Genomic DNA, 48,471 nt, shown 5'->3' with positions numbered 1-48,471 from the left:
CAGACCCTCTCTTAGCTCACGCCGCTATCTGTCCCAAAATCCCTGACGACGGACATTTGCTGAATACGTTGCGCGAGATTAACCCTCGCATTGCATGGATCAACGATGCGCTTCCGCACTATGTCGAGAAAGGCGGAGCTTCTTTATTCATGGGGCTGATGATGCCACTCCTGACCAACCCTGACTTCGCCTCCACCGTTAGACCAAATTTCCTCAGGGGCCCATATGAGCCGCTGGACCAGTTACATGGGCACGCCAATTTGATGCGGAACTCGGTCGACACAGCTTGGGATTTCCGGTGGTCGCCGCTGGATCTTCCGGTGCTCTCGATCACTGGCATGCACGACCGGGTCTTCCGGGACGCCGAAGTTATAGATCGATTGTTTTCTGAATTGCCTGAGGCTCGCAGGGAGGATTGGGAAAACGCCGGCCACCTATTGCCACTTGAACGACCCGAACGCCTTGTTGAAAGCTTGGCAATCTTTGGAGCGGAGATCGAACGGCAATGAACATCCCCGCCAAATGGGCCTATCTAGCAGTATTTGTCGGCGTATGCGGTCACGCAAGTTCAGAGTTCTTTGCCAAATTGACCGGAGTAGCGGGCCCTGAGGTTTCTGTATGGCGTTATTTGATCGGCGCTGTCGGGCTAATTAGTTGGTCAATGATGCGCAGCGACACGCGCGACCTTTTGACTCCGTTGCGTGAGGATTGGCGGATTTTGGTGCCATTGTCGCTGCTTGGAGTTTCTCTCGCCTATCTTTTCTTTCACTGGTCGCTGGACTTCGCCAGCGTGATACAGGTGGCAACACTAGTAACAACGATCCCGATCTTCGTCGGGCTGTTAAATCTGTTGGTCAATCGCACCCCGATCTCTGCGGTCAAAATAATCACCGGCATTCTTGCTGTGGCTGGTGTCGCTGCGCTTCTGACTGATGGATACCTAGATGTGCTGACCGCAGGAGGTAAATCTCTATGGGGTGTTCTAATGGCAATTTTCTGCGCAGCTCTCGTAGCGGGATACTCCGTAATGGCCAAACCGCTTATGGTGCGCCACGGCGGAATGCGGATCACCACGCTGGCAATTGCAATCGGCGCAATTGGGTTGTGGATCGGCGTTGGCATCTTTTGGGGTAATTGGGTTAATCCATTGATGCTTGCCGAAATGCCCACGGTTGCATTCTGGTCGCTGATTGTACTGGGGCTTTGGAACACAACTATCACGCAACTTCTATGGTTCGGGGGGCTGGCGGCGGCCACCGACATGACGCGCGCCTCTTACATTTTTTTTCTTAAGCCGGTGATTGCAGCTGCTTTGGCGATAGTTTTCTTGGGCAACAGCCCAACATGGCTTCAGCTTGCGGCAATTGTTGTTGTGTCCGGATCAGTTTTTGTCGAAGTTTTTTGGCCGAATTCGCGAGAAGCCGAAGCACAGAGGTGAGATTAGAGAAGCAGGCTTCGGTGGTTTCAGATTGTTTCAAGAGCAATCGTTTGCAAAAGAGCGGCGAACCGCCTCTTTGTTGCGGTTCTCAGGATTTGCAAAGTCTAGTTGTGATTGTCCGGTTTGGGCTGAAAATACTACAAAGCCACAGCCGCAAATCGCAGGATTAAAGTTTGTCGCGATAGTTGTGGGTGTCTGAGTCTGGTGGCGACACCCGCAAAGCGAAACTCGAAAAATCGTTCATTCTTTGGTATCAGGCACACCCAGTTTTCGCAGATCCTCTACCCACCGATTGAGATACGCCTCACTCTCGAATGGCGCATTCATCGCCTCTTGGACAGTGAATTCGGGATTGGCCGCTAGAAACTCATCGATAACGGTCTGCGCATCACTGGGAAGACCAAGGCGTAAAAGAATTGGCGCGTAGGTGCGTTTCAAGCCGTCGGGTATTTCGTTCATTTGTTCAACTGAAGCCTTTGCATCTTCATACTCCTCGGCGAAGTACTGAGCCCAACCCAGATTCCAAAGATACCAGTCTTGGTGATGTGGGTTCAGCCGGATCGCTAGTTTCATGCGCTCAACGGCTTCAGGCGCCTTGCCGCCATAGACGAGCGGGTCGATGGAATCTGCCAGAACGGATGCCGAATTTGGATTCAGAGAAATTGCTTTGTCGTAAAGCGAAGCAGCCCGCTCAAGGTTACCGCTCTGAGTAGTTGCATTGGCTAAGACCCAATGACCTTTGAAATTGAAGGGTTCCAGTTCAATGGCTTTCCGCGCCATCTCAAATGCGCGCTCCAGTGATTCCTCGCGCGTTAAAGAGTTCGTCCACCCCCAACGATACCCGTTTATGTGTGCCCAAGCGTTTTCGACATACGCCCCAGCATAGTTCGGATCGAGAGCAATGGCTTTTGCGCTAAGCACTTCTGCTTTGATGTTTCCTTCTTTCGTGAAGGTAAACCATTCCTCCTGCGCGCGTTTGCGCAATTCGTAAGCGCCAAGACTATCAGTAGGCTGATGCTTAAGACGGCTGTACTCTGCCAGATCGATATTCGTGGAGAGAAGCGAAGCTATGGTTAGCGTTATCTCATCCTGTACTGAAAATATGTCCTGTAGGTCTCGGTCATAGCTGTCTGCCCAGATGTTCTGGCCCGTCGTCGCATCAATGAGTTGGGACGTCACGCGCAAGCGCTCATCGGCAATTTGAACGCTCCCCTCAACGATGTAGCGAACACCCAATTCCTCTGACACTTTCTGTATATCTGCCGGAGCGTCCTTGTATGAAAACGTTGAGTTTCGGGCGACCACGAAAAAATCTGCAAAACGGGACAAGGCGGTCAGGATGTTCTCACTCAGTCCGTCGCTGAGGTAATCTTGGCTCGGGTCGTTGTTGAGATTGTCGAACGCCATGACCGCGATGGAGGGTTTGCCAGACAGGGCCGCGGCTTGTTCATCCGTGTCCGGGGATCGCACCACGGACCAAGGTTGTAGCCATGCGGCGGCTACTAACGCCAGGACAATTGCGGTGCAACTTACCATAATCAGACGATTTTTCGTTGGCTTGTTCGTAAGTGGCACGATAGGAGAAACGATGGCTTTTGCCTTTTCATCCATTGTAAGGCGGTAGATGTGAACGGGTTCGGAGATGTTCTTGACCTCTCGCCTCCCCAAATCTTCTATGGTGAGATCGAGCTTGGTATGGACCTGTTCGAAAACGCTAGCCGACATGTAAATGCCATCCGGGACAGCCAGGCTTTCAATGCGTGCGGAAACATTTACACCATCCCCGTGAATGTCATCCTGATCTACGACGATGTCGCCAACATTAAGGCCGATACGGTATCGCACCTGCGAATCTTGCGGCAGGTCAGCATTGGCGACGCCTACATAGTGCTGCATGTCCAACGCACACCGAACGGCCTCAACTGCACTTGCAAACTCAAGAAGCAAGCCGTCGCCCATCAATTTGACGATGCGCCCATGTCGTGAAGCGACAATTGGTTCAAAAAACTGCTCGCGATGGGCTTTGACCCTTGCAAGCGTGCCGGCCTCGTCATTTCGAATAAGACGGCTATAGCCAACCACATCGGCGGCAAGTATCGCTGCTAGACGTCTTTCCAAAGACTGAACTCCCACAGTGGGCACCACGCTAAACGCAAAATTGCATCTAGGCCAGATGCGCTAGCCGAACACACATTTCCAAAAAGAGCGATTGTTAAGTCTTTTTAAGGCATCAGCCGTGAAGCTGTGCCTGACTGCGAAGTGCAGTAGTTCATTGAATGTCCGCTTGAGGCTGCGTGCTGTAGTCGCCCGATGCCCCTAGGACCAGATCTGATGCTATTGGGCCGCGACCCACACGCCGCACCGCCGCAAGGCAGCTCTTGAGATGGATAGGTTCTATGGCAACTTGGAATATCAACCAATGGTTCGCGGTGCGATGATGTCACTATTTGACAAACGCTTGCTAGCTTCAGCCATGAGGCCATCAAACGTCTTCAGAACAATTCCGCGGATCCAGGCTAGGGCCGGGTCAGCATCCAACTCGGCATTCCACATAACCCGGAAGACAAGATCAGGCATAACTTGCGGCGGTTCAAAGACTTGCAGGTCGTCGCCACCTGCGCCCTCCAACATGATCAAAGCAACGAAGTTGCCCATCATATTCGTGTTGTTCAGAGACGATGCGACGCCTGACCAACTGCCAGCGTGAAGCCCGATGCGCCGTTTCAAGCCTAGATTTGCAAAGTGCTCGCTGACAGTGCCGTGGATCGCGGCTGGAATGCGAACTACAACATGGGGCCAGCGCATCCAACTTTCCAGGCTCCAATCATTTGTCGCCGGATGGCCGCGCCGCGCCAGAACATACCGCTTCATCGGCTTCAGTGTTTGTGCTTTCAGGCCTTCTGGTAGAGGGAAGTTCGCGTTCCCGAATGCGATATCTATCTCGCCTTGTAAGATCTGGCCTATGGTCTCTTTGGAGTAGGGCTGCCAAGACAGTGCCGAATCCGGGGCCTCTCCCTGCATTCGTGAGATGACACTGGACGCGATGCAATCCAGCGCCGGTCCTGCCATGCGGAAAGTCCGAGAACATGTTGCGGGTTCGAACGGAGCAGGCGTCTGAACGGCGCGTTCGATTTGCGACAAGATCGGTCGGATCTCATGATATAGGGCCTCGGCCCGCGGACTTGGTTTCATGACGCCACCGGCGCGCACCAGCAATGGGTCATCCAACTGCTTACGCAAGCGCCCCAACGCATGACTCACCGCTGACGGCGTTCGACCAAGCTGTTCAGCAGCGCGGTTCACGCTGCCTTCTTCCATGAGAACTCGAAAGACAAAAAGCAGGTTCAGGTCGAGATTTCTTATCTGAATTTCATTCATGTTGCCTGAATGCTATTCGCTGGAGTGACGCTGAATGCTCCCATATTCAGAGGAAAGTGAATTGAAGTGCAATCGAAATCTGAAGGAATTTCACGATGATGCCATCCCTTCCGAAGCTTAAGACACTTCTGATCGATCAAGCGCCGCGCCTAATTCTTGGCGGTATTTTTCTGATAGGGGCGTTGGATGGCTTTGTGTTCATTCTTACAGACGCGCACCTTATACATCCGCCGACCTCTTCCGCCGGGCTTGCATTTGAAGTAGCGCTTAAAGAGGCCGGGTTTCTCTGGCCATTGATGAAAAGTGTCGAACTGGCAGGCGCGCTTCTTCTCTTGTCCAACCGAGCCCCAGCACTGGGGCTGGCTCTGTTGGCGCCGATTATGGCTGTTATCGTACTATTTCATGCCGCTCTCAATCCAGCAGGACTCCCGCTCGCGTTTGTCCTGGTTCTTTGCGGAAGCGCAACCCTGTGGGTCCAACGCACTAGGTATGCGGCTCTCCTTGAATCAGGCACACCCGAGGCACAGACCCGTCCCGTCTCCGCCTGAAATCTCAAAAAAAGGAGAGGACTAATGCCTGGAGTTATTGCGCCCTTACCCGACTCAGCTCAACCGATGACCTCCACCGCAAGGGAGCAAAGAATTGCGACGCACTCATTCAAACCTGAAGTCGGTATACGCTGGAACTGGACCGTTTTAGTTTTATCGATCACTGTTGTTGGACCAAGACCGTTGGCATTTTTGGAGAGTTCACGATGAAGTTCCTTCGTACACCGGACCAACGGTTTGACGGATTGCCAGATTTTGAATTTGGGCCGAACTATCTTGATGTGGATGATACCGAGGGCGGTCTTCTCCGTCTGCACTATTTGGACGAGGGACCGAAACAGGCACCGCCCGTATTGTTGATGCATGGAGAGCCAACCTGGTGCTTCCTGTATCGGCACATGATTCCGTTATTCAAAGATGCGGGCCATCGAGTTCTGGCTCCTGATTTGATTGGGTTTGGACGGTCGGACAAGCCAATTGAGCGATCCGACTACACCTACCAACGCCATGTAGACTGGATATCCGAGTGGTTGCGGAAAGTTGACCTGACGGGCATCACATTGGTTTGCCAGGACTGGGGCGGACTCATTGGCTTGCGGCTGGTTGCGAGTATGCCCGAGCGTTTCTCCCGTGTGGTCGTGGCGAACACGGCCTTGCCCACCGGTGACGTGCCCTTGGGCGACGCATTTCTTTCATGGCGGGAATACTCACAATCCGTACCTGAATTTAATTCGGGACGCATCGTATTCGGTGGCACAACTTCCAAGATTTCCGATGAAGAGGTTGCAGCCTACAACGCACCATTCCCGGATGCGCGCTATCTGGCAGGCGCCCGAGAATCTCCAGTGTTGGTGCCCGACTCGCCTGACAATCCAGCTTCAGAAGCCAACCGAGCCGCATGGGAAACCCTCAAGACCCTCGACACACCGTTTCTGACTGTTTTTGGAGAAGATGACAAGGTCATGGCGGGAGTAGACAAACTGTTCCAAAAGTCGATCCCTGGCGCAGTTGGTCAAAATCATTTCGTTGTGCCAAAAGCCGGGCATTTCATTCAAGAAGATGCTGGCAAAGAGCTGGCAAACGCGACTTTGAAGTTCATAGAGCAAACATAGCGGCTGTCAGATTAGTGTCTTCCCGTGCGGCCTCAACTCACACCAAATTTGCGACGCAAATGCTCAGCTAAGGCCGTTACGCGACGTGGTTGGGCTCGGCTCGGCGGAAACATCATTTGCAAAGGTTTCGGCGGTGGAAGGAAATCGCGCAAGACAGAAACAAGTCTGCCAGATCGAACATCGTCGCCGACATCCAGCTCGGACTTCAGTACGACCCCATGGCCTGCAATCGCCCAATCGCGGATGAGTGAACCATCATTGACTATTCGATTTCCCTTTACCGAAACGCGCTGGGCATTTGGCCCTGATCCAAACTCCCAAACGTTGTCAATGATGTCCCCAAACCTCATCACCAAGCAGTTGTGGTTCAATAGGTCTTCTGGTTTATCGGGCGTTCCGAATGAGGCCAGGTAACTTGGGGATGCACATACGAAACGTTGGTAGCTTCCTAGATTTCGCAACCTGAGCGAGCTGTCCGTAATGTTGCCGAAGCGAACGGCGAGGTCGAAACCCTGGCCGACAAGGTCGACATAGCCGTCAGAGAGGGACAGTTCGATTGAGACGGCAGGGTTCTCTTCGGTGAATTCGGCGATAACCTCGGACACAATGCTCCGTCCAAAGTCAATCGGCGCGCTTATGCGAATTGGACCAGACAGAGTTTCGGCGCCGTGCCGAACAAGTGTATCCAGGTCCGCAACCTCACTGAGAACGATTCTTGCTCCATCAGCGAGTGTCCGACCTTCTTCGGTCAAGCTGATAGAACGGGTGGTGCGGTTGAACAAAACCACACCGTAATGTGCCTCCAGAGCCGCGAGCCGCTCGGACACTGTTGTACTCGACAACCCTGTCTCGCGCGCCGCGGCCACCAGACTGCCTTTCTCGGCTATGGTCAGAAACAAGCGAAGATTGTCTAAAAGCATTAAACGGAAATTCCGGATTATATGTTCGATCCAGACCTGTTTATCCCGAAACTTCTGCGGCGTAAATCTAGCGCATCACTCAAGAACACAAGGAACATATTCCAATGGCCAAGCTGACAATCGTCGCCAACATCAAAGCCAACCCCGACAAGATTGACCTCGTAAAGGCCGAGCTGATCAAGCTCATCGACATAACCCGTGCCGAAGAGGGTTGCATTAACTACGACCTGCACCAGGACAACGACAACCCGGCTCATTTCGTGTTCTACGAAAATTGGGAAAGCCGAGAGCTTTGGCAAACCCACATGAGTGCTCAGCACCTTGCGACTTACCTGGAAGCAACCGAAGGCGCCATTGCGGAATTCACTTTGAATGAAATGACAGTCATCGGTTGATACAGAACCGGACAAAGGAGCACGCCATGAAAGCCGTCGGATACCGTGAGACAGGGTCGATTGATCGGGCGGACGCCCTGGTTGACTTCGAGGCCGACAAACCGACGCCGAAGGGGCGCGACTTATTGGTGAAAGTGCAGGCCGTGTCAGTAAACCCGGTCGATACGAAGATTCGGCAAAGACGTGCTCCTGTAGGTCCAGCACCTGATATTCTGGGGTGGGACGCAGTAGGGATCGTCGAAGCAGTTGGCGAAACGGTTGAGACTTTCCGTCCGGGAGATACAGTTTGGTATGCAGGGGCGATCAACCGACCGGGAACCAATGCCGAGTTTCATCTGGTAGATGAACGTATTGTCGGAGCCGCGCCAAAATCCATAACAGCGACAGCGGCAGCGGCGATGCCGCTTACGACGCTTACTGCTTATGAGATGCTGTTCGACCGCTTGCGAGTCCAAGATGCCGTTCCCGGCGGAACCAATACGTTGCTGATTATAGGCGGCGCAGGCGGTGTCGGGTCAACTACCATTCAATTGGCCCGAGCTCTCACTGACTTGACGGTGATTGCCACTGCTTCTCGACCCGAGACACAAGACTGGGTTCGAGAGTTGGGTGCCCACCATGTCATCAACCATGCTGAACCTTTGGGACCGCAGCTCGATGCGCTCGGTATCGAAAGCGTTGATTTTATCTACTCAACGAACCATTCCCAACTGTATGCATCTCAAGCTGGAGAGGTGATGACACCCCAAGGTCGTTTTGGGTTGATAGACGATCCAGAAACCTTCGACATTGCGCCGTTCAAACCCAAGTCGATCTCAATACATTGGGAGTTCATGTACACCCGTTCGCTTTTTGGGACTAGCGATTTGAGCCGTCAAAGTGAAATCCTGAATCAGGTCGCCGGGTTGATAGACGATGGAAAGATCAGATCCACGGCAACGGATACACTTGGTCGGATCAATGCTACAAACTTAATGAAAGCGCATACGATCCTTGAAAGCGGGAAAGCCAAAGGAAAGCTCGTGCTTGAGGGATTCTAGATGAGAATTGAACGGCTGGATCACGTGAACATAGTAACGACCAGGTTGCCTGACATGGTCGCCTGGTATGAAGAGGTCCTGGGTTTGAAACCTGGGGCCCGCCCCGATTTTCCGTTCCCCGGAGCATGGTTGTATGCGGGTGACCACGCTGTGGTTCACCTTGTGGGTCATGAAGGAACGCCCAATGTCGGCTCCGAAGTGAAGCTAAAGCTCGAGCATTTTGCGCTCTCAGCCACGGGGTTGGACGCATTCGAGGAAAAGCTGATCTCGAGTCAGACCCAGTATCGCAAAACTGACGTCCCGGGGGCTCGAATAGTCCAAATCCATTTGGCCGATCCTGATGGAAATCATATTCATATAGACTTCGAAGAAACCGGGTAAGTGGCAAACACTCGAAATAGTCGGAACGCAAAATCAAGCTCGTAACTTCATGCCGAATAGGGATTGAGGTTCTTGCCGGGTTGCTTCCAAGAATTACGTGGGCCAACATTTTTTGAGCGGTGCAAACGTCGATTTGGAGATCAGCATGCCGGACCTCGAAACAAACAAGAAAAATGTCATCGCTTTCTACGAAATGATGTTCAACGAGTGTCGACCTGCCGAGGCCATAGCGACCTTTGTTGGTGAAACCTATACGCAGCACAACCCACATGTTGGCGACGGCAAGCAAGCCTTTGTCGAGTACTTCGAGCGCATGGCCGCCGAATACCCGGGAAAGCGCGTGGACATCAAACGTGCCTTTGCTGAAGACGACCACGTTATTCTGCATTGCCATCAAATCTGGCCTGATGGTCTCGAGTACGCAGGGATCGATATTTTTCGCTTGGATGCTGATGGTAAGGTTGTCGAACACTGGGACGTTCTTCAGGAAGTTCCAGCAAACAGCGAGAATGACAATGGCATGTTTTGACTTAACCCTTCTGACAGTGGTGCATGGAACTTCGAATGTTCCTGTCGGCTGAACCACCATAATCAAAGGCCATAAGTCTGATCCAAGAATCCCGCCGAAGCGTATCTATAAGAACCCTTCAGCAAGGAAATAAATATGCTCCCAAAGAGTATTCTTGCGGCGACCCTTGGATTACTTGCAGCTACTTCGCTTCAAGCTGGTGTACAAATTCGCTTTATAGAAGGCGCACCCAAGGACCGTTTTGTTCTGACAAAAGTCGGAACGTGCGAAGTAGAAGCCTCGACCCTCAAAATTTAATTGTCGCAATCCGCCGGACGTCTGATTTTCGACGTTACCGAAAAAGGCGCGGGTGTAGAGGTTTTCCAACCTCTCGAATTCGTTGAGGGTGCGGATGCTCTGCGGCAAATTCCGGCGGTCGTGGACGGGCAAGATACAATTGAACTTGAGATTGCATCCCTCGAAGCCGGGGACAAACTCGCCTTCACCATCGATGTAGATGACACTATCGGGCAACGCGAAATCACCGTAACGGGGTCGGAGATCGAAGGCGCCAGGGTGTCGTATATCGATGCGGATGAGACCAGTACTGCGACCTTCTCTTCCGAAGCACTTGTGAACGTGACGACCAAGGACTGCTGAAAGCTATCCTACAATGTCGAATTGGTTGATTCGCATAGCATTTCTCGCCCTCATGTTGGGAGGCGGTATCCTGATCGGGATACACCGCTATCGGCGGCGTGGTGATCACCGCATCGAGGCTTTGCGATTTTGCCATCGACGGGCAGATCCTTTTGAACCAACGTGCGTTTTTAGACATAGAAGAGTATGTAGAGACAGAAGAACTGGGAGAAAGAAAGATGAAGGGCATCGGTAATCCTGTGCAGATTTTTCGTGTCCTCAGTCTCTCTGATCAGGCTAAGTGATGCGATTGCTTTTAGGAGTTCATGCGTTCTTTGCATTGACTCTTCGCGACACCGATCCACCTTCCTGAAGCAGTTTTTAGGGGCATTCTGAGTGTTTGCAAGGACCATCGCCTTGTTGCTCTGCACCGTGTCCAATCCAGTCGCGGCATTGCAGCTGCGCGAAACGGGGCGCTATGAGCTCAACCAACCCGCAAGTCTTGACTACGATCCGACGTTTTGTGGGTTGTGGATTGCGAACGAGGGGCCCGAGGCCATTCTCGTTACATTGCAAGGTGATGAGTTGCGCCGCATATCCGGCGATCTCTTCCGTATCAAAGCAATTGCTATTGAAGGGGCTCACTTGTTGGTAGGCGACGGTCTTGGCAGCCTCCAACGTGTCACTAAGGAAAGAGTCACTTTAGGAGCACCATTTGAACTTGAAGGTGGATTTGCGGATACCGAAGGGATCGCGATCAATGCCACGGGGCACATCGTGACCGTAGAAGATGACCCGGAACGGTTGTCCTGGTTCACTTCAGAGGGTGCTTTGACGGCGAGGTTGGATACCATGAAGCTCTCTCCCCCCTTGAGCGAGGCACAAGGGATCGCGATTGACCCACGCACCGGTCACATGTTGATTGTTGATGACTTGGAAGGGTCAAACAGCCTGTATGAGTTCACGGCTGATGGCCAACTGCTCGCCCAGCAATGCTTGTTGGAATTCGGAACCGATCCGGAAGGCATCGCCATTAGGCCAGGATCCAACCAACTTTTCGTGGCATACGACGGTGGCGCGAAGATTGTGACATTTGACTACACACCCACCTTGCCTGAAGGATCACCGCCGCTTCCCCCGGGCGGAGATTGCATGATGTTCTAAGAATTTGGCTTCGTATTCTGGCTAGCGCCGGTATTTTGCCTAGTCCCGTTCGCTGTCCAATGCTTCTCGTATGCGCGTCAGATTCGGCAGCGAATTGTGAAATGGATCGGACCCGAGATCGGACAGAACTGGACCTAGGGCTTCCGACATCTGCTCCATACACGCGCTCAAAAACTCAGCGCCTTGCGGCGTGGACCGGGCAATTTTCGAACGCTTGTCATAGGGGTTGGCTTCAAGGGTAATCAGGGCTTGGTTTTCAAGGCTGGCGAGCATATGCGTCATCGATGTCTTGGGCACTTGAAAAGCGTTCGATAGCTGAAGTGGAGTTTCTCCCTCGGGGCGCCGGACCAGGTGGCCCAATATGCCAAATTGGGTTGCAGTCATTCTGCCAGGTAAGAACGCTTCAAGCTTGGTCGAGATCAGCTGATTAATGATACCGACCTCGGTGAAGAACAGGTAGACTTCGTTGGTCTCATCTTCAGGCTTCATTCAGAATTCGTGTCTCCAGCGGCCAGCGGGGTGTGGCAATTGGCTCGGGTCCATACCCCAAACGCAGCAACATTTGCACCGTGTGGCCCGGTGACGCAAGAAGCTCATGCGCCAGAGCATATTCATCGGCCATCTCGGGATACTCCTGAAGTGCCTGACTGACCGGATGAACGCCCAGACCCATTTCGGTTGTCTTCAGGTAGAAACGCATCAACTGACGTCCGGCATCGAGTTGATCGCTTCGCGTGTTTGTGGCTGTGGTGAGGACTGCGTACTGCGGCGTCGCGTCTAGCATGGCGAAGTAGCCTCGCATGTGTGATTGAGTGCCTGGATGATCAACGTTCATCAAGGTCTCATTGTCCAACAGGCCAGTAAGCCGCAGCGTTTCCAGCATAGGATCGCGTAACTCAATCCCGTCTGGGTTGGCGTTGATTTCTGCTTTACCGATCCGCATCAGGTCGACGGATTCCTTTAAAGTTTGTGGTGTTCGCATCTCGATCTCAAAGGCGCGTTTCGTGAGGTCTCGAATACGGGCCGCCAATTCGTCATCGGTAATCAAAGTGGCAAAGTTTCCAAGCGCAGACATTTGGGCGGTAGAGAGGCGCTGCTCAGTGTACGGTTCTTTGTTGGAATGTCGGTTGAGGATTTGATCCGAGAGTGGATCGGGTGCTCCGCCAGGCACAAACACTGCTTCTGCGATTGGTCCGTCATCACCATCAGGCAGTAACTTGACCTCGGAATCAAACCCAAGAGCACCTGCCGCCAGAACCATCGTCTCAACAAATGCACCGAGGCCAATATAGAGCTGACGGTGATAAGGATCGGTTTCTGGAAGCTCGCGATCAGTATCACGGTGGATGCGCACTTTGTCTTGACCCACCAACTCGACTAGCCAAGGTTGCAAATTGTGCGGGTTGGGGGCGAGAATTGCGTAAGACAAAGCGGCTTTGCGGGGATCGTCATACGGTTTTGGCGTCCACGGAGCCAGAGCAATATGGGGCGTTCGCGTGGAGAGGAACCCAACCGCGCCCGTTGCCGCTAGTATCGTGCCTCCACCTAGAATTTTTAGAAAACGTCTTCTGTTTGGCATCTTGGTTCTCCAATAGTACTATATCGAACTAAATAATACGAAGTCGTACTAAATCAACCCCCATGGGTGCGTTGACTGGTTATATGACTTGGAGAAAAGAAAACTAGAACAACCGGGCGCCATTGCGGACTACCGTTTTCGACAAGTATTCGGGGTGCCAAGGCGTCAAAACAATCAGTTCTTTTAGACGGTTAAAGAACGAGCACGAGAAGATCGGAGACTGTTAAGGCGTTGCTTTTCGAGTATCTCACAGAGCATAGCCTTGGCTTGGAGCCTTTGTGCTCGATGACGTTCACAGGGTCGACATCCGGTCGACCTCCACTAATCGCTTGGGAGACGACGCGGTAATCGGTGTCTTAAGCCGGACATCGGTTCAGGTTTGTTGTCGATAGTCTTTAGTATATTTACTGCAACCCAGCATTGAGACATGCTGCCTTAGATGCGCTTAAAGCTGTTAGGCGCTGGCTTTGGGTCACTTTTTCGAGCACCTAAGGACAGAAGCCAGAGTGCTTTCGAGTTGGAGTGCAAGCTTTTGGGCTAATCGTGCAAAGTTATGCGCAAATACCGTGCAAATCTATGGGCGAAAACTCAAGGTTTTCTTCAATGAAATCAGTGATGAAAGCGCAACATTATGAGCATATCTACAGTGCGTGCGGAGCTCAAGCTGCTTGATGATGAGGGAGAGGTGAGCGATTGTTCCGGCTGAACGGGGCGCAAATGGCACGTCTCGAACCGTACTATGCAATTGCTTTGCAACGTGGATTCGAAAAAGTGTTTTGCGCATATGTTTGAGAATCTGGCTAGACTCTGCGCCGACCGGCCAATCATAAGCGAACGCACACATCTTTAAGCGCACTTCGCCGTAGCGAGCCTTTCAATAGCGCGATAAAGTCCCGAGCAACCGGAGGCACCAATAGGCTCGACCGAAATGCCACCTTTGCCTAGACCCTGGCGCCGAATGATGAGCAGTGTGGATAATGGAAAACACCAGGCAGAATGGCACCTTTTCCTCTGACGCAGCATCACGGCGTCTTGAGGCCTTTGATACACGCCGCAGTTGGCAGTTGGGTACATTGGGTCCGGCCCTGGTTCTGGCAATCTGCGCAATGTGGGTCGGTGTCACGTGGTGGGAGCTGATAGAGAACGGCACCAATGCTATCTCGATAGACTTTCGGGTTTTCTGGGCTGCGGCGCGCCTTGCCTTTCTAGGCGAACCTCTGGCGGCATTCGACATAGAGAAATTGGCGTCGGTTCACGGCATTCGTGACGAAAAATGGATGCCCTGGTTGTATCCGCCAGGCTTTCTGATCGCGCTGATGCCACTCGGAGCTTTTGCATTTCCGGTGGCCTGGCTTGTGTTCCTCGTCGTTTCTGTATTGGCTATGTTGGCTGCAGTTCGACCATTTTCTGGCGGCATCATACCCGTCTGGATTGGCTTTGCTCTCGCGCCGGCAATGCTGCCGTCACTCCTGATGGGACAAACCAGCGTTTTGTGGTTCGCCACTTTGTTAGCTGCCCTGGCGTCGCTGCGGGATAACAGACCGATCATGGCGGGCGTCTTGATTGGAATTCTGACGCTCAAGCCGCAACTCGGTCTGATGATTCCGATTGCATTGTTGGCGTGTTCTGCATGGCGAACAATTGCCGCAGCCACTGTCACGACGTTGCTCATTTTGGCAGTGCCGACGTTAATCCTCGGCGTCGATTACTGGACAGACTTCCAGGAACTGAACCAACTTCATCTCACGATCGTAAGGACCGCCAGTGCTGAAAATGACCTGATGACAAGCATTTACTCGGCTCTCTCCGGGATCGGAATACCTGAGCCCTGGGCGCTTGCAGCTCAGTGGTTGGTGGCTGCGCTGGCCGCAGTTTTTGTTGCGGTCGCGTGGCACAATCCCAAGATCGAATTCGATCTTCGGGCCGCGACCCTGTTATTGGCGATCATGCTTTCAGCCCCTTATTTCTGGTACTATGAATGTACACTTCTTGCGCCTGCTGCACTTTTCTTGATCAGAGGCGGTGCTCTGACGACCAACTGGTGGGGCAATTGTCTCGCCGCTTTGATGTGGCTGGGTGTCGCGCCCGCAACGCTGTTGGTTGTATTTACTGACGTCGACGCGATTTCAGTGCGATACACATTCTTACCTGTCGCACTGGCCGCGTGTGCGATATGTTGGCATGCTGTTTTTCAAAGGCTGCGTATGCATAAGAATCTATAGTCAACTGTAGGCACCGCGGTTTCCCCGTCAGTTTTCGACAGATTCACTGAGCTTTATTACTCGTTTTTCCGCAATTGCCTGGCGTCTGCACCCGCTGATTATTGTTGCTGCAGTGTAGCAGGGGTCCAGAGATAGGAAGGTAGTAGAGGCGCAGACCATCCGGCATCAATACCTACAGCATTAACTGGCCAAAACCAAACCAGAAGTCCCAATACAATACCACCTGCGGCTTCGTAAAACTTTCCGGATTTACTAACCTTTTCAGGCTCTCTCCATTTGATACTCGCATTTCACCAATAAAGCTATGGCAATCAGCTGAAGCGAGGCTTCCTTCTTAATCGCACCTTACCTTGCTCATTCGTCGGACAATCAGGCAATTCGACCAGTTTTTCGCTTATCCGACAACACTGCCCGGTTGATGACCTTCGAGAGTGCTTCAGCGTTAAAGGCACACACGTTTTTGCAGCGTGCGACTGTGCGTTATTTTTTACTTTTTGTGGTATTTTCGACGCAAAAGCCCGAAGCCATTGGGCCGCAACATTGCTAAAATCAAAGTAAAATTTGCGACTTGTGGTGTTTGTCTTTTGCCTTTGTTTTCAATATTTTAACATCCGACAAGCAGGCGCGGGATTTCACATCTAAACGGACACCCCGTCGCTCAATTTGGTATGCCAAATTGTGGCGTTCAAGTCGGGTTCATTGTTCAGAAGGTTGCTCGGAATAAGATCAAAAATTCAATGAAATTGAGCATTTATGAGCATTTATGTTCGGAAGAAATGGTGCCCAGGAGAGGACTCGAACCTCCACGTCCATACGGACACTAGCACCTGAAGCTAGCGCGTCTACCAATTCCGCCACCTGGGCAGGTGTCGTGGAGGGGCGTTTAAGCCTACTGGCGGGAGGCGTCAACCGGATTCGGGTGGAAAATTGAAAGTTTTTTGACGCCAGGCCAAAAGCACCTCGAACACTCGTTTCTTTTCCCTGCTGCGCGGCGTTATTGCGCCTTGTTTGCCGGCCCGTGGAGCGGTAGATCGAAGCAAGACCCTCGCTACAGGAGCCCCATCATGTCCAAAATGGTCACGATTTACGGTGGATCGGGATTTGTCGGCCGTTATATCGCCCGACGTATGGCAAATGAAGGATGGCGCGTGCGGGTTGCGGTGCGACGCCCCAACGAGGCGATGTTCGTCAAACCTTACGGTGTCGTGGGTCAGGTCGAACCCTTTCTCTGTAACATTCGCGATGACGCCTCGGTCGCCATGGCGATGCACGGGGTCGATGCCGTGGTCAATTGCGTTGGTGTTTTGAACGAACTGGGTAAAAACGAGTTTGACAAGGTTCAGGCTGAAGGGGCCGGGCGGGTCGCCCGTCTGGCTGCGGAACGGGGCATTTCCCGTATGGTGCACATATCTGCGATTGGTGCGGATGCGAACTCGGACAGCGAGTATTCCCGCACCAAGGCAGAGGGTGAGTCCGCTGTGCTGGCCCATATGCCCGGTGCGGTCATCCTGCGCCCATCGGTGATCTTTGGAACCGAGGATCAGTTCTTTAACCGCTTTGCCGCCATGACCCGACTGGGGCCGATTCTGCCCCTGGTCGGTGCGGAGACGCGTTTTCAGCCAGTCTATGTGGATGACGTCGCGCAAGCTGCCGTTCAGGGTGTATTGGGGCACGCGGCCGCTGGTACGTACGAGCTGGGCGGGCCTGAGATCAAGACTTTCCGGGCGTTGATGCAGCAGATGCTGGAGGTCATTCACCGCCGCCGTGTCATTGTCGGTTTGCCTTTCTGGATCGGCAAGATCATGGCGGGTGTACTGGATATTGCAAAATTCGTCAGCTTTCAGCTGTTTCCGAACCACATCCTGACGAAGGATCAACTGAAAAACCTGCGCCGCGACAATGTCGTGTCTGAGGGAGCCATGACCTTCGCCGATTTGGGTATCGAGCCGGCTGCATTGGATTCCGTATTGCCTGAGTACCTATGGAAATTCCGGCCTGCGGGTCAGTATGATGACATCCAGAATTCGGCCGGGAACCTGCGGATCTGATCAGCTGTAGGCGATGATCAGAAGGACAGCGCCAAGTACCACGCGGTAAATCACGTAGGGCGTGAAGCTGACGCTGCGCAGCAAACGCATCATCAGCGTCAAAGCCAGTAACGCTGCAATGAAGGCAAAGAACGCGGCTATAGCGCCATCTTTCGCCAACTGTACGTCCGCTTGACGGATCACGTCCACGGACAGCAAGGTTCCGGATGCAAGGATCGTGGGAATGGACATCAACATGGCAATGCGGGTGCCATCTTCCCGCGCATAGCCAAGCTGACGTGCGCCCGTGATCGTAATGCCGGAACGCGACGTGCCTGGGATCAAGGCCAGCACCTGCCACAACCCCATGATTATTGCGTCTCGAATGCCCCAATCAGACGCTTGTTTTGTTTGCGGGCCTTTCTGGTCCATCCAATACAGCAGCAGACCGAATACCAGCATCGTCCATCCGATAACCGTGATGGAGCGCAAGGACTGGCTGACGCCCGTCAGATGCAGAATTGCCCCGACAATCACCGTGGGTATGGTTGCGATGATCAGGCACAAGGCCAGGCGCGACTGAGGGGTTTCAAGCCTCCCAATCAGAGCGTCGGGAAGCCCTGCGAACGCCTGCTTCACATCGGCCCAGAAATACAGAACAACAGCGCCCAGCGTGCCGACATGCACCGCAACATCTATTGTCAGGCCCTGGTCGTCCATGCCGGTCAGGCTGGGCAAAAGGATAAGATGTCCCGAGGACGAGATCGGCAAAAATTCGGTAATACCCTGAATAATTGCCGCGAGAATCAACTGAAACAAACTCATCTGCCCTGCCGTGGTGCCGTCACGTGTTGTTTGATTTTATGGGTATAAGTGTGGTGTCAGAAAGAAAAGCATTCATATGGGCCCGTATCGGACCTAAATTTGTGAGACATTTCTCATTTTTGGGGTCGCGCACTGAATTTTCGTATAACTAGGTCAGTACAGTTGACTTTTCATTCGAATTGACATCCCTTAAAGAAACCCGACCAAGCCAATTCATGGAGTCTGACCCGTGGCCAAGCAACCGATGCTGAAATTTGTGCAGATCGACCGTGTCATGCCCGAAAAGCGTGCCGCTGATGACCGCAAGGAAGACTTTGACGAAATCTATGCCGAGTTCGCGGCTGAAAAGGCGGCCGAGCAGGCCAGCCGTTGCAGCCAGTGCGGCGTGCCATATTGTCAGTCGCATTGCCCGCTGCACAATAACATCCCCGACTGGTTGCGCCTGACTGCGACCGGGCGCTTGGAAGAGGCCTATCAAACCAGCCAGGCCACCAACACTTTCCCCGAGATCTGCGGTCGTATCTGCCCACAGGATCGGCTGTGCGAAGGCAATTGCGTGATTGAACAGTCGGGTCACGGTACTGTCACCATCGGTACGATCGAGAAATACATCACCGACACGGCCTGGGACAAAGGTTGGATTCAACCCGTGACACCGACTGCCGAGCGCAGCGAAAGCGTTGGTGTCATCGGTGGTGGCCCGGGAGGTCTGGCCGCGGCGGACATGCTGCGTCGTGCGGGTATCCAGGTGACTGTTTATGACCGCTATGACCGTGCCGGTGGCTTGCTGATGTACGGCATTCCGGGTTTCAAGCTGGAAAAGGACATCGTCCAGCGCCGCAACGATCTGCTGGCGGATGGCGGCGTTGAATTCGTTCTGAACTGCGACGTGGATGCCACCAAATTCGAAGAAATCCGTACCAAACATGACGCCGTGATCATCGCGACAGGAGTCTACAAGTCCCGTGACCTGTCCATGCCCGGCAGCGGTCTGGCCGGTATCGAGAAAGCCATAGATTTCCTGACCGCCTCGAACCGCAAAAGCTTTGGCGACGAAGTTGAGGATTTCGACAATGGCCGGCTGAACGCCGAAGGTAAGAAAGTTGTCGTCATTGGCGGCGGCGACACCGCGATGGACTGCGTTCGAACCTCGGTCCGTCAGGGCGCGACCTCGGTCAAGTGCCTTTACCGTCGTGACCGGGCCAACATGCCGGGCTCGCAGCGTGAGACGCAGAATGCCGAGGAAGAAGGCGTGATCTTCGAATGGCTGAGCGCGCCCAAAGGGTTCACTGGCGATGACAAAGTGTCCGGTGTGATGGTGCAAAAGATGCGTCTGGGCCAACCCGATGCGTCGGGTCGTCAGGCCCCCGAGATCATCGAAGGCGCGGATTACGTGGAAGAGGCCGATCTGGTCATCAAGGCTCTGGGGTTCGAGCCCGAAGACCTGCCCACCCTGTTCGGTCAGCCCGACTTGCCTGTGACCCGTTGGGGCACTGTCAAGGCCGCGTTCCAAACCGGTGAGACCGAGATGGACGGCGTCTATGCCATCGGTGATATCGTGCGTGGCGCCTCGCTGGTGGTTTGGGCCATTCGCGACGGCCGGGATTGCGCCGACGCAATTATCGACCGGTTCAACAGCAAGGCTGCCGTGGCAGCCGAGTAACCCCACAGTCCAGCGACAGGAGGGTCAGGAATGCCCGAATTGCAAGGTCAATGCATGTGCGGCGCGGTCACTGTGACCGCCACCCCGGCGAAAAATGTGCTGGGGGCGTGCCATTGCGACCAGTGCCGCCGTTGGACCAGCTCGATGCTGGTGACATTCCCGGCCGAGCCCGGTTACGCCGCATTGGGACCGGTAAAAACCTTCACTTCGTCCGAATGGGCCGAGCGCGCCTTTTGCGGCGAATGCGGCTCGTCCTTGTGGTATCGGATCACTTTGCCGGGCGAGATGCACGGCCAGACCCAAATGGCCGCGGGGCTGTTCGAAAACGGTACCGGCAGCCAACTGAAACTAGAACTCTACATCGACAAAAAGCCCGAGGGGTATGCGTTCGCGGGCGAGCGCAAGCAGATGACCAAGACGCAAGTCGAAGCCATGTTTGCCCCATCCGAAGAAGGAGACAGCCAATGACCAAATACGATGCCGATTGGGTGCGGGCGGAAGAAGCCAAGCGAAAGTGGATGGCGGAAAACGGTCTCTATTCCGAGGAAGAAGAGCATTCTTCCTGCGGTGTGGGTCTTGTTGTTTCGGTCGATGGCAAGGCGTCGCGCAAGGTTGTCGACGCCGGTATCGATGCGCTGAAGGCGATCTGGCACCGCGGTGCAGTAGACGCCGATGGCAAGACAGGCGACGGCGCGGGCATCCATGTGCAGATCCCGGCGCCTTTCTTCTATGACCAGATACGCCGTACCGGTCACGAGCCGCGCATGAACGAGTTGATCGCAGTTGGTCAGGTCTTTTTGCCCCGTACCGATTTCGGCGCGCAGGAGCAGTGCCGGACCATCGTGGAAACCGAAGTGCTGCGGATGGGCTACTACATCTATGGCTGGCGTCATGTGCCGGTGGATGTGACCTGTCTGGGGGAAAAGGCCAATGCGACCCGTCCCGAGATCGAGCAGATTTTGATCTCGAATTCCAAGGGCGTGGATGAGGAAACCTTCGAGCGTGAGCTTTATGTGATCCGCCGTCGGATCGAAAAGGCCGCAGCCGCAGCCGGAATCTCTGGCCTCTACCTCGCCTCGCTGAGCTGCCGGTCGATCATCTACAAGGGCATGATGCTGGCCGAGCAGGTCGCCGTCTTCTACCCCGACCTGATGGACGATCGGTTCGAAAGCGCCTTTGCCATCTATCACCAGCGCTATTCCACCAACACCTTTCCGCAATGGTGGCTGGCGCAGCCGTTCCGCATGCTGGCGCATAACGGCGAGATCAACACGCTGAAGGGCAATATCAACTGGATGAAAAGCCATGAGATCCGCATGGCGTCGGCGTCCTTTGGTGATCACGCGGAAGACATCAAGCCCATCATTGCCGGCGGGTCGTCGGATTCCGCCGCATTAGACTCGGTTTTCGAGGTTTTGGTGCGCGCTGGTCGCTCGGCGCCGATGGCGAAAACCATGCTGGTGCCGGAAAGCTGGTCCAAGCAGGCGGTCGAGCTGCCACAGGCCTGGCGCGACATGTATTCGTACTGCAATTCGGTGATGGAGCCGTGGGACGGCCCCGCAGCGCTGGCGATGACGGATGGGCGCTGGGTGTGCGCTGGGTTGGATCGGAACGGTCTGCGCCCGATGCGCTATGTGGTAACGGGTGACGGGCTGGTGATCGCCGGGTCCGAGGCGGGCATGGTGCCGATCGATGAGGCCACCGTGGTCGAGAAAGGCGCACTGGGTCCGGGTCAGATGCTGGCCGTGGACATGAAAAAGGGCAAGCTGTTCCGCGACACGCAAATCAAGAATAAACTGGCGCGCGCGTTGCCGTTTGGCGAATGGGTCGGAAAGATCAATGATCTCGACGACACGCTGGCCGGCGTGATCGAACAGCCGCTGTTTACAGGTGAAGAACTGCGCAAGCGCCAGATTGCGGCAGGGTATTCGGTCGAGGAACTGGAGCAGATTCTGGCTCCGATGGCTGAAGACGGGAAAGAGGCGCTGGCCTCGATGGGCGATGACACGCCCTCGGCGGTGCTGTCCAAGCAATACCGCCCGCTCAGCCACTTTTTCCGCCAGAACTTCAGCCAGGTGACGAACCCGCCGATCGACAGCTTGCGCGAATATCGTGTGATGTCTTTGAAGACACGGTTCGGCAACCTCAAGAACGTGCTGGATGAGGACAGCAGCCAGACCGAAATCATCGTGCTGGAGAGCCCTTTTGTCGGCAACGCGCAATGGGAACGGCTGGTCGAAAACTTCAATTCTCCGCTGGCCGAGATCGATTGTACCTTTGAGTCCGGCGAAGGCGCATTGGACACCGCATTGACCCGTATCAGAGCTGAAGCCGAGGAGGCCGTACGCTCGGGCGCCGGACATCTGGTCCTGACGGACCATCATTCCGGTCCGGGCAAGGTGGCGATGCCAATGATCCTGGCGACCAGCGCCGTGCACAGCCATCTGACACGCAAAGGCTTGCGCACGTTCTGCTCGCTCAACGTGCGGTCTGCTGAGTGTATCGACCCGCATTACTTCGCGGTGCTGATCGGTTGTGGTGCGACCGTTGTGAATGCGTATCTGGCAGAGGATTCGCTGGCGGACCGAATCGAGCGTGGTTTGCTGGACGGCACACTGACCGAGAATGTCGCGCGCTACCGTGAAGCCATCGACCAGGGCCTGCTCAAGATCATGGCGAAGATGGGTATTTCGGTTGTTTCGTCCTACCGCGGCGGTCTGAATTTTGAGGCCGTTGGTCTGAGCCGCGCCATGGTGGCCGAATATTTCCCGGGTATGACAAGCCGCATTTCGGGTATTGGTATCCATGGTATCCGGGTCAAGGCGGAAGAGATTCACGCCAAGGGCTGGAACAGCGGTCTGGACGTGCTGCCTATTGGTGGTTTCTACAAGGCACGTCAATCTGGCGAGACCCATGCCTGGGAAGCCACCTCGATGCATATGATGCAAATGGCCTGTAACAGAGCCTCATATGAGCTGTGGAAGCAGTATTCGGCCAAGATGCAGTCCAACCCGCCGATTCATCTGCGTGACCTGATGGATTTCAAACCGCTGGGCAAACCGATCCCGCTGGAGGAGGTGGAGTCCATCACATCGATACGCAAACGGTTCGTGACGCCAGGCATGTCGCTCGGCGCGCTGAGCCCCGAGGCGCACAAGACGCTGAACGTGGCGATGAACCGGATCGGTGCCAAGTCCGACTCGGGCGAGGGCGGCGAAGACCCGGCGCATTTCGTGCCGGAACCCAATGGCGACAACCCATCGGCCAAGATCAAACAGGTGGCCTCGGGCCGGTTCGGTGTGACCGCCGAATACCTGAACCAGTGTGAAGAGCTGGAGATCAAGGTTGCGCAGGGTGCGAAACCCGGTGAGGGCGGTCAGCTGCCGGGCATGAAGGTCACCGACCTGATCGCGCGTCTGCGGCACTCGACCAAGGGCGTGACCCTGATCTCGCCGCCGCCGCACCACGATATCTACTCGATCGAGGATCTGGCGCAGCTGATCTACGACCTGAAACAGATCAACCCGCGCTGCAAGGTGACGGTCAAGCTGGTTGCGTCGTCGGGGGTTGGCACGATTGCAGCCGGTGTGGCCAAGGCGAAAGCGGATATTATCCTTATTTCGGGTCACAATGGCGGCACCGGTGCCTCGCCAGCGACCAGCATTAAATATGCCGGTCTGCCGTGGGAGATGGGCCTGACCGAGGCGCATCAGGTTCTGGCGATGAACAACCTGCGCGACCGCGTGACCTTGCGGACCGACGGCGGCCTGCGCACGGGTCGTGACATCGTCATGGCTGCGATGATGGGGGCCGAGGAATACGGCATCGGGACCGCCGCCCTTATCGCGATGGGCTGTATCATGGTGCGTCAGTGCCAGTCGAACACCTGCCCGGTTGGTGTGTGTACGCAGGACGAATCCTTGCGGGCCAAGTTCACCGGCAACGCGGACAAGGTGGTGAACCTGATCACCTTCTACGCACAGGAAGTGCGTGAATTGCTGGCCAGCCTCGGCGCGCGATCGATTGACGAGATCATCGGCCGGGCTGATCTGTTGGCTCAGGTCAGCCGGGGTTCGGCGCATCTGGACGATCTGGACCTGAACCCGCTGCTGATCACCGTCGATGGCTCGGCCAATATCGTTTACGATCGCGACAAGGACCGCAATGCGGTGCCTGATACGCTGGACGCCGAGATCGTGCGCGATGCTGCCCGGTTCCTGAAGGATGGTGAAAAGATGCAGCTGTCTTATGCGATCCAGAACACGCACCGGACCGTAGGTACCCGCACATCGAGCCATATCGTCAAGAATTTCGGGATGCGGAACACGTTTCAGGATGACCACCTGCATGTGAAACTACAGGGTTCGGCCGGGCAATCGCTGGGGGCCTTTGCGGCACCCGGGCTCAAACTGGAAGTGTCGGGCGATGCCAACGACTATGTCGGCAAGGGCCTGTCGGGCGGAACCATCGTTGTCCGTCCGCCGCAGGTCAGCCCGCTGAAAGCGGACGACAACACGATCATAGGCAACACGGTTCTGTACGGTGCAACCGATGGTCACCTGTTTGCCGCGGGACGTGCCGGAGAACGGTTTGCTGTTCGAAACTCGGGCGCGACGGTGGTGATCGAGGGATGCGGCTCGAACGGTTGTGAGTACATGACGGGCGGCGTGGCCGTGATCCTGGGGGACATCGGCGCCAACTTTGGCGCGGGCATGACCGGGGGTATGGCCTATCTCTACGACCCCGAGGGCAAGGCGCAACTGCTGATGAACATGGAGACGCTGGTGACCTGCCCCGTGACCGTAGATCACTGGGAAGATCAGCTGAAAACCCTGATCCAGCGCCATGTTTCAGAAACCGGCAGCCGTAAGGCAGTCGACATTCTGCAGCATTGGGATGTCGAGAAAGGCCATTTTCTGCAGGTTTGCCCGAAAGAGATGTTGGACAAGCTGAGCCATCCGCTGTCGATTGCAGCGACGGCCGTTCCTGCAGAATAGCCGTTTATCGACCCAGAAAGCGAAACCCCGCGTGTCCTGAGCAACACGCGGGGTTTCGTAATTTGCGCATTCTGATCGCTATTTCTTGCCCAGTTCGACAAAAAACGCCTAGCTTTGGTCACAGTTTCTTTGGGAAATCCGGTCAAGGTCAGGCCTTGATGACGTGAGCGAAGTGGAATGTTCAGATGCCCACAACCTATACGGACCAGTTCTTTGTCCTCGACCCCGCCAATCCCGGGGCCAACGGGACCGTGCCGGGGTCGACGCTCACAGTCTCGAAGTTCGATCTTGTGGATCAGAATGACAATGGATTGATTAACCGGTTGAACGGCGACTCGGTCGACGGGTCTGATATCACCGCTTCGTATTTCGACGATATGGTCACCATCCAATTGCCGGGCGGGACGCAGGTTACCTATACCGGGGTGACATTCTATCTGGCTGACGGGCGCGAGGTTTTTACACCAACAGATGGGCAGGTTCTGCAGGAAGGGACATTCGTTTCTTCCTCATTCACAGATACTAGCGACACCGGGGGATCATTCGGGTCGGTGGACGTCGCTGGCGGCGATCTTGGTCCCCCCTGCTTTACGCCCGGAACGCTGATCGACACTCCCGATGGACTGCGCCTGGTTGAAGATCTAAAGGCAGGTGATCTGGTGAACACTCAGGACAGGGGGCCGCAGCCCTTGTTGTGGGTTGGGCAGACGAAAGTTGCGGCCGAGGGAAAGTTTGCGCCTGTTCGGTTTGAGGCCGGCATGTTCGGGCTGACACAGCCGCTTTTGGTCTCTCCGCAACATCGGATGCTGATCGACGACTGGCGCGCGCAGTACCTGTATGGTGAGCCCGAGGTGCTGATCGCTGCACATTGCATGATCAACGGAGATACCGTGACGTACGTCGAAGGCGGCACGGTCGAATATTACCATCTGCTGTTTTCCCAACACGAGATTGTTGTCGCCAACGGTGCCAAGACTGAAAGCTACTACCCCGGCCACGCGGTATCGCAACCCGAGCGTCGCACGCAGGCGGAAATTCTGGCGTTGTTCCCGGAACTTGATCGCTCCAATATAGTCGATCTGAAAACCGCCCGGCCGGTGGTCCACCCTCGGGAAGGCCGGCTGATCGCGATTTAAGCCGTTCCAAACGGTCGCGACGCGGCGTATAGCAAGGTCATGGCACAGAAAGCAGCCCGCAAGTCTCGCGGTAAAAAAAGCAAGGCAACAAAGAAAAAAACGAGCATGCCGCTGGGTCGCCGGATTCGATTCTGGCTGACGCGGATCGCCTTGGGTGTGGCCGCCTTTTTTGTGGCGTTGGTATTGTTGTATTCGGTCGTGAACCCTCCGGTAACGCATACCATCTGGTCGGAATGGCGCCGATTGGGAAGAGTCGAACGCGATTGGGTTCCGATCGAAGAGATTTCCCCCATCATGACCCGATCCGTCGTTGCGGCTGAAGATGCGAATTTCTGTCTTCATTGGGGATTCGATGTCGAGGCCATTCGCGACGCGCTGGAGGACGGTGGCGCGCGGGGAGCATCGACGATTTCCCAGCAGGTCGTCAAAAACGTATTCCTCTGGCAGGGTCGCAGTTGGATGCGCAAGGCGCTTGAGACATCCATGACGCCCGTCGTCGAACTGTTGTGGAGCAAACAGCGTATCCTCGAGGTCTATCTGAACGTTGCAGAGACCGGCCAGGGCATTTTTGGGGTCGAGGCCGCAGCGCAACGCTACTTTGGCGTCAGTGCGGCCAAGCTGTCGCCGGTTCAGGCCGCGCGGCTGGCAGCGATACTTCCGTCGCCGCGTAACAGATCGGTCACCGACCCTTCCGCCAGAACACGCAGACGGGCGGCGTCCATTCTGGACGGGGCGGCCACCATCCGCGCAGATGGTCGCGCCGAATGTTTCGAGGATTGAAACCTCAGCCCGTCAAAGGCTAAAGCTGGAAAGGTATTCACTGGTTCGATTGGAAATCCATGGCGCGTCTGTTTCACGTTCCCCTGTCCCCCTACTGCCGAAAAGTTCGCCTGTCCCTGGCCGAAAAGAAGATTGAGGTCGAACTGGTTGAAGAAAGATATTGGGAACAGGACCCGGATTTTCTGCGCCGGAACCCGGCCGGCAAAGTGCCTGTTTTGCGGTTGGACGGCCGCGTCATGTCGGAAAGCGCGGCGATCTGCGAATACATCGAGGAAACCCGCCCCGAACCGCCTTTGATGCCGAACCGGCCCGAAGCCAGATATGAAGTTCGGCGCCTGGTGGGGTGGTTTGATGACAAGTTCCACCACGAGGTGACATCGAAGCTCTTGTACGAGCGGGTCAACAAGAAGGTGACCGGGCAGGGCTATCCTGACAGTAAAAATGTCAAGGAAGGTGCGCGGGCGATCAAGTATCATCTGGATTATATGGCGTGGCTTCTGGATCAGCGGCGCTGGCTGGCGGGGGATCAGATGACGCTGGCGGATTTTGCCGCTGCGGCGCATTTGTCGGCGCTGGATTACATCTCGGACGTGGATTGGAACCGCAGCTCGGCCGTCAAGGATTGGTACGCCAAGATCAAATCCCGCCCGGCGTTTCGTTCGATTTTGGCGGATCAGGTTCCCGGATTTCGGCCACCGCCGCATTATGCTGATCTGGATTTCTGATAGGATAGAGGGGAAGGGGGCTGTCTGCCCCCTCTTGGCCCGTCGGGCCAATTCACCCCCGAGGATATTTTGGGCCAGATGAAGAACGGATCGGAATTGAAAGAAAGGCTTGTGGCGCAGGCTGTGTCCGAAGGGTTTGTGTCCTGCCGCATTTGCAGGCCCTGGGATGTGCCACAAGTACCGGCGCGGCTTGAAGCGTTCCTGCAGGCCGGATTTCACGGTCAAATGGAATGGATGGCCGAGCGGACTCATTGGCGCGGTGATCCGGCAGCGCTGTGGCCTGAGGCACAGTCTGTGATCATGCTGGCGGAAAGCTATACCCCCAACCATGATCCGACAGAGATTTTGAACCATCCCGAGCTGGGCGCAATTTCCGTCTACGCTCAGAACAAGGATTACCACGACCTGGTCAAGAAACGGCTGAAGCGACTGGCCCGGTGGTTGATCGCCGAGGCAGGCGGCGAAGTGAAGGTTTTTGTCGACACAGCCCCGGTTCCGGAGAAGGCGCTGGGTCATGCGGCGGGTTTGGGTTGGCAGGGAAAGCATACGAATCTGTTAAGCCGCGATTGGGGGAACTGGGCCTTCATAGGGTCTGTTTTCACGACGCTGGACCTGCCGTCGGACCTGGCGGAAGTTGATCACTGTGGATCGTGTCGCGCCTGTCTGGATGCGTGCCCGACGGATGCGTTTCCGGCCCCATACCAACTGAATGCGCGGCGGTGCATTTCGTATCTGACGATAGAGCACAAGGGACCTGTGGATGAGGAATTGCGTCCCTTGTTGGGCAACCGGATATACGGTTGTGACGATTGCCTTGCGGCATGCCCATGGAACAAGTTTGCCGTCGCGGCGAGTGACATGCGCTATGCCGCCCGCGATGACCTGAAGGCGCCGCGGCTGGCGGAGTTGTCTGAATTGGATGATGCCGGGTTTCGGGCTTTGTTCTCGGGGTCCTCTGTCAAGCGGATAGGCCGGGATCGATTTGTTCGGAACGTGCTGTATGCGATCGGCAACTCTGGAACCGCTGCTCTGTTGCCATCCGCTCAAGCTCTGGCTTCGGATCCGGACCCTGCCGTTGCGGATGCAGCGCGCTGGGCGGTGGAACAGTTGTCATAAATGCCGCAAACAGGCTGGACGCGCCGCGATTAACCGCTACACCCGATCTACGCGAACAGATGGAGGACCCGATGGCGCTGGCTTTGGGGGTTGATACTGGTGGAACCTATACGGATGCGGTGCTGATCCGGGACGAGAAAGAGGTGATTGCCTCGGCGAAGTCCCTGACGACAAGGGCAGATCTGGCGATCGGCGTCGGAAAGGCGATTTCCGCTGTGTTAGAGACCTCTGGGATTTCGCCGGATCAGATTGCGCTTGCGTCGCTTTCGACAACGCTGGCCACGAATGCGCTGGTCGAAGGGCAGGGCGGGCGCGTTGCCCTGATTTATGTCGGGTTTCGCGAGGCTGATCTTGAAAGGCATGGGCTGGCCGAGGTGTTGAAGGGCGATCCCGCCCTTGTGCTGGCCGGTGGCCACAACCATTCGGGCGCAGAATCCGCGCCGCTGGATGTTGCCGCGCTGGAGGCGTTTCTAGAGTCTGATGAGGGCATTTCCGGTTATGCGGTTGCCGCACAGTTCGCCACGCGTAACCCGGCGCATGAGCTGGAAGTTGCACGGATCATCACTGAAAAAACCGGTGTGCCGGTAACCTGCTCACACCATCTTTCGGCCAAGTTGAATGGCCCTAAACGGGCGGTCACGGCTGTGCTGAACGCACGGCTGATCGGCATGATCGACCGGCTGATTGGGCGTGCGCAGGACAGATTGCGGGATCTTGGCATCGAAGCTCCGATGATGGTCGTGCGCGGGGATGGTGCCCTGATGAGCGCGGAACAGGCGCGGGAACGGCCGATTGAGACGATTCTCAGCGGGCCAGCCGCCTCGATCGTGGGGGCTCGGTGGCTGACGGGGGCGGAGAATGCGCTGGTCTCCGATATCGGCGGCACCACAACCGATGTTGCACTGATCCGGGACGGCAAGCCAGCGATTGATCCGGCCGGAGCCCGGGTTGGCGGGTTCCGCACCATGGTCGAAGCGGTCGCCATGCGTACGCACGGATTAGGCGGTGATAGCCAGGTGCACGTTGTGACGCAGGGGTTGAATGGAGGCGTTTATCTCGGACCGCGCCGCGTTTTGCCGGTGTCCCTGATTGCGGCCGAGGCTCCGGACGTGGTCCATTCAGCGCTGGATGAGCAATTGCGTGCGACCAGTGTGGGCGAACATGACACGCGATTTGCGCGCAGGGTACCGGGTCTTCCGGCTGTCGGGGTTGGTCCGCGCGAAGCTGTCTTGCTGGACAGGCTTGGGGACCAGGTTCTGCCACTGAGCAAACTGTTGAGGACCCGTATGGAGCACGGTGCGCTGAACCGGCTGGTCGATCGCGGGATCGTTCAGGTCTCGGGCGTGACGCCTTCGGATGCCAGCCACGTGTTGGGGCGGTTGAACGAATGGGACAGCACGGCGGCGCTGAAGGCGCTTGAACTGGTCGCGCGCAAGCGGGTCGGATCTGGTGAATTGCTGGCCAAGACGCCTGAGGAGCTGGCGCAGATGATCGTGGACCAGCTGACGGAACAGACTGCCTTTACTTTGTTAGAGACTGCTTTTGCCGAGGAGGCCGATGGTTTTGGTCCCGCACCGAACGAACTGGCGCGACATGTTCTGATGCAGAAAGGTCTGGTACGGCACCGCGGGCTGCTGGCGCTGGATGCTGCGTTGAATGTGGATGTTGTTGGTTTGGGGGCGTCCGCGCCCAGCTACTACCCAGCCGTGGCAGATCGGCTGCACTGCAACATGATACTGCCGGAACATGCCGGGGTGGCCAATGCCATCGGGGCCGTCGTTGGGCGGCTGACGCTTCGTCGGGCGGGCACGGTCACGTCACCGGCCGAAGGCCGCTACCGTGTGCACCTTGAGGACGGCCCGCAGGATTTCCCGACGCCGGACGAAGCGCTGACGCTGTTGGAAACCGTCCTGCGGGATGCGACCACGCAATCCGTTCGCGAGGCGGGTGCTGAAGATATTCGCGTTCTGGTCGACCGCGATATCCGCAAGGCTCAGATCGAGGGCCAGGAGGTTTTTGTCGAAGCACTGGTTACAGTCGAAGCCAGCGGCCGGCCACGGGTTGCCGCCGGCTGACTTGGCCTAACTAAGCAATCCCCTTGCTATTCCGCCGCGTCCGCACGTTTGGGCAAAACCCAGTCCGGGCGCGGGAAATGGCAGGTGTAGCCGTTGGGAATACGTTCCAGATAGTCTTGATGCTCGGGCTCGGCCTCCCAGAAGTCACTAACAGGCTCCACCTCGGTTACCACCTTACCCGGCCAGATACCGCTGGCATCGACATCCGCAATGGTGTCCAGCGCAACCTGTTTCTGAGTATCGTCAACGTAGTAGATCGCGGACCGATAGCTCATGCCGATATCGTTGCCCTGCCGGTTCACTGTCGTCGGATCGTGGATCTGGAAGAAGAACTCGAGCAGCTTACGATAGGGTATCTGCGACGGGTCAAACCATATCTCGATCCCCTCGGCATGTGTGCCATGGTTGCGGTAAGTGGCATTGGGTACATCGCCGCCGGTATAGCCGACGCGAGTGCGGGATACGCCCTGCAGCTTGCGGATCAGGTCCTGCATGCCCCAGAAACAGCCCCCGGCCAGAACAGCACGTTCTTCGGTCATTGGATTTCCTCCACATGGATCAGGTATTCGCCGTAGCCTTCGGCCTCCATATCGTCACGATGGATGAACCGCAGCGCGGCGGAGTTGATGCAGTAACGCAGTCCGCCATGTTCGCGCGGGCCGTCGGGAAACACATGGCCCAGATGGCTGTCCCCGTGTTTCGAGCGGACTTCGGTGCGGATCATGCCCAGCGTCCGGTCCTGAAACTCTTCTACATGTTCGTGGACGATGGGTTTGGTGAAACTGGGCCAGCCACACCCGGATTCGTATTTATGGGTCGAGGCGAACAGCGGCTCACCCGAAACGATATCGACGTAAATCCCGGGCTCCTTGTTGTTTAGCAGCTTGCCAGTGCCGGGGCGTTCCGTGCCGCTGCGCTGCGTGACATGGAATTCCTCGGGTGAGAGGGCGGCGATGGCCTCGGGGTCCTTGGTGTAACGAGTCATGGCTCCTCCGCGTTTTGCATTCGTTGATGCACTATTTGGGCACAATTGTTCGGAAATCAAAATCATATTTCAAACGCCTCGCGCGCATGTGCTAATGATCCGAAAGCCGGGTAGGCGCGTAGACTTCAGAAAGGGAGGATGCGACATGTACCGACTGCTTTTACTGACTGCGCTACTGTTGATCGGCCGAGCCGTTCAGGCGGCCCCGGTATCCGGAGTGTTTGACTCGATCGACGGCGGATACCTGTCGATGGAAGACTGGCGTGGCCAACCTGTTCTGGTGGTGAATACGGCGTCGCAATGCGGGTTCACCGGTCAGTACGCAGATCTGCAGAAGATGCACGACACCTATTCTGACCGTGGGTTGGTGGTTCTGGCCGTACCGTCGGATTCTTTCAATCAGGAGTTAGGTTCCGCAGACGAGGTCAAAGAGTTCTGCGAAATGAACTATGGCCTGACCCTGCCGATGACGGATATCACGGAGGTCAAGGGGCCTGACGCACACCCGTTCTACAAGGCGGTCGCTGCGGACACCGGATTTGTTCCCAGCTGGAACTTCAACAAGATACTAGTCGATGCGCAGGGTTCGGTCGTTGCAACCTATGGTTCCGCCACCAGGCCGGACGCCCCCAATCTGTTACGTCAGATCGAGGCTCTGCTTCCCTGAACCGGCTGACGGGCCAGTTGCACTGCCAGAATGCCGATCGTGGTGACAGCCACACCCAGCACGTCCATCGGGCCCAGCTTTTCGCCCAGAAGGACCGCCGCGATCGCCACACCAAAGACCGGGTTCAAGAAATGAAACGTTGCGGCTCGGACAGGACCAATCCGGTTCAGCAACAGGAACCATATCAAAGTGGCAAGCAAGCCCGGGAACAGCGTGGTGTAGGTGAAGGCCAATGCCAATGGTACCGTCGGATGGATGTAGATCGTCTCAAACAAGGGTGCGGCAACAAACAGAACGGCCGAGCCTATGAACATCTGCAGCCCGACAACCATCATGAAATTCCCGCCCGAGGTGGCTCCGCGCACGGACAAGGTTGCAAAGGTCAGAGCCAATGCGCCGATACCACACAGTGCAACACCGAACAGGTCTATGCCGGCATTGATCCGGCTGCTCATGATCAAGGCAACACCTGCAAAGCCGCCCAATAAGCCGATCAACCCGATAGGCCTCAACCGTTCGCCCAGAAACAGCCAACCGGCCAGCGCAACCAGCAGCGGCATGGTCGATGCAATGATGGCTGCGACCGACGCTTCGACCGTTTGCATCGCGTAAAAGTTCAGACCCAAATAAAGGGCGTTCTGGCAAATTCCGAAAATGATGGTGGCGCGCCATTGGCCGCGGGTCAGGCGCCAGCTTTGGCCCATAGCCCGCGCAATCAGCACGCCCAGCAGACCAGAGATCAGAAACCGGACGGCCAGCGAAAACAGTGGCGACGCGTCCGCAACAATGATCCGTGCCGAGGTAAACGCCGAAGACCAGATAAACGCAAATATAAGCCCCATGGCTATGGCGCGCAGATCCATGGAGACCCCCTGTCAAACCACCGGGACTGTTCCCGATTTTCCGGTTGCCTGCAAGCACCGCACTGCAAGAACGGCGCATTTCCTGTTTCTAGGTCGCCTTAGGCTGAAATTCAGACACCAAGATCAAAAAAGATGTCCGAGAGGGCACATCTTGAGTTTTCACGTGATTCAGAGGATTCACTGATGCGTTCCGAAACGCAGGCAGGCGGCTTTATGGTCGCATATGTCAATCCTTGGTTGTGGCACCGGTCCGATCCCGTTCAAATTGTTTCAATCCCGGGAATTGAGGCAGCCAACCTTCCCTGCGTATGCACCAGCTTTCATAGGTCGGCTTGAATCGGTTGGGCTGATCCAGCGAACCCAAATGCAGCTCGATTTCCCTGCCGCTTTGGGCGAAGACCGACGCGCCGCAATTGGGACAAAAGTGGCGCCCTTCGTAGCTTCGGCTCTGCCCCTTTATTTCGACCGCCTCATCAGGGTATATTGCGGCCGCATAAAACAAGGCACCGTGGTGTTTTCGACAATTCAGGCAGTGGCATATCCCCACCCTGAGCGGGTCCCCTGACGCGACGAAGCGAACGTTTCCGCATACGCAGCTTCCGGTATAGCGGTCCATGTCGTGCCTTTCATCACTCGGTAGTTCCCAAACAGGTTACAAACCTATCCTGAATTTGCCTTTCAACAAAACCACCAGTCGCCTCCTTCGGCGCGGGCCGATGGGTCTTTCTGCTATGCAACGAAAAAGGGCCCCCGAAAGGCGGCCCTCAATCGTTTTGCAATGTCGGCTGATGTCAACCGTTCACGCTGTCCTTCAGGGCTTTCGCGATGGTCATCTTGACCACTTTGTCAGCTTCCTTCTTGAACTGCTCGCCAGTTGCGGGGTTGCGAACCATGCGCTCGGGGCGTTCACGGCAGTAGATCTTGCCGACACCGGGCAGGGTCACTGCACCGCCGGCCGACACTTCGCGGGTGATCAGGCCGGTCATGGCCTCAAGTGCCGCGTTTGCGGATTTCTTGTCGGTTCCCATTTCCTCAGCGAGAGCAGCAACCAGCTGAGTCTTTGTCATAGGCTTTGCCATTTCTTGGTCTCCTTAACGTGCCCGATAATTTGGGCCTCACCGCGTAACTGTAACGGGATATTGTGAGTGAACACAACGAATAGTAGCGTCGAAAACCCTAAAAATATGGGGAAAACGTTGCTTTTTTGCTTCAGAGAAAGGCCGTTTCGTCGAATGAACGCAATTTCCGGCTGTGTAACCGTTCCAACGGCATTCCGCGAAGACGTTCCATCGCGCGTATCCCGATGGCCAAATGGCGGCTGACTTGCGTGGTATAGAAGGCCGAAGCCATGCCTGGCAATTTCAATTCCCCATGCAAGGGTTTGTCTGAAACACAGAGCAACGTGCCGTATGGAACCCGGAACCGATAACCGTTGGCAGCGATCGTGGCGCTTTCCATATCCAGTGCAATCGCCCGTGATTGGCTGAGCCGTTGTACCGGGCCGGACTGGTCGCGCAACTCCCAGTTGCGGTTGTCAACCGATGCCACGGTGCCGGTGCGCATGATCCGCTTGAGCTCGTAGCCTTCCAGCTTTGTAACCTCGGCCACCGCTTGCTCCAGAGCCACCTGAATTTCGGCCAACGGCGGGATCGGAACCCAAACCGGCAGATCATCATCCAGCACCTTGTCTTCGCGCAGATAGGCATGGGCCAGCACGAAGTCACCAAGCGCCTGCGTGTTCCGCAGCCCGGCGCAATGCCCCACCATCAACCAGGCATGCGGACGCAGAACGGCGATGTGGTCGGTGGCAGTTTTGGCATTCGAAGGCCCCACGCCGATATTGACCAGCGTGATCCCGGACCCATCTGCCCGCTTCAGGTGATAGGTCGGCATCTGCGGCAGCTTCAGTGGCTGCTTCAGCGTTGCATTCTGATCCGTGATCTCGACATTTCCGGTCGAGACAAAACTGATGTAGCCGCTGTCCGGGTCTGCCAACTGCGCGCGCGCATAGGCTTCGAATTCAGATACGTAGAACTGGTAGTTGGTGAACAGAACGTGATTCTGGAAATGGCTGGGGTCGGTAGCCGTGTAATGCGCCAGCCTGGCCAGAGAGTAATCGACGCGCTGCGCGGTGAACAGCGACAAAGGCCCGACTTCGTCTTCGCTGCCATGCAATCCGTTGACGATGTCATCATTGGTAGTCGTCAGATCAGGAACATCGAACACATCGCGCAGGGTAAACCCGGCCGCTCCCTGATGCGGGACAACAAGATCGGGATTGTTTGCAACCGCAAAATGCACCGGAATCGGAGTATCCGAGGCGCCGATCGTTACCGGTTGGTCGTGGTTCTTGATCAACAGGGCGATTTGTTGCGTCAGGTATGATCTGAACAGATCTGGCCGAGTGACAGTCGTGGCATGGGTGCCGGGTTCGGACACGTGCCCAAAACTTAAACGGCTGTCGACCTGTGCGTAGGACGTCGTCTTGATGCGAATTTCCGGGTAATAGGCCCTGAATCGCGCACTTGGAGTCCCCTGATGCATTGCCTCGGCAAAGTTATCGCATAGAAACCCGGTGGCCTGTTCGTAGAGCTCCTCAAGCCGCGCAACCGCGGCTTCGGGATCGGTAAACTGTTCCGGTTTCGGCGCGTCAGGTATTTTTATTGTTGTCATGCAAGTGGTTCCAGAAGGTCGATCTTTTCAAATGTGCGCACGTCCACAAGCCCAAGGTCCGAAATCCTGAGTTCGGGGATTACGACAAGTGCGAGCAGTGAGTGCTGCATGTAAGCGTTGTTGAGCGTGCAACCGCAGGCCTCCATGGCCTCGCCTATATTCTGTGCCTTTTTGGCGACTTGACCCGCGGGGCTGTCGGACATCAGCCCGGCGATCGGCAATTCGACCAGAGCCAGTTCCTGCCCGTCCCGGAAGATGGTTATGCCGCCGCCCACTTCGGCCAGTCGGTTGGCGGCCAGCGCCATTTGCTCACGATCAGTGCCGACAACAATCATGTGGTGACTGTCATGCGCCACCGTCGACGCCATCGCCATCCGGCCCTCATAGCCAAAGCCCGAGACAAAGGCGTTCGTAACCCCTCCGGTCGCGCGGTGCCGTTCAACCAGCGCAATCTGGCAAACGTCGCCTTCGCCCTCGACCAATCCCTCGACAATCGGCAATTCGGCCTTAAGGGCCTTTGTTGGAGCCTGATTTTCCACCACACCGATCACGTTGGCCTGAACCCGGTTCGCGCCTGCCGGGGCGTCGATCTCGAAATCGCTAGCGGTTAGTTCGTGCCCCAGATGTACGGTGTTCCGTGCCCTTTCAGGCCAGCGAAGATGGGGGCAATCCACCCTGATCTCTCCGTTTTCGGCAACAATCTGGCCTCGGGCTATGACCGTCTCAATCGGCAATTCCGTCAAGTCCGAGGACAGGATTATGTCTGCCCGCCGTCCAGGCGTAATCGAGCCAATCTCACGTTCCAGACCGAAATGCGAGGCCGTGTTGATAGTTGCCATCTGCAAAGCGACCAGCGGGTCGCAGCCACAGGCAATTGCGTGCCGCACGACCCGATTCATATGCCCGTCATTGACCAGAGTGCCCGAGTGGCAGTCATCCGTGCACAGGATGAAGTTGCGTGAGTCGAGCCCTTTTTCCGTGACAGCTGTGATCTGACTTTCCACGTCATACCAGGCCGACCCCAATCGCATCATGGACCGCATCCCCTGCCGCACACGCGCTACGGCATCCGCTTCGCAGGTGCCCTCGTGATCATCGGCCGGACCGCCGGCAACATAAGCCGAAAAATCAGACCCTAAATCAGGGGAAGCATAGTGTCCGCCGACTGTCTTGCCGGCGTTTTGTGTCGCGGCGATTTCAGCGAGCATCTTGGGATCGCCGTTGATGACCCCCGGGAAATTCATCATCTCGCCCAGACCGATGATTCCGGGCCAGTCCATCGCCGCGACCACGTCCTCAGGCGTGATTTCATACCCAGTCGTTTCCAGCCCCGGCGCCGAGGGTGCGCAGGACGGCATCTGGGTAAATATGTTCACCGGCTGCATCATCCCCTCGTCGTGCATCATGCGCACGCCGTCCAGACCCAGCACATTGGCGATTTCATGCGGGTCAGAGAACATCGATGTGGTTCCATGCGGGATAACGGCCCGTGCAAATTCGGCCGGGGTCAGCATACCCGACTCGATATGCATGTGAGCGTCGCACAACCCCGGGATCATGTATCGACCCCTGGCTTCAATCACTTGAGTGTTCGGGCCGATGCAATGACTGGCATCCTTGCCGACATAAGCCACGCGTCCTTCGGCAATCGCAATGTCGTGGTCTGGCAATGCTTCACGGCTATGAACATTGATCCAAACCCCGCCGCGAATGACCATATCGGCGGTATCGCGTCCGGCGGAAACCGCAATCAGACGGGGGGCAGTTTCGGGCCAACTTGGGAAAGGTTTGTATTCCATGGCCCAACTTTCCCTAATGCGCCGAAAGGTGCAACCCCCGGAGTTAGCGTTATCATGAAAGCATCACATATCACGTAATGATCGGATTGCGCGCCACCGCAGCGCGTCAGCGCTGCCCGGCCCAACCAGAGGAGAGGCCCGACAGGGCGTCGACGATGGGCGGGAGAGCCCCGGGTTATGAGTCCCCGTGCGGTTCCGTGTTAATTTCCCGCCTTATCCAGTCGGCGAAAGTTACCGCCCCGGGGGTTTCTTCGGCCTGAGGCGACAGCAACAGGTAATAGGCTTCGGGCATGGTGGCGCGGTGTTCGAACGGGGCAATCAGACGCCCTTGATCGATCAGATCCTGCGCGATCGTGTCGTGCGCCAGACACAGGCCACCTCCGGCCATCACCGCGGACAGGCAGACAAGATAGGTCGTCGCGTAAGTCACGGGCTGATTTCCCCATGATAGACCCTGAGATTCGATCCAACTTGACCAATTGGACATCAGGTTTGAACAGTCAAACAGCTGATGCTGATTCAGTTCTTCCAAGCGGACGGTGTAGTCCGGTGCACAAACGGGGTAATAGTGATCGGTCCGCAAAAGCTCGGTCCTGACCGTGTCTGCGGGTCGAAGGGAATACCGGATCTCTATCGCGGCACCTTCGGCCATTTCGCGGGGTTCCCACAGTTCCGTAAAGATGTTGAGCTGAACGTCTGGATGTTGGGCGCGAAACCGGGGCAGTCGGGGCGCCAGCCAATTGACTGCAAACGTGAGGTTGCACTGAACCTGCACCGCATTCTGCTGGGCTCCGGTCACTGCCTGAGTTCCCCGGACCAATGTCCGAAACGCTTCGCGCACCACGGGCAGGTATGTGATTCCGGCTTCGGTCAGCTCCAGCACACGGGGGCGGCGCAGGAAGAGTGGCTGGCCCAGATACCCTTCCAGCGACTTGATCTGCTGGCTGACGGCGCTTTGTGTCATGTTCAGATCACGGGCCGCGCCGGTAAAGGACAGGTGCCGGGCGGCAGCCTCGAAAGTGCGCAACCAACCCAGTGGCGGAAGGGGATTCTGCATCTGCATAACTCAGCCATTAGTTCAGCTAATGGAATAGTTGCGTTTTTTTCGTTGGTCAAATGACAAACCGACATGCACGATTTGCACCGAGAATACCGAAACGCCCAGCACAGGAGCCCCGGGATGAGCGTTACCAACCTGCGCCCCAACATTGATCACTGGTCCGAACGCGTCGATATGGCAGCGGCCTTTCGCTGGACCGAGCGGCTGAACATGCATGAAGGGGTGGCCAACCATTTCAGCCTGGCCGTCAACGAGGAAGGTACTCAATTCCTGATGAACCCCAACCAGATGCATTTTGCGCGCATCCGGGCCTCGGACTTGTTGCTGTTGGATGCAAATGATCCGGATGTCATGTCCCAGCCCGGCGCGCCCGATCCGACGGCTTGGGGGTTGCACGGATCGATCCACCGTCATTGCCCGCACGCGCGGTGTGTGATGCATGTGCATTCGATTTTTGCCACTGTTCTGGCCTCGCTGGCGGACAGCAATCTGCCCCCGATCGATCAGAATACGGCCACGTTTTTCAATCGTTATGTCATTGATGACGAGTTTGGCGGACTGGCCTTCGAAAGTGAAGGAGAGCGTTGTGCCGGTATGCTGTCCGACCCGAAAAAGAAGGTCATGATCATGGGCAATCATGGCGTTCTGGTTATCGGCAGCGATGTCGGAGATGCCTTTAACAGGCTCTATTATTTCGAACGGGCAGCGGAAACCTATATCCGCGCGCTGCAAACCGGGCAGCCCATGCGCGTTCTCTCCGACGAGATTGCAGAGAAAACCGCACAAGAGCTGGACGACTACCCGGGGCAGGCCGATGCGCATCTGCGCGAGATCAAGGCCGTTCTGGACGCGGAAAACTCGGATTACGCAACTTGAATCTCAGCAAAGAGTGCAGGCCATGACTGATGTTCACGATCCCGAAGCCGCGCGCTGGCATTACCGACCCGAAGGACCCGTTGGCCTGAACCCGCTGTTCAGCTGGCCGCCGCGCCCGATGGCGGTGTTGAACTGGTACAGGGGCGCCTGGTTGCAGATAACTTCGCTGACCCTGTGCATGGGATTGGCGTTGATTGTCTATTTTGCGTTTCTGCCGCCGCTTGAGACCATGCAGAGTTTCGCGCCGGGCTGGATGTTCCGTGTCTGGTTGCTGAACATGGTGCCGCAGATCCTGATCGCCGGTGGCCTGCATTGGTGGTTGTACATGCGAAAAGGGCAGGGCATGTACAAGAAGTTCGACCGGCGTGATCTGACCCGCGACAATGGCACGTTCACATTCCGCAATCAGGTTCTGGACAATATCTGGTGGACACTGGGCAGCGCGATGACCGTCGCGACGGTCTATCAATGGCTGATCTACTGGGCGATGGCCAATGCCTATGTGCCGGTGATCACCTGGGCGGCCGCACCGGTGTGGTTCGTGATCTGGATGATGTTCATTCCGATGTGGTCCGGGCTGCACTTCTACTGGGTGCATCGCCTCGAACATCACCCTAAACTGTATAAACACGTCCACGCCGTGCATCATCGCAACGTCAACACCGGCCCGTGGTCCGGGATTTCAAATCACTGGTTCGAGAACCTGCTGTATTTCACCACCTATTTCGTTCACCTGATTATCCCCTCACACCCGCTGCACCTGCTGTTTCACGCCTACTTCCAGCAGATCAGCCCGGTGCTGTCTCATTCGGGGTTCGAAAAGCTGAAAACCGGGGAAACGGAAGCCGCTCGTGCCGGAGATTTCTTTCATCAACTGCATCACCGGTATTTCGAGTGCAACTATGGCACCTCGGAGATCCCGTTCGACAAATGGTTCGGGACGTATCACGATGGCTCGGCTGAGGCGACGACCCGCACGCGCGCTTACAAAAAGCAGATGTACACATAGCAACGTGGGCCCCTTCCTGGGGCCGCGCCGCCCTCTCCGGAAAGTATGGGCACGGCTCTGAACAGTTCGATTTCAGGATTTTTCGAACAGCGCGATCAGGGCCTCGTCATCCTTGTTCGGACCTGCGGCAAGGCTGCCGTAGATTCGAACCCGTTTCAGGGTCAGGTTCTCTATCTGCCCGTCTTCCAACTGACTCAGGGCCTCGGCAAAACCCAGGCTTTCATAGTGACTGGCATTGATTGAAATGGCGAATTGCGCACCGGGTCGAGCCGCGCGCAGGAGGGCGGGGAAAACCTCGGGTCCCAGATGGCCATGCGTGAACGTGCCTGAGGAAACGATCCCGGCATAACTGTCGCGTGGCACCGGCAAGCCCTGATGCAGGTCGACTTCTATCGCGTCACGGTAGATGTCCTTGCGCATGGCTTCTTCCAGCATCTCGGCGCTGATATCGGTCGCATCAATCGGACCGACGCCAAGCCCGGCCAGCACTGCGCCGCAAAGCCCGGTGCCGGCCCCGACATCCAAAACGGGGCCTTGCCCCCCGGCGCTGACAAAGGCGCGGGCCGTGTGGATGTGCAGCTGATAATCTTCCAGCGCTGCAAATCCTTCGTCATAATCACCGGCCCATTCCGCATAGAGGCGTTTGTTGTCCTCGGGCGTTTTCAGCGCGTAGGCGGCATCCAGGTTTGGTTTCTTCTCGCTCATGTTTTCATGAAGGCGCATACCGGGATTCGAATCAAGTGCGTCCATCCGGCGCTTGCATCCAGGCGCAGGTCGGATCATCAAAGGGGGCATGACAGGCACTCTTTTCTCTTTCGGACATGGATATTCAGCCCGGGCGTTGTCGCGCCACTTGGCCCCGCAGGGCTGGCGGGTCATTGGAACAACACGGGATGCCGGGCAAGAGGACATCATCCGCGCTTCGGGTGCCGAGCCGACAATCTGGCCAGGCATCGTTCCCGATCTTGATGGTGTGACCCACCTATTGATCTCGACTGCACCCAAAGCGGCTGGCGATCCGGTTCTTGCAGAGCTGCGTGACGAAATTGCGTCGCGGGCCGGGCAATTCGATTGGGTCGGCTATTTGTCGACCACTGCCGTCTATGGTGATCATCAGGGCGACTGGGTGGACGAATCAACGCCACCCACACCAACGGCGGAACGCGGGCGCTGGCGCGTCAAGGCCGAAACCCAGTGGGCAGGTATTCCTGATCTGCCACTGCATATTTTCCGTCTCGCCGGTATCTATGGCCCCGGACGCGGCCCCTTTTCCAAGTTGCGGCGCGGAGGGCTGCGCCGGATCATCAAACCGGGTCAGGTGTTTTCGCGCATTCATGTCGAGGATATCGCACAGGTACTGGCCGCGTCGATGAAGCACCCCAATCCCGGCGCGATCTATAATGTCTGTGACGACGAACCCGTGCCACCGCAGGACGTGATCGGATACGCTGCGGAATTGCAGGGCCTGCCCCTGCCGCCAGCCGTTCCTTTTGACGAGGCGGACATGACCCCGATGGCGCGCAGCTTTTACAATGAAAACAAGCGGGTGCGAAATGACCGGATCAAGTCCGAGCTGGGCGTCACATTGCTCTATCCCAACTATCGCGCCGGGTTGGAGGCGCTGATGAAGGATCAGGCCAGCGCCTCTTGAGCGTTGGCCCGAACCCGGAAGGGTTCGGGCAGTGGTCTATTCGACGTCGATGCCGCCCATGCACAGGTATTTGAGCTCCAGGAAGTCATCGAGACCGTAGCGTGAGCCTTCACGGCCGAGGCCGGACATCTTGACGCCGCCAAAGGGCGCCTCGGCTGTGGAAATCAGCCCGGTGTTGATGCCGACCATACCATATTCCAGCGCCTCGGAGACACGCCAGACCCGCGCCATGTCTCGCGAGTAAAAGTAGGAGGCGAGCCCGAACTCGGTATCATTGGCCGCAGCCACGACCTCGCTTTCGGTGTCGAATTTGAACAGGGGCGCAACGGGGCCAAAGGTCTCCTCGGTCGCGACGGCCATCACGGAAGTGACCCCGGTCAGGATGGTGGGCTCGAAGAAAGTGCCACCCAGTTCGTGTGCCTTGCCGCCCAGAGTGACCTCGGCCCCTTTCGACGTGGCATCCGAGATATGCTCGGCCACTTTCTCCACTGCGGCTTGGTCGATCAGCGGACCAAAGACGATGCCCTCGTCAAAACCATTACCGGTGGGCAGGGTGGCGACCTTGTCGCGCAGCTTGGCGGCAAATTCATCATAGACCCCGGACTGAACGTAGATACGGTTGGCGCAGACACAGGTTTGGCCGTTGTTGCGGAACTTGGCGATCACAGCGCCTTCGACGGCCGCATCCAGATCGGCGTCATCGAACACGATGAAGGGCGCGTTGCCGCCCAGTTCCAGACCCAGCTTCTTGATTGTCGGTGCACATTGCGCATAGAGCAGCGCGCCGATCTCGGTCGAGCCGGTAAAGGTCAGTTTCTGAACCGTCGGGTTGCCGGTCATCTCGCCGCCAATTCCACGAGCCGAGCCGGTCACGACCGAGAACAGCCCCTCGGGCACTCCGGCCCGTTCGGCCAGGACTGCCAGCGCGATGGCCGAGAAAGGCGTCTGGCTGGCCGGTTTCAGGACCATCGAACAGCCCGCGGCCAATGCGGGGCCTGCCTTGCGGGTAATCATCGCGTTGGGGAAGTTCCACGGCGTGATGGCTGCCACAACGCCGATCGGCTGCTTGATGGTTACGATACGTTTGTCGGGCGCGTGGCTGGGGGTGACGTCGCCATAGGCACGACGGGCCTCTTCGGCGAACCACTCGATAAAGCTGGCGCCATAGGCGACCTCGCCCGTGGCCTCGGCCAGTGGTTTGCCCTGTTCTGCGGTCAAAATCGCGCCCAGATCGTGCTGGTTCTCCAACATCAGTTCATACCAGCGGCGCAGGATCTGGCTGCGCTCTTTCGCGGTGCGTCTGGCCCAGCCGTGGCGCGCGGTTTCGGCAGCGGCAATAGCTTCGGCCGTCTCGGTGGCGCCCAGATTCGGCACATGGCCAATGATTTCGCCTGTGGCCGGGTTAGTGACGGCCAAGCCCGAGGCCGGATCAGCCTCAATCCAGCGCGTGCCCACAAGAGCGGCCTCGCGCAGCAAACTGGGGTCATTAAGTGGCAGCATTGCTCGATCCTTCAGAAAACTCACGTACCGTTGGCGGCGTGGTTCGCCGGACAACGGCGCGACCTTACCCGGTGAGGACCACGTCGAAAAGACGGCATCGAGTGATCTGTTGCCGCATGCGCCGGTGGGCCGTTCAAGCTGCTGTTGCGCTGTCCTCAAGGATCATGTCGGCAGCTTTTTCGGCAATCATGATTGTTGGGGCATTTGTATTGCCAGATACAAGGGTTGGCATGATCGACGCGTCCACGACCCGCAATCCTTCCATCCCCCGGACCCGCAGGGTCGGGTCGACCACCGCCATGTCGTCCGTTCCCATTCTGCACGTTCCAACAGGGTGATAGATCGTGTCTGCCCGGGCGCGGATGTGCTGTTCCCAGTCCGCATCGGTTTGGGCTGCGCCTGTTCCGAACATCTCTTTTTGTCTGAACCTGGCCATCGCAGGGGCTTGCAGGATGTCTCGTGTCATCCGGGCACCTGCGATCATCGTGTCCAAGTCGCGGGGGTCGGACAAGAACTGCGGATCGATGGCGGGTGCCGCCATCGGGTCGGCACTGGCGAGTGAAACCGAGCCTCGGCTTTCAGGGCGAAGTTTACAGACATGGCAACTGTAGCCGTAGCCCATATGCAGCTTGCGGGCATGATCGTCGACCAGTGCGATAGTGAAGTGAAGTTGGATGTCGGGCCGCTCCAATTCGGGCGCTGTTTTCAGAAACGCCGCGCCTTCGGCGAATGGCGTGGCCGCCATCGATACGCCCGATTTGCGCCAGCGCCATAAGTGCCTCCCAAGTTTGGCAGCTCCGACCGGGCCGATTCCGAACGTGTCGGTGTCTTTGGTTTTGTACGCCAGTGTAAAGTCCAGATGGTCCTGAAGATTCTGCCCGACGCCGGGCAGATCGTGCCGCACCGGAATGCCATGCCGGGACAGCTCAGCGCCGTCGCCGATACCTGACAGCAGCAGCAATTGAGGTGACTTCAGTGCGCCACCGGACAACAGGACCTCGCGCCGTGCAGCTATGGTGATATCCGGTTCCGTGGCACCTTTTCGATAGACGACCCCTGTTGCGCGCCTGTTGTCAAAAGCAACCCGCTGAACGTGCGCCCCGGTTATGACGGTCAGGTTGGGCCGCTTCATGACGGGAAATAAATACGCTGCCGCGGCCGAGCATCGTTCACCGTTGCGCGCAGCATCGTGAAACTGAGTGACCTGATACAGGCCGGCCCCTTCGTTGTCGCCGCCATTGAAATCATCGGTCCGGCGGTGCTGCATCTGAGCAGCAGCTTCGACAAATGCGTGAGAGATCGGGCGCGCTTCTTTCTGGTTGGAGACCTGTAGTGGACCTGCGTCGCCGTGTATCTCGTCCGCCCCTCGCTCGTTGTTTTCCGCACGTTTGAAATAGGGCAGAACGCTGTCCCAATCCCAGCCTGTGCAACCCTGCTCGGCCCAGCCATCATAGTCTTGACGTTGTCCGCGAACATACAGCATGGCATTGATAGAACTGGACCCGCCCAGAGCCTTGCCGCGTGGCTGATAACTCCTGCGCCCGTTCAACCCCGGCTGCTGGACAGTTTCAAAAGCCCAGTTGTTGATCCTGGGCCGTCCCGGCAGCATTGCCACAACTGCCGCTGGCATACGCACGAGCAAACTGTCACCCCGCCCGCCTGCTTCGAGCAGGCAAACGCTGACCCGCGGGTTGGCGCTCAGCCTGTTGGCCAGAACCGATCCGGCGGAGCCACCACCGACAATGACATAATCAAAGTCCATCCCCGACCTCTTACCTGATCTGCGACACCGAGCATGCGGCGGTTGCAGATGATCTTCACTGTGATGGCTCAGGATCAAAAGACAATCGTCAATCCGATCCTAAAGCGGGAACGTTGCGTCAGACTCTTGCAGGTCGGGGCCGTTACGCCACGTGGATTCCCATAAATAAAATCTATGATAACAATCCGAAAACAAAACTTATTTGCATGGTTTGGATTTGCTAGAGTCAAGCCAGCCAAGAAGAACGAGTCGCCAATGCATTCCTCCCGGACACTTGCCGAGATTAAAGCTGCGCCTTCCAGCAGCTTTTCAGGAATCCGTCAGAAAAGCTTAGTCTTCTTGTCGCAGTTTTCCCCTCGGAATTAACCGCACGGGCAACGACCTAAAGTCAGGATTGGAGATTGATATGGATGGAAGCGACAACCCGAATATGGGCGGATGCCCGGTAATGCATGGCGCCGGTTCCCGGTCGAACCGCGACTGGTGGCCCAATCAGCTGAACCTGTCGATCTTGCACCAGCACGGCGCGGCCTCGAACCCGATGGGTGAGGCGTTCGATTATGCCGAAGAGTTCAAAAAGCTGGATCTGAAGGCGTTGAAGGAAGACCTGTACGCGCTGATGACCGACTCTCAGGATTGGTGGCCGGCCGATTATGGTCACTATGGCGGCCTGTTTATCCGCATGGCGTGGCACAGCGCCGGCACCTATCGGACGGCCGATGGCCGCGGTGGCGGTTCAACGGGGACCCAGCGGTTTGCGCCACTCAACAGCTGGCCGGACAACGGTAACCTCGACAAGGCGCGCCGCCTGCTTTGGCCGATCAAGCAGAAATACGGCAACCAGATTTCATGGGCGGACCTGATGATCCTGGCCGGTAACTGCGCGATTGAATCCATGGGTGGTAAGACCTTTGGTTTCGCGGGCGGTCGCGAAGATGTCTGGGCGCCCGAGGAAGATATCTATTGGGGCGCCGAGACCGATTGGCTGGCGCCGACCGACAACCCCCACAGCCGGTATTCAGGTGATCGCGACCTGGAAGACCCGCTGGCCGCAGTTCAGATGGGCCTGATCTATGTGAATCCGGAAGGCCCGGACGGAGAGCCAAATGTCCTGGCCTCGGGTCGCGATATTCGCGAAACCTTCGGCCGGATGGCGATGAATGACGAGGAAACCGTCGCCCTGGTCGCAGGCGGTCACACGTTTGGCAAGGCCCACGGGGCCGGTGATCCAGCTCTGGTAGGCCCCGAGCCCGAAGCCGCACCAATAGAAGATATGGGACTGGGTTGGATCAATGAGTTCGGCAGTGGCAAGGGTGACGACACCACCACCAGTGGGATCGAAGGCGCCTGGACTGCCAATCCCACCAAATGGGACAACGGTTATTTCGACCTTCTGTTCGGATATGACTGGAACCTGACCAAGAGCCCCTCGGGCGCATGGATCTGGGAGCCGATCGGCGTCAAGGACGAAGACATGGCCCCGGCGGCGCATGATCCGTCGAAAAAGGTCAAAACCATGATGACCACCGCCGACATGGCGATGCGCATGGATCCGATCTATGGTCCGATCTCGAAACGGTTCCATGAGAACCCCGAAGAGCTGGCGGATGCTTTCGCCCGCGCCTGGTTCAAGCTGACCCATCGCGACATGGGGCCGCGCTCTCGGTATCTGGGTTCGGAAGTGCCGGGTGAAGAACTGCTGTGGCAGGACAATGTCCCGGCCGTCGATCATGAACTGATCGACGAAGCAGATGCCGCGGACCTGAAGGCCAAGATCAGGGAGACCGGGCTGTCTGTTTCAGAACTGGTGTCCACTGCGTGGGCGTCCGCGTCGACCTTCCGTGGCTCGGATATGCGAGGCGGCGCCAATGGCGCTCGTATCCGCCTTGCACCGCAAAAGGACTGGGATGTGAACGAGCCTCTGAAACTGTCCAAGGCGCTTGATGCGCTGGAAAGCGTGCAGAAGGCATTCAATGACGCGCAGCCCGGCAACAAGAAAGTGTCCCTTGCGGATGTGATCGTCCTGGGCGGTGCCGCGGCAATCGAGCAGGCCGCCAAGGCGGCGGGCCACGATGTCGAGGTCCCGTTTGCACCCGGCCGCTCCGATGCAACTCAGGAGCAGACGGATGTCGATTCCTTTGCGGTGCTGGAGCCCATCGCGGATGGCTTCCGGAACTATCAGCGCAAGGAATACAGCGTCTCGCCAGAGGAGCTGCTGGTCGACAAAGCGCAACTGCTGACCTTGTCGGCGCCCGAGATGACAGTGCTCGTCGGTGGCATGCGTGTACTAGGCGGCAACTTTGGTGACAGCAAGCATGGTGTGTTTACGGATCGTGTCGGCACGCTCAGCAACGATTACTTCGTCAACCTGCTGGATATGGGCACCGAGTGGAAGCCGTCTGCAGACAGTAAAGGTGTGTACGAAGGCCGTGACCGTGCAACGGGCGACGTCAAATGGACCGGTACACGCGTTGATCTGGTCTTCGGCTCGAACTCGCAGCTGCGGGCTTTGGCCGAGGTTTATGGTCAGAACGACGCTGGCGGAAAATTCGTTTGCGACTTTGTCAGCGCCTGGAACAAGGTGATGAATGCCGATCGATTCGATCTGAGCTGATAACCATCCTTCAATAAAACCGCTTGAGCCGTCCCGTCGTAAATCACGGGGCGGTTTCTCTTTGCGGTTCAAATTGAATCGTGAGTCTCAGGGTTTTCTCCACGCCTGAATTCGGGGAATGACAGCCATGGCAGTTTCGGAATGTAGGTTTGTGGTGCCTTTGGTGCCTTAATATTCCGGTAATGACATCTTAATTCGTTGATTTTAATTATTAATCACGGAACCGAGAAAGAAATGTGAAGTTTTTTCAAAATGGGGGTTGCAGGTCCCAGACCTAATCCGTAAATACCCCTTCACCGGCGCTGCTGAGGCGGTTGCTGGGACGCTGGAGACGGCGGAGACGG

General features: G+C 56.6%; 43 protein-coding genes and 1 tRNA gene. 26 read left to right on the top strand and 18 right to left on the bottom strand.

Going from position 1 to position 48,471, the window contains the following annotated elements:
* A partial coding sequence (locus AC2TDJ_RS20450) for an alpha/beta fold hydrolase (RefSeq protein ID WP_480844527.1) occupies positions 1–509 on the top strand: 509 nt, incomplete at its 5' end.
* On the top strand, positions 506–1,438 hold the full coding sequence (locus AC2TDJ_RS20445; protein ID WP_480844526.1) for a DMT family transporter: 933 nt from the start codon (positions 506–508) through the stop codon (positions 1,436–1,438). The genes AC2TDJ_RS20450 and AC2TDJ_RS20445, both read left to right, overlap by 4 nt.
* 240 nt (positions 1,439–1,678) lie before the next feature.
* Here the strand turns inward: AC2TDJ_RS20445 and AC2TDJ_RS20440 are convergent, their stop codons facing one another.
* Complete coding sequence (locus tag AC2TDJ_RS20440; RefSeq protein ID WP_480844525.1) at positions 1,679–3,556, bottom strand: adenylate/guanylate cyclase domain-containing protein; 1,878 nt, start codon at positions 3,554–3,556, stop codon at positions 1,679–1,681.
* Positions 3,557–3,850: 294 nt separating this feature from the next.
* Entirely contained in the window at positions 3,851–4,816 is a 966-nt protein-coding gene (locus AC2TDJ_RS20435) for a LysR family transcriptional regulator (RefSeq protein ID WP_480844524.1), read from the bottom strand.
* Between the two features lie 95 nt (positions 4,817–4,911).
* On the opposite strand from AC2TDJ_RS20435, the gene AC2TDJ_RS20430 reads away from it, so the two are divergent.
* Both AC2TDJ_RS20430 and AC2TDJ_RS20425 read left to right on the top strand, forming a co-directional pair.
* On the top strand, positions 4,912–5,364 hold the full coding sequence (locus tag AC2TDJ_RS20430; protein WP_480844523.1) for a hypothetical protein: 453 nt from the start codon (positions 4,912–4,914) through the stop codon (positions 5,362–5,364).
* Positions 5,365–5,570: 206 nt separating this feature from the next.
* On the top strand, positions 5,571–6,476 hold the full coding sequence (locus AC2TDJ_RS20425; protein WP_480844522.1) for a haloalkane dehalogenase: 906 nt from the start codon (positions 5,571–5,573) through the stop codon (positions 6,474–6,476).
* A 32-nt stretch (positions 6,477–6,508) separates the two neighbouring features.
* Here AC2TDJ_RS20425 and AC2TDJ_RS20420 read toward each other — a convergent pair whose 3' ends face one another.
* Positions 6,509–7,396 (bottom strand): LysR family transcriptional regulator, encoded by an 888-nt coding sequence (locus tag AC2TDJ_RS20420; protein WP_480844521.1) that lies wholly within the window; start codon positions 7,394–7,396, stop codon positions 6,509–6,511.
* A 104-nt stretch (positions 7,397–7,500) separates the two neighbouring features.
* Between AC2TDJ_RS20420 and AC2TDJ_RS20415 the strand changes: the two genes are divergently transcribed.
* The 7 genes from AC2TDJ_RS20415 to AC2TDJ_RS20385 all read left to right on the top strand — a co-directional run bounded on the left by AC2TDJ_RS20415 (position 7,501) and on the right by AC2TDJ_RS20385 (position 11,523).
* Complete coding sequence (locus tag AC2TDJ_RS20415) at positions 7,501–7,791, top strand: putative quinol monooxygenase (protein WP_480844520.1); 291 nt, start codon at positions 7,501–7,503, stop codon at positions 7,789–7,791.
* 26 nt (positions 7,792–7,817) lie between these two features.
* Positions 7,818–8,831 (top strand): zinc-binding alcohol dehydrogenase family protein, encoded by a 1,014-nt coding sequence (locus AC2TDJ_RS20410; protein ID WP_480844519.1) that lies wholly within the window; start codon positions 7,818–7,820, stop codon positions 8,829–8,831.
* A complete protein-coding gene (locus tag AC2TDJ_RS20405; RefSeq protein WP_480844518.1) occupies positions 8,832–9,212 on the top strand; it encodes a VOC family protein in 381 nt (126 codons plus the stop codon).
* A 145-nt stretch (positions 9,213–9,357) separates the two neighbouring features.
* On the top strand, positions 9,358–9,741 hold the full coding sequence (locus tag AC2TDJ_RS20400) for a nuclear transport factor 2 family protein (protein WP_480844517.1): 384 nt from the start codon (positions 9,358–9,360) through the stop codon (positions 9,739–9,741).
* 297 nt (positions 9,742–10,038) lie between these two features.
* Positions 10,039–10,380: an aggregation factor core gene (locus tag AC2TDJ_RS20395; RefSeq protein ID WP_480844516.1), complete on the top strand. Its 342-nt coding sequence runs from the start codon at positions 10,039–10,041 to the stop codon at positions 10,378–10,380.
* Between the two features lie 101 nt (positions 10,381–10,481).
* Positions 10,482–10,664 (top strand): hypothetical protein, encoded by a 183-nt coding sequence (locus AC2TDJ_RS20390; RefSeq protein ID WP_480844515.1) that lies wholly within the window; start codon positions 10,482–10,484, stop codon positions 10,662–10,664.
* A gap of 91 nt (positions 10,665–10,755) precedes the next feature.
* Positions 10,756–11,523: a hypothetical protein gene (locus tag AC2TDJ_RS20385; RefSeq protein WP_480844514.1), complete on the top strand. Its 768-nt coding sequence runs from the start codon at positions 10,756–10,758 to the stop codon at positions 11,521–11,523.
* 39 nt (positions 11,524–11,562) lie between these two features.
* Here the strand turns inward: AC2TDJ_RS20385 and AC2TDJ_RS20380 are convergent, their stop codons facing one another.
* On the bottom strand, positions 11,563–12,012 hold the full coding sequence (locus AC2TDJ_RS20380; protein ID WP_480844513.1) for a MarR family winged helix-turn-helix transcriptional regulator: 450 nt from the start codon (positions 12,010–12,012) through the stop codon (positions 11,563–11,565).
* On the bottom strand, positions 12,002–13,102 hold the full coding sequence (locus AC2TDJ_RS20375) for an Acg family FMN-binding oxidoreductase (RefSeq protein WP_480844512.1): 1,101 nt from the start codon (positions 13,100–13,102) through the stop codon (positions 12,002–12,004). Before AC2TDJ_RS20375 ends, AC2TDJ_RS20380 begins: the two co-directional genes overlap by 11 nt.
* A 1,106-nt stretch (positions 13,103–14,208) precedes the next feature.
* On the opposite strand from AC2TDJ_RS20375, the gene AC2TDJ_RS20370 reads away from it, so the two are divergent.
* Complete coding sequence (locus tag AC2TDJ_RS20370; protein ID WP_480844511.1) at positions 14,209–15,324, top strand: glycosyltransferase family 87 protein; 1,116 nt, start codon at positions 14,209–14,211, stop codon at positions 15,322–15,324.
* Positions 15,325–16,101: 777 nt separating this feature from the next.
* On the opposite strand, the gene AC2TDJ_RS20365 is transcribed toward AC2TDJ_RS20370, so the two are convergent.
* A tRNA-Leu gene (locus AC2TDJ_RS20365) sits at positions 16,102–16,188 on the bottom strand.
* 200 nt (positions 16,189–16,388) lie between these two features.
* On the opposite strand from AC2TDJ_RS20365, the gene AC2TDJ_RS20360 reads away from it, so the two are divergent.
* Complete coding sequence (locus AC2TDJ_RS20360) at positions 16,389–17,372, top strand: complex I NDUFA9 subunit family protein (protein WP_480844510.1); 984 nt, start codon at positions 16,389–16,391, stop codon at positions 17,370–17,372.
* Here AC2TDJ_RS20360 and AC2TDJ_RS20355 read toward each other — a convergent pair whose 3' ends face one another.
* Entirely contained in the window at positions 17,373–18,176 is an 804-nt protein-coding gene (locus AC2TDJ_RS20355) for an undecaprenyl-diphosphate phosphatase (protein ID WP_480844509.1), read from the bottom strand.
* A 229-nt stretch (positions 18,177–18,405) separates the two neighbouring features.
* On the opposite strand from AC2TDJ_RS20355, the gene AC2TDJ_RS20350 reads away from it, so the two are divergent.
* From AC2TDJ_RS20350 to AC2TDJ_RS20315, 8 genes are all read left to right on the top strand, one after another.
* Positions 18,406–19,839 carry an NAD(P)-dependent oxidoreductase gene (locus tag AC2TDJ_RS20350; RefSeq protein ID WP_480844508.1) on the top strand — a complete coding sequence of 478 codons (1,434 nt, stop codon included), beginning with the start codon at positions 18,406–18,408 and terminating at the stop codon, positions 19,837–19,839.
* Between the two features lie 30 nt (positions 19,840–19,869).
* The gene (locus tag AC2TDJ_RS20345; protein WP_480844507.1) at positions 19,870–20,307 is read left to right on the top strand and encodes a GFA family protein; all 438 of its coding nucleotides are present in this window, start codon (positions 19,870–19,872) and stop codon (positions 20,305–20,307) included.
* Entirely contained in the window at positions 20,304–24,836 is a 4,533-nt protein-coding gene (gltB, locus tag AC2TDJ_RS20340; RefSeq protein WP_480844506.1) for a glutamate synthase large subunit, read from the top strand. The genes AC2TDJ_RS20345 and gltB overlap by 4 nt, the downstream gene beginning before the upstream one ends.
* A gap of 185 nt (positions 24,837–25,021) precedes the next feature.
* On the top strand, positions 25,022–25,972 hold the full coding sequence (locus AC2TDJ_RS20335; RefSeq protein WP_480844505.1) for a Hint domain-containing protein: 951 nt from the start codon (positions 25,022–25,024) through the stop codon (positions 25,970–25,972).
* Between the two features lie 39 nt (positions 25,973–26,011).
* Positions 26,012–26,752: a monofunctional biosynthetic peptidoglycan transglycosylase gene (mtgA, locus tag AC2TDJ_RS20330; RefSeq protein ID WP_480844504.1), complete on the top strand. Its 741-nt coding sequence runs from the start codon at positions 26,012–26,014 to the stop codon at positions 26,750–26,752.
* A gap of 59 nt (positions 26,753–26,811) precedes the next feature.
* The gene (gene fzlA / locus AC2TDJ_RS20325) at positions 26,812–27,477 is read left to right on the top strand and encodes an FtsZ-binding protein FzlA (protein ID WP_480844503.1); all 666 of its coding nucleotides are present in this window, start codon (positions 26,812–26,814) and stop codon (positions 27,475–27,477) included.
* Positions 27,478–27,555: 78 nt separating this feature from the next.
* Positions 27,556–28,593, top strand: coding sequence for a tRNA epoxyqueuosine(34) reductase QueG (gene queG / locus AC2TDJ_RS20320; RefSeq protein WP_480844502.1), 1,038 nt, complete (start codon positions 27,556–27,558; stop codon positions 28,591–28,593).
* A 71-nt stretch (positions 28,594–28,664) separates the two neighbouring features.
* Positions 28,665–30,668, top strand: a complete 2,004-nt coding sequence (locus AC2TDJ_RS20315) for a hydantoinase/oxoprolinase family protein (RefSeq protein ID WP_480844501.1) — start codon at positions 28,665–28,667, stop codon at positions 30,666–30,668.
* 26 nt (positions 30,669–30,694) lie between these two features.
* Here the strand turns inward: AC2TDJ_RS20315 and msrA are convergent, their stop codons facing one another.
* Both msrA and msrB read right to left on the bottom strand, forming a co-directional pair.
* Positions 30,695–31,207, bottom strand: a complete 513-nt coding sequence (gene msrA / locus AC2TDJ_RS20310; protein WP_480844500.1) for a peptide-methionine (S)-S-oxide reductase MsrA — start codon at positions 31,205–31,207, stop codon at positions 30,695–30,697.
* Complete coding sequence (msrB, locus tag AC2TDJ_RS20305) at positions 31,204–31,653, bottom strand: peptide-methionine (R)-S-oxide reductase MsrB (protein ID WP_480844499.1); 450 nt, start codon at positions 31,651–31,653, stop codon at positions 31,204–31,206. The genes msrA and msrB overlap by 4 nt, the downstream gene beginning before the upstream one ends.
* A gap of 145 nt (positions 31,654–31,798) precedes the next feature.
* On the opposite strand from msrB, the gene AC2TDJ_RS20300 reads away from it, so the two are divergent.
* Positions 31,799–32,320, top strand: a complete 522-nt coding sequence (locus AC2TDJ_RS20300) for a glutathione peroxidase (protein ID WP_480844498.1) — start codon at positions 31,799–31,801, stop codon at positions 32,318–32,320.
* Here AC2TDJ_RS20300 and AC2TDJ_RS20295 read toward each other — a convergent pair.
* The 6 genes from AC2TDJ_RS20295 to AC2TDJ_RS20270 all read right to left on the bottom strand — a co-directional run bounded on the left by AC2TDJ_RS20295 (position 32,296) and on the right by AC2TDJ_RS20270 (position 38,712).
* Positions 32,296–33,183: a DMT family transporter gene (locus tag AC2TDJ_RS20295; protein ID WP_480844497.1), complete on the bottom strand. Its 888-nt coding sequence runs from the start codon at positions 33,181–33,183 to the stop codon at positions 32,296–32,298. The two genes, AC2TDJ_RS20300 and AC2TDJ_RS20295, sit on opposite strands and share 25 nt — an antisense overlap.
* Positions 33,184–33,409: 226 nt before the next feature.
* Positions 33,410–33,799, bottom strand: a complete 390-nt coding sequence (locus AC2TDJ_RS20290; protein WP_480844496.1) for a GFA family protein — start codon at positions 33,797–33,799, stop codon at positions 33,410–33,412.
* A gap of 175 nt (positions 33,800–33,974) precedes the next feature.
* On the bottom strand, positions 33,975–34,262 hold the full coding sequence (locus AC2TDJ_RS20285; protein ID WP_010442901.1) for an HU family DNA-binding protein: 288 nt from the start codon (positions 34,260–34,262) through the stop codon (positions 33,975–33,977).
* A 130-nt stretch (positions 34,263–34,392) separates the two neighbouring features.
* On the bottom strand, positions 34,393–35,856 hold the full coding sequence (locus tag AC2TDJ_RS20280; RefSeq protein ID WP_480844495.1) for an AMP nucleosidase: 1,464 nt from the start codon (positions 35,854–35,856) through the stop codon (positions 34,393–34,395).
* Positions 35,853–37,655 carry an adenine deaminase gene (ade, locus tag AC2TDJ_RS20275; protein WP_480844494.1) on the bottom strand — a complete coding sequence of 601 codons (1,803 nt, stop codon included), beginning with the start codon at positions 37,653–37,655 and terminating at the stop codon, positions 35,853–35,855. Before ade ends, AC2TDJ_RS20280 begins: the two co-directional genes overlap by 4 nt.
* A 175-nt stretch (positions 37,656–37,830) precedes the next feature.
* Entirely contained in the window at positions 37,831–38,712 is an 882-nt protein-coding gene (locus tag AC2TDJ_RS20270) for a LysR substrate-binding domain-containing protein (RefSeq protein ID WP_480844493.1), read from the bottom strand.
* A gap of 123 nt (positions 38,713–38,835) precedes the next feature.
* Here AC2TDJ_RS20270 and AC2TDJ_RS20265 point away from each other — a divergent pair, with 123 nt between their 5' ends.
* Both AC2TDJ_RS20265 and AC2TDJ_RS20260 read left to right on the top strand, forming a co-directional pair.
* Positions 38,836–39,591 carry a class II aldolase and adducin N-terminal domain-containing protein gene (locus tag AC2TDJ_RS20265; protein WP_480844492.1) on the top strand — a complete coding sequence of 252 codons (756 nt, stop codon included), beginning with the start codon at positions 38,836–38,838 and terminating at the stop codon, positions 39,589–39,591.
* 22 nt (positions 39,592–39,613) lie between these two features.
* Complete coding sequence (locus AC2TDJ_RS20260; RefSeq protein WP_480844491.1) at positions 39,614–40,600, top strand: sterol desaturase family protein; 987 nt, start codon at positions 39,614–39,616, stop codon at positions 40,598–40,600.
* Positions 40,601–40,672: 72 nt separating this feature from the next.
* On the opposite strand, the gene AC2TDJ_RS20255 is transcribed toward AC2TDJ_RS20260, so the two are convergent.
* Positions 40,673–41,305, bottom strand: a complete 633-nt coding sequence (locus AC2TDJ_RS20255) for a class I SAM-dependent DNA methyltransferase (protein WP_480844490.1) — start codon at positions 41,303–41,305, stop codon at positions 40,673–40,675.
* Between the two features lie 88 nt (positions 41,306–41,393).
* On the opposite strand from AC2TDJ_RS20255, the gene AC2TDJ_RS20250 reads away from it, so the two are divergent.
* Complete coding sequence (locus AC2TDJ_RS20250; protein ID WP_480844489.1) at positions 41,394–42,251, top strand: SDR family oxidoreductase; 858 nt, start codon at positions 41,394–41,396, stop codon at positions 42,249–42,251.
* A gap of 36 nt (positions 42,252–42,287) precedes the next feature.
* Here AC2TDJ_RS20250 and AC2TDJ_RS20245 read toward each other — a convergent pair whose 3' ends face one another.
* Together AC2TDJ_RS20245 and AC2TDJ_RS20240 are read right to left on the bottom strand one after the other, a co-directional pair.
* On the bottom strand, positions 42,288–43,751 hold the full coding sequence (locus tag AC2TDJ_RS20245) for an NAD-dependent succinate-semialdehyde dehydrogenase (protein WP_480844488.1): 1,464 nt from the start codon (positions 43,749–43,751) through the stop codon (positions 42,288–42,290).
* A gap of 133 nt (positions 43,752–43,884) precedes the next feature.
* Positions 43,885–45,513 carry a GMC family oxidoreductase gene (locus AC2TDJ_RS20240; RefSeq protein ID WP_480844487.1) on the bottom strand — a complete coding sequence of 543 codons (1,629 nt, stop codon included), beginning with the start codon at positions 45,511–45,513 and terminating at the stop codon, positions 43,885–43,887.
* Positions 45,514–45,919: 406 nt separating this feature from the next.
* Between AC2TDJ_RS20240 and katG the strand changes: the two genes are divergently transcribed.
* A complete protein-coding gene (gene katG, locus AC2TDJ_RS20235; protein ID WP_480844486.1) occupies positions 45,920–48,127 on the top strand; it encodes a catalase/peroxidase HPI in 2,208 nt (735 codons plus the stop codon).
* Positions 48,128–48,471: the final 344 nt, after the last annotated feature.

Source organism: Ruegeria sp. HKCCD6647-2 (assembly GCF_057221075.1).
Note: the sequence above shows the minus strand (reverse complement) of the source record. Positions and strands in the feature narration are given on the sequence as shown.

Bases quoted from the DNA above. Each gene is read 5' to 3' on its own strand.
- AC2TDJ_RS20445 (WP_480844526.1), top strand. From the start codon at position 506: ATGAACATCCCCGCCAAATGGGCCTATCTAGCAGTATTTGTCGGCGTA.
- AC2TDJ_RS20435 (WP_480844524.1), bottom strand. From the start codon at position 4,816: ATGAATGAAATTCAGATAAGAAATCTCGACCTGAACCTGCTTTTTGTC.
- AC2TDJ_RS20430 (WP_480844523.1), top strand. From the start codon at position 4,912: ATGATGCCATCCCTTCCGAAGCTTAAGACACTTCTGATCGATCAAGCG.
- AC2TDJ_RS20425 (WP_480844522.1), top strand. From the start codon at position 5,571: ATGAAGTTCCTTCGTACACCGGACCAACGGTTTGACGGATTGCCAGAT.
- AC2TDJ_RS20420 (WP_480844521.1), bottom strand. From the start codon at position 7,396: ATGCTTTTAGACAATCTTCGCTTGTTTCTGACCATAGCCGAGAAAGGC.
- AC2TDJ_RS20415 (WP_480844520.1), top strand. From the start codon at position 7,501: ATGGCCAAGCTGACAATCGTCGCCAACATCAAAGCCAACCCCGACAAG.
- AC2TDJ_RS20410 (WP_480844519.1), top strand. From the start codon at position 7,818: ATGAAAGCCGTCGGATACCGTGAGACAGGGTCGATTGATCGGGCGGAC.
- AC2TDJ_RS20405 (WP_480844518.1), top strand. From the start codon at position 8,832: ATGAGAATTGAACGGCTGGATCACGTGAACATAGTAACGACCAGGTTG.
- AC2TDJ_RS20400 (WP_480844517.1), top strand. From the start codon at position 9,358: ATGCCGGACCTCGAAACAAACAAGAAAAATGTCATCGCTTTCTACGAA.
- AC2TDJ_RS20380 (WP_480844513.1), bottom strand. From the start codon at position 12,012: ATGAAGCCTGAAGATGAGACCAACGAAGTCTACCTGTTCTTCACCGAG.
- AC2TDJ_RS20375 (WP_480844512.1), bottom strand. From the start codon at position 13,102: ATGCCAAACAGAAGACGTTTTCTAAAAATTCTAGGTGGAGGCACGATA.
- AC2TDJ_RS20370 (WP_480844511.1), top strand. From the start codon at position 14,209: ATGTGGGTCGGTGTCACGTGGTGGGAGCTGATAGAGAACGGCACCAAT.
- AC2TDJ_RS20360 (WP_480844510.1), top strand. From the start codon at position 16,389: ATGTCCAAAATGGTCACGATTTACGGTGGATCGGGATTTGTCGGCCGT.
- AC2TDJ_RS20355 (WP_480844509.1), bottom strand. From the start codon at position 18,176: ATGAGTTTGTTTCAGTTGATTCTCGCGGCAATTATTCAGGGTATTACC.
- AC2TDJ_RS20345 (WP_480844507.1), top strand. From the start codon at position 19,870: ATGCCCGAATTGCAAGGTCAATGCATGTGCGGCGCGGTCACTGTGACC.
- gltB (WP_480844506.1), top strand. From the start codon at position 20,304: ATGACCAAATACGATGCCGATTGGGTGCGGGCGGAAGAAGCCAAGCGA.
- AC2TDJ_RS20335 (WP_480844505.1), top strand. From the start codon at position 25,022: ATGCCCACAACCTATACGGACCAGTTCTTTGTCCTCGACCCCGCCAAT.
- mtgA (WP_480844504.1), top strand. From the start codon at position 26,012: ATGGCACAGAAAGCAGCCCGCAAGTCTCGCGGTAAAAAAAGCAAGGCA.
- fzlA (WP_480844503.1), top strand. From the start codon at position 26,812: ATGGCGCGTCTGTTTCACGTTCCCCTGTCCCCCTACTGCCGAAAAGTT.
- queG (WP_480844502.1), top strand. From the start codon at position 27,556: ATGAAGAACGGATCGGAATTGAAAGAAAGGCTTGTGGCGCAGGCTGTG.
- AC2TDJ_RS20315 (WP_480844501.1), top strand. From the start codon at position 28,665: ATGGCGCTGGCTTTGGGGGTTGATACTGGTGGAACCTATACGGATGCG.
- msrA (WP_480844500.1), bottom strand. From the start codon at position 31,207: ATGACCGAAGAACGTGCTGTTCTGGCCGGGGGCTGTTTCTGGGGCATG.
- msrB (WP_480844499.1), bottom strand. From the start codon at position 31,653: ATGACTCGTTACACCAAGGACCCCGAGGCCATCGCCGCCCTCTCACCC.
- AC2TDJ_RS20300 (WP_480844498.1), top strand. From the start codon at position 31,799: ATGTACCGACTGCTTTTACTGACTGCGCTACTGTTGATCGGCCGAGCC.
- AC2TDJ_RS20295 (WP_480844497.1), bottom strand. From the start codon at position 33,183: ATGGATCTGCGCGCCATAGCCATGGGGCTTATATTTGCGTTTATCTGG.
- AC2TDJ_RS20290 (WP_480844496.1), bottom strand. From the start codon at position 33,799: ATGGACCGCTATACCGGAAGCTGCGTATGCGGAAACGTTCGCTTCGTC.
- AC2TDJ_RS20285 (WP_010442901.1), bottom strand. From the start codon at position 34,262: ATGGCAAAGCCTATGACAAAGACTCAGCTGGTTGCTGCTCTCGCTGAG.
- AC2TDJ_RS20280 (WP_480844495.1), bottom strand. From the start codon at position 35,856: ATGACAACAATAAAAATACCTGACGCGCCGAAACCGGAACAGTTTACC.
- ade (WP_480844494.1), bottom strand. From the start codon at position 37,655: ATGGAATACAAACCTTTCCCAAGTTGGCCCGAAACTGCCCCCCGTCTG.
- AC2TDJ_RS20270 (WP_480844493.1), bottom strand. From the start codon at position 38,712: ATGCAGAATCCCCTTCCGCCACTGGGTTGGTTGCGCACTTTCGAGGCT.
- AC2TDJ_RS20265 (WP_480844492.1), top strand. From the start codon at position 38,836: ATGAGCGTTACCAACCTGCGCCCCAACATTGATCACTGGTCCGAACGC.
- AC2TDJ_RS20260 (WP_480844491.1), top strand. From the start codon at position 39,614: ATGACTGATGTTCACGATCCCGAAGCCGCGCGCTGGCATTACCGACCC.
- AC2TDJ_RS20255 (WP_480844490.1), bottom strand. From the start codon at position 41,305: ATGAGCGAGAAGAAACCAAACCTGGATGCCGCCTACGCGCTGAAAACG.
- AC2TDJ_RS20250 (WP_480844489.1), top strand. From the start codon at position 41,394: ATGACAGGCACTCTTTTCTCTTTCGGACATGGATATTCAGCCCGGGCG.
- AC2TDJ_RS20245 (WP_480844488.1), bottom strand. From the start codon at position 43,751: ATGCTGCCACTTAATGACCCCAGTTTGCTGCGCGAGGCCGCTCTTGTG.
- AC2TDJ_RS20240 (WP_480844487.1), bottom strand. From the start codon at position 45,513: ATGGACTTTGATTATGTCATTGTCGGTGGTGGCTCCGCCGGATCGGTT.
- katG (WP_480844486.1), top strand. From the start codon at position 45,920: ATGGATGGAAGCGACAACCCGAATATGGGCGGATGCCCGGTAATGCAT.